Origin of the sequence: Pseudomonas sp. PONIH3, from assembly GCF_002934345.1 — a bacterium.
GTDB lineage: Bacteria > Pseudomonadota > Gammaproteobacteria > Pseudomonadales > Pseudomonadaceae > Aquipseudomonas > Aquipseudomonas soli.
Map to the genome: position 1 here is coordinate 3,687,666 of NZ_CP026386.1, position 55,865 is coordinate 3,743,530.

At 62.6% G+C, this 55,865-nt stretch carries 56 protein-coding genes (2 of these 56 cut by a window edge); 34 read left to right on the forward strand and 22 right to left on the reverse strand.

The window, feature by feature from the left end; translation table 11 throughout:
• Together trpB and trpA are read left to right on the forward strand one after the other, a co-directional pair.
• A protein-coding gene (gene trpB, locus C3F42_RS16975) for a tryptophan synthase subunit beta (RefSeq protein ID WP_023631191.1) crosses the window boundary here: on the forward strand, positions 1–968 show its 3' portion. The gene continues 250 nt to the left of window position 1, outside the view; the window shows 968 of its 1,218 coding nt (coding positions 251–1,218); its start codon lies beyond the left edge, outside the window; the stop codon is at positions 966–968.
• Positions 965–1,774 carry a tryptophan synthase subunit alpha gene (gene trpA / locus C3F42_RS16980; protein ID WP_104444667.1) on the forward strand — a complete coding sequence of 270 codons (810 nt, stop codon included), beginning with the start codon at positions 965–967 and terminating at the stop codon, positions 1,772–1,774. Before trpB ends, trpA begins: the two co-directional genes overlap by 4 nt.
• A gap of 74 nt (positions 1,775–1,848) precedes the next feature.
• On the opposite strand, the gene C3F42_RS16985 is transcribed toward trpA, so the two are convergent.
• Both C3F42_RS16985 and C3F42_RS16990 read right to left on the reverse strand, forming a co-directional pair.
• On the reverse strand, positions 1,849–2,181 hold the full coding sequence (locus tag C3F42_RS16985) for a DOPA 4,5-dioxygenase family protein (protein WP_011531491.1): 333 nt from the start codon (positions 2,179–2,181) through the stop codon (positions 1,849–1,851).
• A gap of 51 nt (positions 2,182–2,232) precedes the next feature.
• On the reverse strand, positions 2,233–3,129 hold the full coding sequence (locus tag C3F42_RS16990) for a LysR family transcriptional regulator (protein ID WP_023631189.1): 897 nt from the start codon (positions 3,127–3,129) through the stop codon (positions 2,233–2,235).
• Between the two features lie 109 nt (positions 3,130–3,238).
• Here C3F42_RS16990 and betC point away from each other — a divergent pair, with 109 nt between their 5' ends.
• The 3 genes from betC to C3F42_RS17005 all read left to right on the forward strand — a co-directional run bounded on the left by betC (position 3,239) and on the right by C3F42_RS17005 (position 7,392).
• Positions 3,239–4,756, forward strand: a complete 1,518-nt coding sequence (gene betC, locus C3F42_RS16995; RefSeq protein ID WP_038707098.1) for a choline-sulfatase — start codon at positions 3,239–3,241, stop codon at positions 4,754–4,756.
• A 14-nt stretch (positions 4,757–4,770) separates the two neighbouring features.
• Positions 4,771–5,694, forward strand: a complete 924-nt coding sequence (gene choX / locus C3F42_RS17000; protein WP_104444668.1) for a choline ABC transporter substrate-binding protein — start codon at positions 4,771–4,773, stop codon at positions 5,692–5,694.
• Positions 5,695–5,826: 132 nt separating this feature from the next.
• Positions 5,827–7,392: a SulP family inorganic anion transporter gene (locus C3F42_RS17005; RefSeq protein WP_094010809.1), complete on the forward strand. Its 1,566-nt coding sequence runs from the start codon at positions 5,827–5,829 to the stop codon at positions 7,390–7,392.
• A gap of 33 nt (positions 7,393–7,425) precedes the next feature.
• Here C3F42_RS17005 and aroE read toward each other — a convergent pair whose 3' ends face one another.
• Positions 7,426–8,250 carry a shikimate dehydrogenase gene (aroE, locus tag C3F42_RS17010; RefSeq protein WP_104444669.1) on the reverse strand — a complete coding sequence of 275 codons (825 nt, stop codon included), beginning with the start codon at positions 8,248–8,250 and terminating at the stop codon, positions 7,426–7,428.
• Positions 8,251–8,275: 25 nt separating this feature from the next.
• On the reverse strand, positions 8,276–9,187 hold the full coding sequence (hemF, locus tag C3F42_RS17015; protein ID WP_094010811.1) for an oxygen-dependent coproporphyrinogen oxidase: 912 nt from the start codon (positions 9,185–9,187) through the stop codon (positions 8,276–8,278).
• A 289-nt stretch (positions 9,188–9,476) separates the two neighbouring features.
• Here hemF and C3F42_RS17020 point away from each other — a divergent pair, with 289 nt between their 5' ends.
• Positions 9,477–10,454, forward strand: a complete 978-nt coding sequence (locus C3F42_RS17020) for an NADPH:quinone reductase (RefSeq protein WP_104444670.1) — start codon at positions 9,477–9,479, stop codon at positions 10,452–10,454.
• Positions 10,455–10,551: 97 nt separating this feature from the next.
• On the opposite strand, the gene C3F42_RS17025 is transcribed toward C3F42_RS17020, so the two are convergent.
• From C3F42_RS17025 to dprA, 3 genes are all read right to left on the reverse strand, one after another.
• Positions 10,552–10,863: a hypothetical protein gene (locus C3F42_RS17025; protein ID WP_104444671.1), complete on the reverse strand. Its 312-nt coding sequence runs from the start codon at positions 10,861–10,863 to the stop codon at positions 10,552–10,554.
• A 346-nt stretch (positions 10,864–11,209) separates the two neighbouring features.
• On the reverse strand, positions 11,210–11,767 hold the full coding sequence (locus C3F42_RS17030; protein WP_038707096.1) for an L-threonylcarbamoyladenylate synthase: 558 nt from the start codon (positions 11,765–11,767) through the stop codon (positions 11,210–11,212).
• A gap of 38 nt (positions 11,768–11,805) precedes the next feature.
• Complete coding sequence (dprA, locus tag C3F42_RS17035; protein WP_094010816.1) at positions 11,806–12,903, reverse strand: DNA-processing protein DprA; 1,098 nt, start codon at positions 12,901–12,903, stop codon at positions 11,806–11,808.
• Positions 12,904–13,112: 209 nt separating this feature from the next.
• On the opposite strand from dprA, the gene def reads away from it, so the two are divergent.
• The 6 genes from def (at position 13,113) to C3F42_RS17065 (ending at position 18,055) form a co-directional block, all read left to right on the forward strand.
• On the forward strand, positions 13,113–13,619 hold the full coding sequence (def, locus tag C3F42_RS17040; RefSeq protein ID WP_038707094.1) for a peptide deformylase: 507 nt from the start codon (positions 13,113–13,115) through the stop codon (positions 13,617–13,619).
• Positions 13,620–13,681: 62 nt separating this feature from the next.
• Positions 13,682–14,614, forward strand: coding sequence for a methionyl-tRNA formyltransferase (gene fmt / locus C3F42_RS17045; RefSeq protein ID WP_038707093.1), 933 nt, complete (start codon positions 13,682–13,684; stop codon positions 14,612–14,614).
• Positions 14,611–15,918: a 16S rRNA (cytosine(967)-C(5))-methyltransferase RsmB gene (rsmB, locus tag C3F42_RS17050; RefSeq protein ID WP_094010817.1), complete on the forward strand. Its 1,308-nt coding sequence runs from the start codon at positions 14,611–14,613 to the stop codon at positions 15,916–15,918. The genes fmt and rsmB overlap by 4 nt, the downstream gene beginning before the upstream one ends.
• Positions 15,919–15,942: 24 nt before the next feature.
• On the forward strand, positions 15,943–17,316 hold the full coding sequence (trkA, locus tag C3F42_RS17055; protein WP_023629849.1) for a Trk system potassium transporter TrkA: 1,374 nt from the start codon (positions 15,943–15,945) through the stop codon (positions 17,314–17,316).
• Between the two features lie 11 nt (positions 17,317–17,327).
• Positions 17,328–17,636: a tetratricopeptide repeat protein gene (locus C3F42_RS17060; RefSeq protein WP_023629850.1), complete on the forward strand. Its 309-nt coding sequence runs from the start codon at positions 17,328–17,330 to the stop codon at positions 17,634–17,636.
• Between the two features lie 200 nt (positions 17,637–17,836).
• Positions 17,837–18,055 carry a co-regulatory protein PtrA N-terminal domain-containing protein gene (locus C3F42_RS17065; protein WP_004574529.1) on the forward strand — a complete coding sequence of 73 codons (219 nt, stop codon included), beginning with the start codon at positions 17,837–17,839 and terminating at the stop codon, positions 18,053–18,055.
• Positions 18,056–18,207: 152 nt separating this feature from the next.
• On the opposite strand, the gene merR is transcribed toward C3F42_RS17065, so the two are convergent.
• Positions 18,208–18,627 carry an Hg(II)-responsive transcriptional regulator gene (merR, locus tag C3F42_RS17070; protein ID WP_004574528.1) on the reverse strand — a complete coding sequence of 140 codons (420 nt, stop codon included), beginning with the start codon at positions 18,625–18,627 and terminating at the stop codon, positions 18,208–18,210.
• A 71-nt stretch (positions 18,628–18,698) separates the two neighbouring features.
• Between merR and merT the strand changes: the two genes are divergently transcribed.
• From merT to C3F42_RS17110, 8 genes are all read left to right on the forward strand, one after another.
• A complete protein-coding gene (gene merT / locus C3F42_RS17075) occupies positions 18,699–19,049 on the forward strand; it encodes a mercuric ion transporter MerT (RefSeq protein WP_004574527.1) in 351 nt (116 codons plus the stop codon).
• A gap of 13 nt (positions 19,050–19,062) precedes the next feature.
• The gene (gene merP / locus C3F42_RS17080) at positions 19,063–19,341 is read left to right on the forward strand and encodes a mercury resistance system periplasmic binding protein MerP (RefSeq protein ID WP_004574526.1); all 279 of its coding nucleotides are present in this window, start codon (positions 19,063–19,065) and stop codon (positions 19,339–19,341) included.
• Positions 19,342–19,353: 12 nt separating this feature from the next.
• Complete coding sequence (gene merC, locus C3F42_RS17085) at positions 19,354–19,785, forward strand: organomercurial transporter MerC (RefSeq protein WP_004574525.1); 432 nt, start codon at positions 19,354–19,356, stop codon at positions 19,783–19,785.
• A gap of 12 nt (positions 19,786–19,797) precedes the next feature.
• Entirely contained in the window at positions 19,798–21,480 is a 1,683-nt protein-coding gene (gene merA, locus C3F42_RS17090) for a mercury(II) reductase (protein ID WP_004574524.1), read from the forward strand.
• 20 nt (positions 21,481–21,500) lie between these two features.
• A complete protein-coding gene (locus tag C3F42_RS17095) occupies positions 21,501–21,917 on the forward strand; it encodes a hypothetical protein (RefSeq protein ID WP_004574523.1) in 417 nt (138 codons plus the stop codon).
• Positions 21,917–22,279: a mercuric resistance transcriptional repressor MerD gene (gene merD, locus C3F42_RS17100; protein ID WP_004574522.1), complete on the forward strand. Its 363-nt coding sequence runs from the start codon at positions 21,917–21,919 to the stop codon at positions 22,277–22,279. Before C3F42_RS17095 ends, merD begins: the two co-directional genes overlap by 1 nt.
• A complete protein-coding gene (gene merE / locus C3F42_RS17105) occupies positions 22,272–22,508 on the forward strand; it encodes a broad-spectrum mercury transporter MerE (RefSeq protein ID WP_004574521.1) in 237 nt (78 codons plus the stop codon). Before merD ends, merE begins: the two co-directional genes overlap by 8 nt.
• 123 nt (positions 22,509–22,631) lie before the next feature.
• Entirely contained in the window at positions 22,632–22,844 is a 213-nt protein-coding gene (locus C3F42_RS17110; RefSeq protein ID WP_004574520.1) for a DUF3330 domain-containing protein, read from the forward strand.
• 137 nt (positions 22,845–22,981) lie between these two features.
• Here C3F42_RS17110 and C3F42_RS17115 read toward each other — a convergent pair whose 3' ends face one another.
• Genes C3F42_RS17115 through C3F42_RS17125 form a run of 3 tightly spaced genes read right to left on the reverse strand, consistent with a single transcriptional unit; the run spans position 22,982 to position 26,631 of the window.
• On the reverse strand, positions 22,982–25,978 hold the full coding sequence (locus tag C3F42_RS17115; RefSeq protein ID WP_004574519.1) for a Tn3 family transposase: 2,997 nt from the start codon (positions 25,976–25,978) through the stop codon (positions 22,982–22,984).
• A 3-nt stretch (positions 25,979–25,981) separates the two neighbouring features.
• A complete protein-coding gene (locus C3F42_RS17120) occupies positions 25,982–26,392 on the reverse strand; it encodes a putative toxin-antitoxin system toxin component, PIN family (protein WP_004574518.1) in 411 nt (136 codons plus the stop codon).
• Positions 26,392–26,631: a ribbon-helix-helix domain-containing protein gene (locus tag C3F42_RS17125; RefSeq protein ID WP_004574517.1), complete on the reverse strand. Its 240-nt coding sequence runs from the start codon at positions 26,629–26,631 to the stop codon at positions 26,392–26,394. The genes C3F42_RS17120 and C3F42_RS17125 overlap by 1 nt, the downstream gene beginning before the upstream one ends.
• A gap of 201 nt (positions 26,632–26,832) precedes the next feature.
• Here C3F42_RS17125 and C3F42_RS17130 point away from each other — a divergent pair, with 201 nt between their 5' ends.
• Positions 26,833–27,759: a recombinase family protein gene (locus tag C3F42_RS17130; RefSeq protein WP_004574516.1), complete on the forward strand. Its 927-nt coding sequence runs from the start codon at positions 26,833–26,835 to the stop codon at positions 27,757–27,759.
• Positions 27,760–27,798: 39 nt separating this feature from the next.
• Here C3F42_RS17130 and C3F42_RS17135 read toward each other — a convergent pair whose 3' ends face one another.
• Both C3F42_RS17135 and C3F42_RS17140 read right to left on the reverse strand, forming a co-directional pair.
• Entirely contained in the window at positions 27,799–28,683 is an 885-nt protein-coding gene (locus C3F42_RS17135; protein WP_104444672.1) for a lysophospholipid acyltransferase, read from the reverse strand.
• Positions 28,684–28,724: 41 nt separating this feature from the next.
• Entirely contained in the window at positions 28,725–29,276 is a 552-nt protein-coding gene (locus tag C3F42_RS17140; protein WP_038707091.1) for a DNA-3-methyladenine glycosylase I, read from the reverse strand.
• 83 nt (positions 29,277–29,359) lie between these two features.
• Here C3F42_RS17140 and glyQ point away from each other — a divergent pair, with 83 nt between their 5' ends.
• The 4 genes from glyQ (at position 29,360) to C3F42_RS17160 (ending at position 33,723) form a co-directional block, all read left to right on the forward strand.
• Complete coding sequence (gene glyQ, locus C3F42_RS17145; RefSeq protein ID WP_023629852.1) at positions 29,360–30,307, forward strand: glycine--tRNA ligase subunit alpha; 948 nt, start codon at positions 29,360–29,362, stop codon at positions 30,305–30,307.
• Positions 30,304–32,355 (forward strand): glycine--tRNA ligase subunit beta, encoded by a 2,052-nt coding sequence (gene glyS, locus C3F42_RS17150; protein WP_094010818.1) that lies wholly within the window; start codon positions 30,304–30,306, stop codon positions 32,353–32,355. The genes glyQ and glyS overlap by 4 nt, the downstream gene beginning before the upstream one ends.
• Before the next feature lie 4 nt (positions 32,356–32,359).
• Entirely contained in the window at positions 32,360–32,887 is a 528-nt protein-coding gene (gene gmhB / locus C3F42_RS17155) for a D-glycero-beta-D-manno-heptose 1,7-bisphosphate 7-phosphatase (protein WP_038707089.1), read from the forward strand.
• A gap of 65 nt (positions 32,888–32,952) precedes the next feature.
• Positions 32,953–33,723 carry a 1-acyl-sn-glycerol-3-phosphate acyltransferase gene (locus tag C3F42_RS17160; protein ID WP_094010819.1) on the forward strand — a complete coding sequence of 257 codons (771 nt, stop codon included), beginning with the start codon at positions 32,953–32,955 and terminating at the stop codon, positions 33,721–33,723.
• A 272-nt stretch (positions 33,724–33,995) separates the two neighbouring features.
• On the opposite strand, the gene C3F42_RS17165 is transcribed toward C3F42_RS17160, so the two are convergent.
• Both C3F42_RS17165 and C3F42_RS17170 read right to left on the reverse strand, forming a co-directional pair.
• Entirely contained in the window at positions 33,996–35,615 is a 1,620-nt protein-coding gene (locus tag C3F42_RS17165; RefSeq protein ID WP_094010820.1) for an MFS transporter, read from the reverse strand.
• A gap of 96 nt (positions 35,616–35,711) precedes the next feature.
• Positions 35,712–37,361 (reverse strand): GMC family oxidoreductase, encoded by a 1,650-nt coding sequence (locus C3F42_RS17170; protein WP_094010821.1) that lies wholly within the window; start codon positions 37,359–37,361, stop codon positions 35,712–35,714.
• 174 nt (positions 37,362–37,535) lie between these two features.
• Between C3F42_RS17170 and C3F42_RS17175 the strand changes: the two genes are divergently transcribed.
• Positions 37,536–38,423, forward strand: coding sequence for a LysR family transcriptional regulator (locus C3F42_RS17175; protein WP_094010822.1), 888 nt, complete (start codon positions 37,536–37,538; stop codon positions 38,421–38,423).
• On the opposite strand, the gene C3F42_RS17180 is transcribed toward C3F42_RS17175, so the two are convergent.
• The 3 genes from C3F42_RS17180 to C3F42_RS17190 are packed head-to-tail and all read right to left on the reverse strand — an operon-like array spanning position 38,412 to position 41,430.
• Positions 38,412–39,230 (reverse strand): sulfite exporter TauE/SafE family protein, encoded by an 819-nt coding sequence (locus C3F42_RS17180; protein ID WP_094010823.1) that lies wholly within the window; start codon positions 39,228–39,230, stop codon positions 38,412–38,414. The genes C3F42_RS17175 and C3F42_RS17180 overlap by 12 nt on opposite strands.
• Entirely contained in the window at positions 39,227–40,504 is a 1,278-nt protein-coding gene (locus tag C3F42_RS17185) for an FAD/NAD(P)-binding oxidoreductase (protein WP_094010824.1), read from the reverse strand. Before C3F42_RS17185 ends, C3F42_RS17180 begins: the two co-directional genes overlap by 4 nt.
• A 41-nt stretch (positions 40,505–40,545) precedes the next feature.
• Entirely contained in the window at positions 40,546–41,430 is an 885-nt protein-coding gene (locus C3F42_RS17190; protein WP_023629230.1) for an MBL fold metallo-hydrolase, read from the reverse strand.
• A 244-nt stretch (positions 41,431–41,674) separates the two neighbouring features.
• Between C3F42_RS17190 and C3F42_RS17195 the strand changes: the two genes are divergently transcribed.
• Both C3F42_RS17195 and C3F42_RS17200 read left to right on the forward strand, forming a co-directional pair.
• Positions 41,675–42,973: a sigma-54-dependent Fis family transcriptional regulator gene (locus C3F42_RS17195; protein ID WP_023629231.1), complete on the forward strand. Its 1,299-nt coding sequence runs from the start codon at positions 41,675–41,677 to the stop codon at positions 42,971–42,973.
• Between the two features lie 104 nt (positions 42,974–43,077).
• Complete coding sequence (locus tag C3F42_RS17200; protein WP_158659573.1) at positions 43,078–43,692, forward strand: hypothetical protein; 615 nt, start codon at positions 43,078–43,080, stop codon at positions 43,690–43,692.
• A 137-nt stretch (positions 43,693–43,829) separates the two neighbouring features.
• Here C3F42_RS17200 and gyrB read toward each other — a convergent pair whose 3' ends face one another.
• Genes gyrB through dnaA form a run of 4 tightly spaced genes read right to left on the reverse strand, consistent with a single transcriptional unit; the run spans position 43,830 to position 50,047 of the window.
• A complete protein-coding gene (gyrB, locus tag C3F42_RS17205; RefSeq protein ID WP_023628552.1) occupies positions 43,830–46,250 on the reverse strand; it encodes a DNA topoisomerase (ATP-hydrolyzing) subunit B in 2,421 nt (806 codons plus the stop codon).
• 4 nt (positions 46,251–46,254) lie between these two features.
• The gene (gene recF, locus C3F42_RS17210; protein ID WP_104444674.1) at positions 46,255–47,358 is read right to left on the reverse strand and encodes a DNA replication/repair protein RecF; all 1,104 of its coding nucleotides are present in this window, start codon (positions 47,356–47,358) and stop codon (positions 46,255–46,257) included.
• 15 nt (positions 47,359–47,373) lie between these two features.
• Entirely contained in the window at positions 47,374–48,477 is a 1,104-nt protein-coding gene (gene dnaN, locus C3F42_RS17215; RefSeq protein WP_038707084.1) for a DNA polymerase III subunit beta, read from the reverse strand.
• A 43-nt stretch (positions 48,478–48,520) separates the two neighbouring features.
• Positions 48,521–50,047 (reverse strand): chromosomal replication initiator protein DnaA, encoded by a 1,527-nt coding sequence (gene dnaA, locus C3F42_RS17220; protein WP_023628553.1) that lies wholly within the window; start codon positions 50,045–50,047, stop codon positions 48,521–48,523.
• A 594-nt stretch (positions 50,048–50,641) separates the two neighbouring features.
• On the opposite strand from dnaA, the gene rpmH reads away from it, so the two are divergent.
• The 6 genes from rpmH to mnmG all read left to right on the forward strand — a co-directional run.
• A complete protein-coding gene (gene rpmH / locus C3F42_RS17225) occupies positions 50,642–50,776 on the forward strand; it encodes a 50S ribosomal protein L34 (RefSeq protein ID WP_003253163.1) in 135 nt (44 codons plus the stop codon).
• Between the two features lie 13 nt (positions 50,777–50,789).
• Positions 50,790–51,191: a ribonuclease P protein component gene (gene rnpA / locus C3F42_RS17230; RefSeq protein WP_031314399.1), complete on the forward strand. Its 402-nt coding sequence runs from the start codon at positions 50,790–50,792 to the stop codon at positions 51,189–51,191.
• A complete protein-coding gene (gene yidD / locus C3F42_RS17235) occupies positions 51,184–51,429 on the forward strand; it encodes a membrane protein insertion efficiency factor YidD (RefSeq protein ID WP_011536514.1) in 246 nt (81 codons plus the stop codon). The genes rnpA and yidD overlap by 8 nt, the downstream gene beginning before the upstream one ends.
• Positions 51,430–51,431: 2 nt before the next feature.
• A complete protein-coding gene (gene yidC / locus C3F42_RS17240; protein WP_038707083.1) occupies positions 51,432–53,114 on the forward strand; it encodes a membrane protein insertase YidC in 1,683 nt (560 codons plus the stop codon).
• An 83-nt stretch (positions 53,115–53,197) separates the two neighbouring features.
• Positions 53,198–54,571: a tRNA uridine-5-carboxymethylaminomethyl(34) synthesis GTPase MnmE gene (gene mnmE, locus C3F42_RS17245; RefSeq protein WP_104444675.1), complete on the forward strand. Its 1,374-nt coding sequence runs from the start codon at positions 53,198–53,200 to the stop codon at positions 54,569–54,571.
• 537 nt (positions 54,572–55,108) lie between these two features.
• On the forward strand, positions 55,109–55,865 hold the 5' end (the start) of the coding sequence (gene mnmG / locus C3F42_RS17250; protein ID WP_102683386.1) for a tRNA uridine-5-carboxymethylaminomethyl(34) synthesis enzyme MnmG. 1,136 nt of this gene lie beyond the right edge of the window; the window shows 757 of its 1,893 coding nt (coding positions 1–757); it begins with the start codon at positions 55,109–55,111; its stop codon lies beyond the right edge, outside the window.

Sequence of the window (55,865 nt, forward strand, 5' to 3'; positions counted from 1 at the left end):
AGCGTGAAGAACTCAACCACACCGGCGCGCACAAGGTGAACAACTGCATCGGCCAGGTGCTGCTGGCCAAGCGCATGGGCAAGAAACGCCTGATCGCCGAGACCGGCGCCGGCATGCACGGCGTGGCCACCGCCACCGTCGCCGCGCGCTTCGGCCTGCCCTGCGTGATCTACATGGGCGCCACCGACATCGAGCGCCAGCAGGCCAACGTGTTCCGCATGAAGTTGCTGGGCGCCGAAATCGTTCCGGTCACCGCTGGCACCGGCACTCTCAAGGACGCCATGAACGAAGCCCTGCGCGACTGGGTGACCAACGTCGATGACACCTTCTACCTGATCGGCACCGTGGCAGGTCCCCACCCGTACCCGGCGATGGTCCGCGACTTCCAGTCGATCATCGGCAAAGAGACCCGCGCCCAGTTGCACGAGAAGGAAGGGCGACTGCCCGACAGCCTGATCGCCTGCGTCGGCGGCGGCTCCAACGCCATGGGCCTGTTCCACGAGTTCCTCGAAGAGCCTAGCGTCAAGATCATCGGCGTCGAGGCCGGCGGCCACGGCGTGCACACCGACAAGCACGCGGCCAGCCTGAACGGCGGCGTACCAGGCGTGCTGCACGGCAACCGCACCTACCTGCTGCAGGACGACGACGGCCAGATCACCGACGCCCACTCGATTTCCGCAGGCCTGGACTACCCCGGCATCGGCCCGGAGCACGCTTACCTGCACGAAGTGAAGCGCGTGGAATACGTCAGCATCACCGACGACGAAGCCCTCGACGCCTTCCACACCAGCTGCCGCCTGGAAGGCATCATCCCGGCGCTGGAAAGCTCCCACGCCCTGGCCGAGGCGATCAAGCGCGCCCCGACCCTGCCCAAGGACCACTTGATGGTGATCTGCCTGTCCGGTCGTGGCGACAAAGACATGCAAACCGTGATGAACCACATGGCCGCCCAGGAGAAACAGGCATGAGCCGTCTCGAACAACGCTTCGCCGATCTCAAGGCCGAAGGCCGCTCGGCACTGGTCACCTTCGTTACCGCTGGCGACCCCGGCTACGATGCCTCGCTGCAAATCCTCAAGGGCCTGCCGGCCGCCGGTGCCGACGTGATCGAGCTGGGCATGCCGTTCACCGATCCGATGGCCGATGGCGTGGCGATCCAGCTCGCCACCCTGCGCGCCCTGGAAGCCGGCCAGACCCTGGCCAAGACCTTGCAGATGGTGCGTGAATTCCGCGTGGATAACCAAACCACTCCGATCGTGCTGATGGGTTACTACAACCCGATCCATCGCTTCGGCGTGGAGCAGTTCGTCGCCGAAGCCAAGGAAGCTGGTGTCGATGGCCTGATCATCGTCGACCTGCCGCCCGAGCATGACGCCGAGCTGGCCACGCCGGCCCAGGCCGCGGGCATCGACTTCATCCGCCTGACCACCCCGACCACCGACGACGCGCGCCTGCCACGCGTGCTGGAGCGCAGTTCCGGATTCGTCTACTACGTCTCGGTGGCCGGTGTGACCGGTGCGGGCTCGGCGACCACCGAGCATGTGACCGAGGCCATTGCGCGCCTGCGTCGGCATACCGACCTGCCGATCAGCGTTGGTTTCGGTATTCGCACGCCGGAGCAGGCTGCGGCTATCGCCCGCCTGGCCGATGGCGTGGTGGTGGGCTCGGCGCTGGTCGACAAGATCGCCCAGGCCAAGGGTGCCGAGCAGGCCGTGACTGATGTGCTGAGCCTGTGCTCGGCGCTGGCCGAAGGTGTGCGCGCGGCACGCAACTAAGCGCGAGGGCTCCGCCCTCGATCGCCGGCAAGCCGGCTCCCACACGACTCGTGGGAGCTTGCCGGCCCAAGCAACTAGCCTTCGAAAATCGACAGGTCCAACGGCCTGATTGCCCCCATCCAGATCGCATGATCGCGGTGATCCGCCAGTTCATCCCCGGTTTCCGGGTGCAGGAACACCACCAGCCCCTTGCGATACAGCGCCAGCCACGGCAGTACCACCCCCACCACCTCCGGCCCGAACGCCAGCTGGCAGCTCCAGTCCGGGTGCGGCCCGACCGGCTTCTGGTGCATGCGACCCATGGTCACGGGGAACAGCCGCGTCGCCTCCTCGCATAGCTCACGGGCCTGTTCCATGGTCGATGCGTCGTAGTACACGTGGGCGTGATAGCCCTTGATCCTTTGCACGGTGGCTCCTGATTGCAGTAATGCGAACATCTTGAAGTCTACGCCATCTCATTACAGGCGCTCCTGCTCCAGCCAATCCACAAACCGCTCGATCAACGCCCCACGCCGCTTGCGTGGCGGCAGCACCACGTAATACCCCCGCTTCGAGCGCAAACTGCCTTCCAGCGGCCGGCACAGCAGCCCCTGCTCGACCAGCCCATCCACCAGGTGCGCCCAGCCGATCGCCACGCCCTGGCCGGCAATCGCGGCCTGAATCAGCAGGGTGTAGTTGTCGAACCGCAGTTGACCGGACGGAGGAGGGCTGTCCACACCAAGACCACGGAAAACTCCGGCCCAATCGAACCAGCGACTGGCCTGCTCGCCCTTCAAATGCAGCAATGGCAATCTCTGCAAAGCCACGGCTGACAAGGGTTTGCCATGAATCAGCCGAGGGCTGCACACCGGAAAAACTTCCTCATCGAACAGCCAGCGGCTCTCGCCCTGATGGAATCGCCCATCACCGAACAGCACCGCCACATCGATGTCCGGACGCAGCATCGCCTGGCTGCGCTCGCCGGTCACCAGGCTCACGTCCACCTGTGGATAAGCCTCGTGGAAACGCTGCAGGCGTGGCATCAGCCAGAACGCCGCAAAGGCGAAGTCGGTAGCTACCTGCAGCACCTCGCGCTGGCCGCGCCCACTGGCTTGGGCAACGCCATCGTCCATCGCCTGCAAGCCCTGGTGCACCTGCTCGAACAACAGCAACCCCGCCTCGGTCAGCTCGATACCGCGGTAGATCCGGTCGAACAACCGCGTGCCCAGCTGCGCCTCCAGGCGCTTCATCTGCTGGCTGACCGCCGGCTGGGTCGTGCCCAGCTCCACGGCGGCAGCGGTGAAACTGCGCAGGCGGGCGGCGGCCTCGAACACGCGCAAGGTGTCGAGGGGCAGGTCGGCAAGGTGCTCAAACATAAGCTTGGCTAATCCCAGTCATTGCCCGGCATGGGCTTTACCACTGTTATCCGCAGCCGCATGCTGGATTGCAAGCGGTACCCATAACTCTAGACGATGGAAGGCTCCCATGAAGCGACCCAACATCCTGTTCATCATGGCCGATCAGATGGCCGCGCCCTTGCTGCCCATCTACAATCCATCGCCGATCAAGATGCCCCACCTGGCTCGCCTCGCCGAAAAGGCCGTGGTGTTCGACAGTGCCTACTGCAACAGCCCCCTGTGTGCGCCGTCGCGCTTCACCCTGGTCAGCGGTCAGTTACCCAGCCGTATCGGCGCCTACGACAACGCTGCCGATTTCCCCGCCGACGCGCCCACCTACGCCCACTACCTGCGCCGCCTCGGCTACCGCACAGCGCTATCGGGCAAGATGCACTTCTGCGGCCCGGACCAACTGCACGGCTACGAAGAACGCCTGACCAGCGATATCTACCCGGCAGACTACGGCTGGGCGGTGAACTGGGATGAACCGGAGGTGCGCCCGAGCTGGTACCACAACATGTCCTCGGTGTTGCAGGCCGGGCCCTGCGTGCGCACTAACCAGCTGGATTTCGATGAAGAGGTGGTGTTCAAGGCGCGCCAGTACCTCTATGACCATGTGCGCGAGGACGACGGCCGGCCGTTCTGCCTGACCGTCTCCATGACCCACCCCCACGACCCCTACACCATTCCCAAGCACTACTGGGACATGTACGAGGATGTGGATATCCCCCTGCCGCAGGACGAGATCGCTCAGGGCGAGCAGGACCCGCACTCGCAACGGCTGCTCAAGGTCTACGACCTGTGGAACAAGCCACTACCTGTGGACAAGATCCGCGACGCCCGCCGCGCCTATTTCGGTGCCTGCAGCTACATCGACGACAACATCGGCAAGCTCCTGCAGACCCTTGAGGAGTGCGGCCTGGCCGACGACACCCTGATCGTGTTCTCGGGCGATCACGGCGACATGCTTGGCGAGCGCGGACTCTGGTACAAGATGCACTGGTTCGAGATGTCGGCGCGGGTACCGTTGCTGATCCACGCGCCCAAGCGCTTCGGGCCAGCTCGCGTCAGCGCCAGCGTTTCCACCTGCGACCTGTTGCCGACCCTGGTCGAACTGGCCGGCGGCGCTGTGGATAACCACCTGCACCTGGACGGCCGCTCGCTGCTCGGCCACCTGCAAGGGCAGGGCGGGCATGACGAGGTAATAGGCGAGTACATGGCCGAAGGCACGGTCGGCCCGCTGATGATGATCCGCCGTGGCCCCTACAAGTTCGTGTACAGCGAAGACGACCCATGGCTACTCTACGACCTGAGCCGCGACCCGCACGAGCGGGAGAACCTCACCGGCAGCCCGGACCACCAGGCGCTGCTGCAGGCATTTGCCGATGAAGCCAGGCAGCGCTGGGATATCCCGGCCCTACGCCAGCAGGTGCTGGCCAGCCAACGGCGCCGCCGCCTGGTGGCCGAGGCACTGGCCATCGGCAAGCTGAAAAGCTGGGACCACCAACCGTTGGTGGACGCCAGCCAACAGTACATGCGCAACCATATCGATCTCGACGACCTCGAGCGCAAGGCACGTTATCCACAGCCCGCCCCCCTGGATTGAGAAGAGAGGCCGCCATGCAGAAGTTCTCCACCGCCGTGCTCACCCTGGCCCTGAGCCTGGGCACGGCCCACGCCGCCGACAACGACGCGCAATGCAGCACCGTGAAGATGGCCGACCCCGGCTGGAGCGATATCGCCAGCACCAACGCCGTGGCCCGGCTGCTCCTGGAAAGCCTGGGGTACCAGGTGAAGATCGACAGCCTGGCCGTGCCGATTATCTATGGCGGCCTGAAAGATGGCCGGGTGGATGCTTTCCTCGGCAATTGGATGCCGGCGCAGCAGGGCTTCCATGACAAGTTCATCGCCAATGGCGATGTGCAGCAACTGGCGAAAAACCTGGAAGGCACCGAGTTCACCCTGGCGGTGCCCGATTACGTATGGAACGCGGGCGTGAAAGACTTCGCCGACCTGCACAAGCACGCTGCGCAGTTCGACAAGAAGCTCTACGGCATTGGTTCAGGCGCACCGGCCAACTTGTCGTTGAAAGAGATCATCGACAAGAATGAGTTCGACCTGGGCCAGTGGAAACTGGTCGAGTCCAGCGAGCAGGCGATGCTCGCTCAAGTGGACCGGGCAGTGAAGAAGCAGCAGTTCATCACCTTCCTGGGCTGGACTCCGCATCCGATGAACGTGAAGCTGAAGATGCATTACCTCACGGGCGGGGAGAAATGGTTCGGCAGCAAGGGCGATGTCTACACCCTGACCCGCAAAGGTTATCCACAAGCCTGCCCGAATGCGGCGAAGCTGCTGGGGAACTTGAAGTTCTCGCTGGAGATGGAGAACAGCATCATGGCCGAGGTTGTGGATAAGAAGGTGAGCTTCGATGAGGCGGCCAAGGCTTGGGTGAAAGCGCATCCGCAGTTGTTGGAAGGGTGGTTGGCTGGAGTGACCACCAAAGCCGGTGGTGACGCGCTAGAGGCTATAAAGGCCAAACTATGACTTAACAAGCGACACAACACCTGTAGGAGCGGCTTTAGCCGCGATTACCCGCGCAGTGGGTACCAGACACCGCGTTGCCTGCATCGCGGCTGAAGCCGCTCCTACAGCGATCATGCACCTCAAGGACACCCCATGCCCCGCCTGACCCACCTGCTGCCCTTCCTCACCTGGCTGCCCCGCCAATCGGGCCGCAGCCTGCGCCAGGACCTGCTGGTGGGCCTGAGCGGCGCCATCCTCGCCCTGCCGCAGTCAATTGCCTACGCCCTGATCGCCGGGCTGCCCGCCGAGTACGGCCTGTACGCCGCCATCGTCCCCGTGCTGATCGCCTGTCTGTGGGGCTCGTCCTGGCACCTGATCTGCGGGCCCACGGCCGCCATCTCCATCGTCCTCTACGCCAGCATCAGCCCCCTGGCCGTGGCCGGCAGCGCCGACTATGTAACTCTGGTACTGCTGCTGACCTTCCTTGGCGGCATCTTCCAGCTGCTGCTGGGGCTGTTGCGCTTCGGTGCGCTGGTCAATTTCGTTTCCCACTCGGTGGTGCTGGGCTTCACCCTCGGCGCCGCCATCGTCATCGCCCTTGGGCAGTTACCGAACCTCCTGGGGATGGACCTGCCGAGCCAGGCCACGGCGTTGAAGACTGTGCAGGACCTGGCTGGGCACATGGGCGAAGTTGATCTGTCATCGCTGGCCCTGGGCCTGGCCACGCTGGTGATCGGTATCGCCCTGAAACTGTGGCGCCCGCGCTGGCCAAGCCTGTTGATAAGCCTGCTGCTGGTCAGCCTGATGGCCTGGCTAATGCCCGGCGTGTTCGGCCATGTGCCCAGAGTGGCTGCGTTCACCGGACAGCTCCCGCCCTTCAGCCCGCTGCCTCTGCTGGATGTGGAACTGATGCTGCGCCTGCTGCCCAGCGCCGTGGCCGTGGGCATGCTGGGGCTGGTCACTAGCCTGTCGATAGCCCGCTCATTGTCGGCACGTTCGGAGCAATTGATTGACCCTGACCAGGAAATCCGCGCACAGGGCCTGTCGAATATCGGTGGCGCTTTTTTCTCCGGCTACCTGTCCGCAGGTTCCTTCACTCGCTCGGGTCTGAGCTACGATGCCGGCGCCCGCTCGCCACTGGCTGGGGTGTTCTCGGCCTTGTGGGTGGCGCTGTTCGCCGTGACCGGTGCCGGGCTGATCGCCCACCTGCCGATCCCGGCGATGGCGGGGAGCATCCTGCTGATCTGCTGGGGGCTGGTGGACCATCGCGGCATTCGCGCGCTGTTCCGGGTCAGCCGCTCGGAGTTCCTGGTGATGGCACTGACGGCGGCGGCGACGTTGCTGCTGGAGTTGCAGACGGCGATTTATGCCGGGGTGCTGGCCTCATTGTTCTTCTACCTCAAGCGCACCTCGAGGCCACGGGTGCAGCAAAGCCGGGAAGGGGAGGCGGACGTATTGCGGGTGGGTGGGTCGATCTTCTTTGGCGCGGCGCATTACCTTCAGGTGCGCCTTCAGCGCTGCCAGGGACCACACGTGGTGATCGATGCAAGGCAGGTGAATTTCATCGATTACTCAGGTGTGGATATGTTGCACCGTGAGGCGCGGCGGTTGATGCGCAGTGGCGGGAGCCTGACGTTGCAACGGGCACGACCGCAGGTGGTGGAGGAGTTGCAGAAGCTGGAGGGGGTTGAACTGTGCCCCATTCGCTTTGAGGAATGACTGGGGCTGCTTCGCAGCCCCAAAATTGCAGCCTCAGCCGCGAGCCAACTGCCGACGCAGCTCATCCAGCACCGGCCCGGTCTCAGGCCGAACCCCACGCCAGATAAAGAACGCCTCGGCCGCCTGTTCCGCCAGCATCCCCAATCCATCCAGCACCTTGGCCGCGCCCAGCTTGCTCGCCCACTGGCAGAACGGCGTCGGTTCCTTGCCGTACATCATGTCGTAGCAAACGGTACGCCTCGCCTCGACCAGGCTGTCGGCAATCGGCGGCAGCTCGCCGGACAGGCTCGCCGAGGTGGCGTTGATGATCACGTCAACCGGCTCCTGCAACCAGGCAAAACCGCTGGCCACAACCGGCCCCAGCTCATCGAACTCACGGGCCAGCTGCTCGGCCTTCTCCACCGTGCGATTGGCGATCACCAGCGACTGCGGCTTGTGCGCCAGGATCGGCTCCAGCACGCCACGCACCGCCCCCCCGGCACCGAGGATGAGGATGCGCTTGCCGGCCAGCTCGACCCCGGCGTTGATGGTGAGGTCGCGTACCAGCCCGGCGCCATCGGTATTGTCACCTTGCAACGTACCGTCGGCCAGCTTGCTCAAGGTGTTCACCGCGCCGGCACGCTTGGCACGTGGGGTGAGGCTGTCGCACAGGCGGTAGGCCTCTTCCTTGAACGGCACGGTGACGTTGGCGCCGCAGCCTTGCTTGAAGAAGCCACGGGCGCAGTCGCTGAACTCGTCCAGCGGCGCCAGCAGGGTGGCGTACTCCAGGTCCTCGCCGGTCTGGTCGGCGAACAGACGGTGGATCAGCGGTGATTTGCTGTGGCCGATGGGGTTACCGAAAACGACGTACTGGTCCATGGGTGATCCTCAGGTTTCCACAGGCTTACTGGGCAAGCCAGTCGCGGTCTTGCAGGAAGTACTCGGTCAGGCGCGCTTCTTCGCTGCCTGGTTCGGCTTTCCAATCGTAGCCCCAGCGCACTTGCGGTGGCAGCGACATCAGGATCGATTCGGTGCGGCCACCGGACTGCAGGCCGAACAGGGTGCCACGGTCATAGACCAGGTTGAACTCCACGTAGCGGCCACGGCGGTATTCCTGGAATTCGCGCTGGGCGGGGGTGTACGGGGTGTCCTTGCGGCGCTGGACGATCGGCAGGTAGGCCTCGACATAGGCGTCACCGATGGCGCGGATGAAGGCGAAGCAGGTGTCGAAGTCCCACTCGTTCAGGTCGTCGAAGAACAGGCCGCCGATGCCCCGTGGCTCGCCACGGTGCTTGAGATGGAAGTAGCGGTCGCACCAGGCCTTGTAGCGCGGGTACACGTCGGCGCCGAACGGCGCGCAGGCCTGCTCGGCCACGCGGTGCCAGTGCACGCAATCTTCTTCATTGCCGTAGTAGGGGGTCAGGTCGAAGCCGCCGCCGAACCACCATACAGCCTCTTCACCCTCTTTTTCGGCGATGAAGAACCGCACGTTGGCGTGGGAAGTCGGCACATGCGGGTTGTGCGGGTGGATCACCAACGATACGCCCAGCGCCTCGAACCCACGGCCCGCCAGCTCGGGACGGTGGGCACTGGCCGACGGCGGCAATCCGCTGCCAAACACGTGGGAGAAGTTCACGCCGCCTTTCTCGATCACCTTGCCGTCGCCGATCACCCGCGTGCGACCGCCGCCGCCGGCATCACGCACCCAGGCATCCTCGACGAAGCGGGCGCCGCCGTCTTCGTTCTCGAGGGCAGTGCAGATGCGGTCTTGCAGGTCGAGCAGGTAGGCTTTCACGGCCTCGGTGCGGCTGGTCATCGGGTCACCTGGAAGGAGCGGGGAAAATTCGCCGCGTAGCATACCACCGGCAAACCCCGCGCCGCAGTTGACGGCGATCAAGCAAAGGCGTCCGATAGAAGGCCTTTAAGGTTTGTACGAAAAGTCGCCGAGCGGCGATCAGGCAAGGCGAAAACAGGCGAGGAACGGTCGGAGTCGCGTTCGACTTTGCTGGTTGCAAATGAGCATTCCGAGCCTGTTTTCAACGCAGCATGATCGTCGCGCAGGCACTTTTCGTGCAAACCGAGCGACCCAAAGACAGGAGTGTGTGATGGCCAAGCATATTCAGTTCAGCCAGCATGGCGGCCCGGAAGTGTTGCAGTTGGTAGAGTTCGACCCGGCCCCGCCCGGCCCGCAGCAAGTGCGCGTGCGCAACCATGCGATCGGCCTGAACTTCATCGACACCTATTTCCGTGGCGGGCTGTATGCGCCGCCGTCGCTGCCTTCCGGGCTGGGTACCGAAGCGGCAGGGGTGGTCGAGGCGGTGGGCGAGGGCGTCAGCCGGATCAAGGTCGGCGACCGCGTGGCCTATGCCGGCGGGCCGCTGGGGGCCTACAGCGAGGTGCATACACTGCCGGAGGCTAACCTGGTCAAGCTGCCGGATGCGATCAGCTTCGAGCAGGCGGCGGCGGTGATGCTCAAGGGGCTGACCACGCAGTACCTGCTCAAGCAGACCTATGCCGTGCAGCCGAGGGATTTCGTGCTGTTTCATGCCGCTGCCGGTGGCGTGGGATCGCTGGCTTGCCAGTGGGCCAAGGCGCTGGGGGCGAAGCTGATTGGTACCGTCAGCTCTCCCGAGAAAGCCGAGCGGGCCAAGGCACTCGGGGCCTGGGCGACCATCGACTACAGCCATGAAGATGTGGCCAAGCGTGTGCTGGAACTGACAGACGGTCAGAAGTGCGCGGTGGTGTATGACGGCGTGGGGGCCGATACCTGGCTGACTTCGCTGGATTGTCTGAGGCCGCGAGGGTTGATGGTGAGTTTCGGCAATGCCTCTGGTGCAGTGACCGGGGTGAACCTCGGAATCTTGTCGCAGAAGGGTTCGCTATATGTAACCCGGCCGACGCTGGCGAGCTATGCCAACAACGCCGAGAACACCCAGGCCATGGCCGATGACCTGTTCGCGATGATCGCCAGTGGCAAGTTGGTGGTGGATATCCAGCAGCGGTATCCGTTGAGTGAGGCGGCCAAGGCGCAGAGTGAGTTGTCGGCGCGGCGGACGGTGGGCTCGACTGTTCTGCTGCCTTGAAGGCCCTATCGCGGGCAAGTCGCAGCGGCGCACCGCCGCTCCCACGCCGGACTCTGATCATGGAGTGGGAGCGGGCTTGCCCCGCGATTGCGTCATCTCAACCGGTGGATTTCTTGACCGCTGGCGCCGACTCGAGGCCATCGAGCATCGCCTCCACCAACCCCTCCGCCATTTCCAGCGAATGTAGGCTCGACCAGTACATGCCTCGCCCCTCATCGCGCAGGTGGTCGAGTGCCTTGATGCCGGTGTCGTAGGCGCAGCGCAGATAGAGCGCGACGTGCACCAGGGCGTCATGGGCTTCGATGTTGGGGTTTACGGTGAAAAGCGGCGGATGGCCAGCATCGCAGCGGCCGAAGGGGTGGGTGGAGGTGTTGGGGAGGGGTGGATCGGGGACGATCTTTTTCATCATGAGATCTCGCATCTAGACCGGCACGCATCCGTTACCACACGGATGGGTGGCAGCTGCATACGGGGTGGTAAACCGGGAGAGATCTCAAAACCCGGCAGGCACGAGGCCTCCCGCATGCAGCCACCATAGACTGCCAAGATCTCTCCCTGCTCGGGTTACCACACCCGATCGCCAAGTTATTCGGCGACGGTCTGGAGCCTAGAGGCAAGAGTTCCCACTGAGAAGGTAATGGCAGTCGACAGGCAGCGTAGGATAATTCTCTGCATTCGAGATGGGCAGCCTTGGGATCAAAATCAGAAAATGCTGAAGCCAGCTCCCACAAAGGTTACTCACAGGGCTTGAGTCTTCACCCCGGGCGCACAACCTCACCGGTCGCCAGGTCCCGAATCAGGCTTGGATTCTTCCGCCCACCCAACGCCCCACCCAGCACCATGTCCAACTGCTTGTGGAAATACTGTTCCACCCGCAACCGGCTCTTGGCCGCCGGGCGCCCGGCCGGGTTGCAGGACGTGGAAATCAACGGGCCCACCAGCGCGCACAGCTCACGCACCTGTGGGTGATCGCTGACCCGCAATGCCACGCTGTCATGCTGCCCGGTCACCCACTCGGGCAGCAGGTCCTGGTGCGGCACCAGCCAAGTGTTCGGCCCCGGCCAGGTGGCGGCCATGCGGTCGATCCAGTCCTGGGGGAAGTCTTCGAACAGGAAGTCGAACTGGTGGATGCTGTCGGCGACCAGGATCAGGCCTTTATCCACAGGCCGCGACTTGAGCGCCAGCAGGCGATACACCGCGTCCTCGTTCCACGGGTCGCAGCCCAGGCCCCAGACCGCTTCCGTTGGATAGGCGATCACCGCACCCGCCTTCACCTCACGCGCGGCTTGTTGCACACGCCAACTGCTCACCATTTCCGTCTCTCCGCATAAACGCCGTGTGCGCAGTGTACTTAGCCGGAACGGGCAAACCAACGCCCGGCTTCATTGCTGACCCGGCCCTCGAGCTCCAGCTCGGTGAGGCTGGCCAATACCTGGGCCAAAGGCTGACCGCTGCTGTGCGCCAGGCCCTCGCTGGTGTGGGGTGCGGCGTGGAGCAAGGCGAGCAGGGGATGGTCGGCTTTGCCCATAGGCGCGCCCGGCAGGTTCTGCCAACCGCGCAGGCTGTCGAGGATCTGTTCCACGCTTTCCACCAACAGCGCACCGTCGCGAATCAGTTGGTGGCAGCCCTTGGCGCCGGGGTGGTGGATCGAACCCGGAATGGCATACACCTCGCGCCCTTGCTCCGCGGCAAGGCGCGCGGTGATCAATGAGCCGCTGGCGATGCTCGCCTCGACCACCAGCACGCCGAGCGACAGCCCGCTGATGATGCGGTTGCGCCTGGGGAAGTTACCGGCCAGCGGCCCGGCATCCAGCGGGTACTCGGAGACCAGCGCGCTGCCACTGTCGAGCATCGCCCGGGCAAGGTCACGGTGGCGCTGTGGATAAAGTTTTTGCAACCCCGTGCCGAGCACTCCAATGGTCTGCCCTCCGGCTTTCAGCGCGGCCCGATGAGCGGCACCGTCAACGCCCAGCGCCAGCCCGCTGGTGATGGTGAACCCGGCTTGCGCCAGGCAGCGCGAAAACGCAGCCGCAGTATCCAGCGCCGGTGGTGAAGCACGCCTGCTACCCACAATCGCCAGCTGCGGATGCTCCAGCAAAGCGGGGTCACCGGCGACGAACAGCAGGGGTGGCGGGTCGTCGATTTCACTCAGCAATGCGGGGTAGCCAGGCCCGTCCCACATCAGCAAATGCTGGCCAGGGCGCTCTATCCAGGCCATTTCAGCCAATGCGCCGTCGCGCACTTCAGGGCTGCGACGGGCATCGATACTGGCGGCTGGCAACCCCAGCGCACGCCAGGCACTGGCCGGCGCACTGAGTGCCGATGAGGCATTGCCAAAGGCTTCGATCAGGGTAAGAAAGCGGCGCAGGCCGATGTCGGGGAGGCGATGCAGACGCAGCCGCGCCTCCAGTTCGGCAGGCGAGCAAGGCGAAGAACGGAGTGTGCTCATGGGTGATCCTCCTCGATCGACAGGGGGCCATCGGCGTGGCACAGCCTGTGGATAACTTTGTGGGTAATACTTTGAAAAGCTGTCCATTAAATGGCAGCTATCAAGCCCATAAAGACCCTAGCCGAGCTTTCACAGGTGCCTTGTCCACCGTTTCCCTTTATTATGTGTGCTCAGTTTTCAACCGACCGCACAGTGACTGCCTGACCGCCATGGCCATTTTGAACATTCTCGAATTTCCCGATCCGCGCCTGCGTACCATTGCCAAACCGGTAACGGTGTTTGACGACGCCTTGCGCCAGCTGATCGACGACATGTTCGAAACCATGTACGAGGCCCCGGGCATCGGCCTGGCGGCCACCCAGGTCAACGTGCACCAGCAAGTCGTGGTGATGGACCTGAGCGAAGATCGCAGCGAGCCGCGCGTCTTCATCAACCCCAGCGTCGAAGAGCTGACCCACGACATGGGCCAGTACCAGGAAGGCTGCCTGTCGGTGCCGGGCTTCTACGAAAACGTCGACCGCCCACTGCGCGTCCGGGTCAAGGCTCAGGACCGCGACGGCAAGCCGTACGAGCTGGAATGCGAGGGCCTGCTGGCGGTGTGCGTGCAGCACGAGTTCGATCACCTCAACGGCAAGCTGTTCGTCGACTACCTGTCGCAGCTCAAACGTGACCGGATCAAGAAGAAGCTGGAAAAGCAGCACCGCCAGCAAGCCTGATCCCCACCTTCCAGAAGGCTTGCTCCGGCAAGCCTTTTTCTTTTTCAAGAAGCGAGAACTCCATGCGCATCGTCTTCGCAGGCACCCCAGAGTTTGCCGCCGAACACCTCAAGGCTTTGCTCGACAGCCCGTACGAGATCGTGGCCGTCTACACCCAGCCCGACCGCCCGGCCGGGCGTGGCCAGAAGCTCATGCCAAGCGCGGTCAAGGCGCTGGCCGTGGCCCATGACATCCCGGTGTACCAGCCGCAGACCCTGCGCAACGCCGACGCCCAGGCCGAACTCGCCGCACTGAAGCCGGACCTGATGGTGGTGGTCGCCTACGGCCTGATCCTGCCGCAAGCTGTGCTGGATATCCCACGCCTGGGCTGCATCAACAGCCACGCCTCGCTGCTGCCGCGCTGGCGTGGTGCGGCGCCGATCCAGCGCGCCGTTGAAGCCGGTGACGCCGAGAGCGGTGTGACCGTGATGCGCATGGAAGCAGGTCTGGACACCGGCCCGATGCTGCTCAAGGTGGTCACCCCGATCAGCGCCGAGGACACCGGCGGTACCCTGCACGACCGCCTCGCCGCCATGGGCCCGGGCGCCGTGGTGCAGGCCATCGCCGGCTTGGCCGATGGCAGCCTGCAAGGTGAAGTGCAGGACGATGCCCTGGCCACCTACGCCCACAAGCTGAACAAGGACGAAGCGCGCATCGACTGGAGCCGCCCGGCCGTGGAGCTTGAGCGCCTGATCCGCGCCTTCAACCCCTGGCCGGTGTGCCACAGCACCCTGGACGGCGAAAGCGTGAAGGTGCTGGCCGCCAACTTGTCCACAGCCCAGGGCGCCCCCGGCGAAATCCTGTCGGCCAGCAAAGATGGCCTGGTGGTCGCCTGCGGTGACCAGGCCCTGAGCCTGACCCGCCTGCAACTGCCGGGTGGCAAGGCCCTCAACTTCGCCGACCTGTTCAACAGCCGCCGCGAGAAATTCGCCAGTGGCAAGGTGCTCGGCCAATGAATCCACGCCTGGCTGCCGCCCGTGCCTTGGCCGCTGTACTCAGCGGCAAGGCTTCGCTGAACAGCTCGCTGCCAGCGCAACTGGACAAGGTCGATGAGCGCGACCGTGGCCTGACCCAGGACCTGGCCTTCGGCACCGCCCGCTGGCAGCCGCGCCTGGACCTGCTGGCCGCGCAACTGCTGCAGAAGCCGTTCAAGGCTGCCGACGCCGATGTGCAGGCGCTGCTGCTGGTCGGCCTGTATCAACTGTTCTACACCCGCATCCCAGCCCACGCCGCCATCGGCGAAACCGTCGGCTGTGCCGACAAGCTGAAGAAGCCGTGGGCCAAGGCCCTGCTCAATGCCGTGCTGCGCCGCGCCCAGCGCGAAGGCGAGGCACTGCTGGCCGGCATGGAGCGCGATCCGGTAGTGCGCACCGCCCATCCGCGCTGGCTGCAAAAGGCGCTCAAGGCCTTCTGGCCGGAGCAGTGGGAAGCCATCTGCGCCGCCAACAACGCCCACCCGCCGATGATCCTGCGCATCAACCGCCGCCACCACGGCCGCGACGCTTACCTCGCGCTGCTGGCCGAGGCCGGTATCGGCGCCAGCGCCTGCCAGTACAGCCGTGACGGCATCGTCCTGGCCGAGGCTTGCGACGTGCGCGGCCTGCCAGGCTTCGCCGACGGCTGGGTGAGCGTGCAGGACGAAGCCGCGCAGCTGTCCGCCGACCTGCTGGAACTGGCCCCCGGCCAGCGCGTGCTCGACGCCTGCTGCGCCCCGGGCGGCAAGACCTGCCACCTGCTTGAAGCCGAACCGGGCTTGGCGCACATGGTCGCCATCGACCTCGAGGCCAAGCGCCTGACGCGCGTGCGCGAGAACCTCGACCGCCTCAAGCTCGATGCCGAGCTGATCGCCTGCGACGCCCGCGACACCGCCAGCTGGTGGGACGGCAAGCCCTTCCAGCGCATCCTGCTCGACGCCCCCTGCTCGGCCACTGGGGTGATCCGCCGCCACCCGGACATCAAGCTGACCCGCCAGGCCGACGACATCCCGGCCCTGGCCGCGCTGCAAGGCGAGCTGCTCGACGCCCTGTGGCCGACCCTGGAAGTGGGCGGCATGCTGCTGTACGCCACCTGCTCGAGCCTGCCGACCGAGAACACCGAAGTGATCGACGCCTTCCTCGCCCGCACCCCCGGTGCCCGCGAGCTGGACCTGGCCACCGAGGCCGGTCTGCGCCAGCCCCACGGGCGCCAGCTACTGGCCCAGGAAGGCGGCCACGACGGCTTCTACTATGCCAAGCTGATCAAGATCGCCGCCTCGCGGTAAGCACAAGAACGTAGGGAGTAGTGGATGAAGATCATCATCCTCGGCGCAGGGCAGGTGGGCGGCACGCTGGCGGAACACCTGGCCAGCGAAGCCAATGACATCACCGTGGTCGATACCGATGGCGAGCGCCTGCGCGACCTCGGCGACCGCCTCGACATCCGCACCGTGCAAGGCCGCGCCTCGCTGCCGACGGTGTTGCGCCAGGCCGGCGCCGACGATGCCGACATGCTGGTGGCGGTGACCAACAGCGACGAGACCAACATGGTCGCCTGCCAGGTGGCGTACTCGCTGTTCCACACCCCGACCAAGATCGCCCGGGTGCGCGAGTCGGCCTATCTGACTCGCGAAGAACTGTTCGACAACGACCATATTCCGGTGGATGTGCTGATCAGCCCCGAGCAGGTGGTGACCAACTACATCAAGCGCCTGATCGAACACCCCGGCTCCCTGCAGGTGATCGACTTCGCCGAGGGCAAGGCCCAGCTGGTGGCGGTCCGCGCTTACTACGGCGGGCCGCTGGTCGGCCAGCAACTGCGCCAGATCCGCGCCCACATGCCCAACGTCGACACCCGCGTGGCGGCCATCTTCCGGCGCGACCGGCCGATCACCCCACAGGGTGACACGGTGATCGAAGCTGACGACGAGGTGTTCTTCATCGCAGCGAAAAAGGACATCCGCGCGGTGATGGGCGAACTGCGCCGTATCGACGAGAGCAACAAGCGCGTGGTCATCGCCGGTGGCGGGCAGATCGGCGAGCGCCTGGCCGAGGCCATCGAGAGCCGCTACCAGGTGAAGATCATCGAGATGAACCCGGCCCGTTGCCGCCAGCTCTCCGATACCCTGGAAAGCACCGTGGTGCTGCAGGGCAGCGCATCGGACAAGGACCTGATGCTCGAAGAGAACATCGCCGACGCCGACATCTTCCTGGCCCTGACCAACGACGACGAGGCCAACATCATGGCGTCGCTGCTGGCCAAGCGCCTGGGCGCGCGCAAGGTGATGACCATCATCAACAACCCGGCCTATGTCGACTTGGTGCAGGGTGGCGACATCGACATCGCCATCAGCCCGCAATTGGCCACCATCGGTACCCTGCTGGCCCACGTGCGCCGTGGCGATATCGTCAGCGTGCATTCGCTGCGCCGCGGCGCGGCCGAGGCCATCGAAGCCGTGGCCCATGGCGATTCGAAGTCGAGCAAGGTGGTCGGCAAGGCCATCGAGGACATCAACCTGCCGCCAGGCACCACCATCGGCGCAATCATCCGCGAGGACGAAGTGATGATTGCCCACGACGACACGGTGATCGAGTCGGGCGACCATGTGATCCTGTTCGTTGTGGATAAAAAGCATATTCGGGACGTGGAGAAGCTGTTCCACGTGGGCTTGAGTTTCTTCTAGGAGGGAAGGGCATGCGTGAATCGCTGGAGAAGATGCTGGCCAAGGGTGTGGATAACCCGCTGCTGCGCTTTGGCTTGGGCAAGGCCTGGCTGGACGAGGGCAATGGCGCTGAGGCGGCGGTGCACCTGGCCAGCTGCGTGAAGCAGGACCCCAAGTATTCGGCGGCATGGAAGCTGCTGGGCAAGGCGTATCAGCTCAGCGGAGATCTGGCTGGCGCGCGCAAGGCCTGGGAAGAGGGGATCGAGGCGGCGCAGGCCCATGGGGACAAGCAGGCCGAGAAAGAGATGACGGTGTTCCTGAAAAAGTTGAACAAGGTCTGAGAATGCCGGGGCTGCTTTGCAGCCCCCAAAAATCTCAGTACCAGGGGTTTGGGGAGCAACGGAACAGAAAGTGCACTTAAGCCCTGCCATTTCCTCTCAGCGCCATAATCCAGGACCTTCATCTCCATCTCTCCTTGATTCCGTACTTAACTACGGAGATAGAGTCGGCTCGTGGGTAGAAAACCCGAGAGGAGGCTGTTATGAAATACCTAAGACTACTGCTGATAGTTGGTGCGACTCTGCTGTCATCCACCGTATGGGCCGAGAGCGGGAGCGACCGTTCAATCGAGCGAATCGCCGCTATGCGCGACAAGGCTGAGGCGGCCTTGGTGGCGGAAACCGCCAAGAAGATTGAGCAACTGGGGGCCACGGCGGCTGGCCGGGTCGAGGCGCAGCCCGGCTGTCCGCCTGCAAAGTAGAACATGAGCTGCTGATGCAGTACTAACCTGTGGCCTATGCAAGTGCTCCTTTGGCCATTCAGCGGCGCTCAATGAGCGCCGCTGTTTTGCCAAGCGCAAGCCGACCCCGGAGGTGCCTCACGCATCGGGAAATCCTCGGTTAACGCGCGGAGTCAGCGCAGTTCCTTTTCCCCCTGCAGCGAAACGATCAGCGGACAGGAAACCGTCCCGTGGCTCGCACAACAATCGTGAACCAGCCGCGCCAACACCGACTCGATCCGCCGCAGATCCGCGAGTTTCCCCCGCACATCCTCGAGCTTCTGCTCGGCGAGCACGCGCGCTTCGTCGCAGTGAGCGCCGTCATCCAATCGCAACAGCCCGGCCACCTCATCGAGGCTGAAGCCCAGTCGTTGCGCGGATTTGACGAATTTCACCCGGGCCACGTCCGCCTCGCCGTAGCGGCGAATGCTGCCGTAGGGCTTGTCCGGTTCGGGCAACAGCCCCTTGCGTTGATAGAACCGGATGGTTTCCACGTTGACCCCGGCCGCCTTGGCGAAGGCGCCGATGGTCAGGCTTTCCACAGTGTTTTCCATACTGCTTGACTCCGTACTTGACTACGGAAGTAACCTTAAACCATCGCTCACATGCTCGAAAGGAGAAATGCATGTCTGAACCATCAAACGGGCGCGCCCCTCTTGTCGCCGGGGGGCTTGCGGCGATTCTCGCCTCGACTTGCTGTCTTGGGCCGCTGGTTCTGATCGCACTGGGATTCAGCGGGGCCTGGATCGGCAACCTGACCGTGCTGGAACCTTACCGCCCGCTCTTCATCGGTGCGGCGTTAGTCGCGCTGTTCTTCGCCTGGCGACGCATTTTCCGCCCGGCTCAAGTCTGCAAACCGGGTGAGGTCTGCGCCGTGCCCCAGGTACGCACCACCTACAAGCTGCTGTTCGGGCTGGTAACGGCCTTGGTGCTGGTCGCGCTCGGCTTCCCCTACATCCTTCCCTTGTTCTACTGATCAGGAGTCCGCCATGAAAAAACTGCTTGCATCCTTCGCCCTCGCCACCCTAGTCGCCGCACCTGCCTGGGCGGCCACGCAGACCGTCACTCTGGCGGTGCCGGGCATGACCTGCGCCGCTTGCCCGATCACGGTGAAGAAGGCGCTGACCAAGGTCGAGGGCGTGACCAAGGCCGAGGTGAGCTATGAGAACCGCGAGGCCATCGTCACCTTCGATGATGCCAAGACCAATGTCCAGGCGCTGACTAAGGCGACCGAGGACGCCGGCTACCCGTCCAGCGTCAAGCAGTAGGCGGGCATTCCGATGGCAAACCCTTTCAATTTGTTCACGCGGATCGGTGACAAAGCCGGGTCCGTTGGCGTGCTGATTTCTGCCATAGGCTGTGCCTCGTGTTTCCCCGCCCTTGCCGGTCTGGGGGCGGCGATCGGTCTGGGCTTTCTGAGCCAGTGGGAAGGCCTGTTCATCACCACGCTGCTGCCGTTATTTGCCGGGCTGGCCCTGCTCGTCAATGCCCTCGGCGGGTTCAGTCACCGGCAGTGGCGACGCGCTGCGCCTGGCCTGATCGGCCCGGCCCTGGTGCTGATAGCGGTGTATTTGATGCTGGCTCACGGCTGGCGGAGCGGCTGGCTGCTCTATATCGGCCTGGCCCTCATGTTTGGGGTGTCCATCTGGGATCTCGTGTCGCCCGCCCACCGCCGTTGCTCCCCGACGTCCTGTCCGACTCCGCCAAAATGAAGGAATAACACTATGACCAAACTACAAATCGTCGGCATGACCTGCGCCTCCTGTGTCGAGCATGTGAAAGAGGCCTTGGAGAAGATCCCCGGCGTGCATCGGGCGGATGTTTCCTACGCCAGCGGGAAGGCCGAACTGAAGGTCGACGAGGGCGTAAGCCGTGAACAGATGCAGGCCGCCGTCGAGGCCCTGGGGTATCGAGCGGCGTTCGAAGACGCCACGGCACCTACCCGCTCAGGCCTGCTCGACAAGGCGCGGGGCTGGTTGAGCGGCAGCATTGGCGCCGGGAAAGATGGCGACAGGCTCCACGTGGCGGTCATCGGCAGCGGTGGCGCCGCCATGGCGGCCGCGCTCAAGGCGGTGGAAGGCGGTGCGCGCGTCACCCTGATCGAGCGCGGCATCATCGGCGGCACCTGCGTCAACGTTGGCTGCGTGCCCTCCAAGATCATGATTCGCGCCGCGCATGTGGCCCATCTGCGGCGCGAGAGCCCGTTCGACGCCGGACTGTCCACCACGAGCCTGACCGTCCTGCGCGAGCGGTTGCTCGCCCAGCAACAGGGTCGTGTCGACGAACTGCGCCACGCCAAGTACGAAGGCATTCTGGAGAGCACGCCGGCGATCACCCTGGTACGCGGCACCGCCCGTTTCCAGGACGGCCGCACGCTCAGCGTGGAACTGGCCGAGGGCGGCGAGCGCATCGTCGCCTTCGACCGCTGCCTGATCGCCACCGGCGCGAGCCCGGCCGTTCTACCGATTCCCGGACTCAAGGACACCCCGTACTGGACCTCGGACGAGGCGCTGGCGAGCGACACCATTCCTAAGCGGCTCGCCGTGATCGGCTCCTCGGTGGTGGCGGTGGAACTGGCGCAGGCCTTTGCCCGGCTGGGCAGCAAGGTCACGGTCCTGGCACGCAGCACGTTGTTCTTCCGCGAAGATCCGGCCATCGGTGAAGCGCTGACGGCAGCCTTCCGTATGGAGGGCATCGAAGTGCTGGAACACACGCAAGCCAGCCAGGTGTCCCACGTCGACGGCGAGTTCATCCTGAGCACCAATCATGGCGAGCTGCATGCCGACCGACTACTCGTCGCCACCGGCCGCACGCCCAACACCCAAGGCATGAATCTGCAAGGCGCCGGCGTGAAGCTGGACGAACGCGGTGCCATCCAGATCGACTCGGGCATGCGCACCAGTGCCCCGGATATCTATGCGGCCGGCGACTGTACCGACCAGCCGCAGTTCGTCTACGTGGCGGCGGCCGCAGGCACCCGTGCGGCGCTCAACATGACCGGCGGCGAGGCGAAGCTCAATCTCGACGCCATGCCGGCCGTGGTGTTCACCGATCCGCAGGTGGCCACCGTGGGCTACAGCGAAGCGGAGGCGCACCACGCCGGCATCGAGACCGACAGCCGCACCTTGACCCTGGATAACGTGCCACGCGCACTGGCCAACTTCGACACGCGGGGTTTCATCAAGCTGGTCATCGAGGAAGGTAGCGGACGGCTCATCGGCGTGCAGGCGGTGGCCCCGGAGGCGGGCGAACTGATCCAGACCGCCGCCATCGCCATCCGGGCGCGGATGACGGTGCAGGAACTGGCCGACCAGTTGTTCCCCTACCTGACGATGGTCGAGGGGCTGAAGCTCGCGGCGCAAACCTTCGCCAAGGACGTCAAGCAGCTGTCCTGCTGCGCCGGGTAATGAGCGCGCGAGGTTGAAGCATGAACGACACGGCAAGCGATCTCGGCAGTCGCGACAGCCTGCGCAAGACCTGGCAGGTAATCAGCTTATGGGGGCTGCCTGCCGTCGTGGCGACCATAGCGCTTGTTCTGGCGGATCGACGCCCTGCGTTGTTCCTGGCAGCGAGCGCCGCGCTACTCGTGATGGGCGGCGCCTGCCTGGTCAACGCCGCGCGCTGTCGCCGCCTTCACTGCTACATCACCGGGCCGTATTTCCTGATGCTCGCGCTGGGTGCGCTGCTGGCTTATGGGTTTGCCCCAAACGGCGAGTATCACTCCCGGCTGTGGTTGCTCCTGGCACTAGGGGTTACGCCATTGCTCATCTGGCTACCTGAACGCCTAGCCGGAAGGAAATATCTGAGCGCCCTAGTTTGCGGGGAAGACCGGGAGTGTCGGTGATGAATGCCTACACCATATCCAGACTGGCCGAGGACGCGGGCGTCAGCGTGCATGTGGTGCGCGACTATGTGCTGCGTGGCTTGCTGCACCCCGCGCGGCGCACGGAGAGCGGTTACGGCATTTTCGATGAGCGGTCCCTGGCGCGTCTGCGCTTCGTGCGCGCCGCCTTCGAGTCTGGTATCGGGCTCGACGAATTGGCACGGCTCTGCCGGGCGCTCGATGCGGACGATGGCGCCGACTTGATCGGCTGCGTCGAGTGCCTGCTCCGGCTAGTCACGGCACGGCAGGCGGCCTTAGCCGCAGTGGCAACCCAGCTGGCCGGGCTGACTCATTGCGCCGGCGAAGGTTCTGCCTATGCGTAACGCCGATCACGTTGAGTCAAGCAAGGTCTTCCGCTGGCGTGCTTACACCTGGGGCGTGCTCGCCGCGCTCACCTGCCCTTGCCATCTGCCGGTGCTGGCATTGCTGCTTTCGGGGACAGCGGCCGGCGCGTTCGTCAGCGAGCAGTGGAGCCTCGCGACGCTCGTGCTGGCGGTTTTCTTCATCCTCTTCCTGCGAGCGGCATTGCAGGCCTTTCGGAAGCGACCGTGACCCGCTCGGAGCACGGCGCGACCACCACTGCCGAGTTGGGCAGGGAGGCTGCAGGTCGATCGGCGCTCAGTCACGGGGGGAAAGCGTTGCTAGGTTTTCTTGGACGATGGAGGAACCCCCATCATGAACACAAACAACACCTCCACCATCAGCTGCTGCGAATGCTGCAAGGACATTCCCCTTGACGCCGCACTGACGCCGGAAGGTTCCGAGTATGTCGTGCACTTCTGTGGCCTGGAGTGCTATCAGCGTTTCATGTCGCGAGCAGATAAGAGGGCGGCATCCGAGCCTGATCACCCCTGCACACAAAAGGTCAGTACCCGTCAGGACGGCTAATTCGCGCTGCACCGGAAAAGTGGCTCTTGCTGGTCGCAGAAAGCGTGAGCCCGAGGACTCCGTCAGTCGCAATCCGTCTGAGCTGGAAGTGGCATCGAGTGCGGTGCCCGGCCGATTTCGAACCCAGGCCGTTACACCTACTGGTCGTCGTCCGGATTGCGCAGCGGCCGCAGTTCGCCGCGGGTAACCTCTTCCGGCACCGCGAAGGAGTAACGGCCCAGCATGTTGATGTGCTCGTGGATCAGTGGCGAGAGCCGCGCGACATCCTCCTCCAGCACCGGGTAGCCGTGCTGCCTGAGCCGTTCTACGGCCGCCGTCATGTAGAGGGTGTTCCACAGCACGATGATGTTCACCACCAGGCCGAGGGCGCCGAGCTGGTCCTCCTGGCCTTCGCGGTAGCGCTGGCGCAGCTCGCCGCGTTTGCCGTGGAACACGGCGCGGGCCAGGCTGTGGCGGCCTTCGCCCCGGTTCAGCTGGGTCAGGGTGGCGCGGCGCTTGGACTCGTCGTCGATGTAGGTCAGGGTGTGCAAGGTCTTCTCGATGCGACCGAACTCAGCCAGCGCCTGGGCCAGGCGGGTGGGACGATCCCCTGTTTGCAGGGTGCGCATGATGCCGGTGGCCGGCACTCGGCCGAGCTTGAGCGAGCCGGCCAGGCGTAGCAGGTCGTCCCAGTGCTCGGCGATCAGATCGAGCTTGACCGACTGCCGGGCCAGGCCGTTGAGTTTGCCGTAATCCGCCTCCGGGCGCGTGCGCCAGAAACGGGTACCGCCGACGTCGGCCAGGCGCGGGCTGAAGTGGTAGCCGAGCAGGCGGAACAGCCCAAACACCACATCGCTGTAGGCCCCGGTGTCGGTCATGATCTGCGTCGGCTGCAACTCGGTCTGCTGTTCCAGCACCACGGCCAGCAGCACCAGGCTGTCGCGCAGGGTGCCGGGCACGGTGATGGCGTTGAGGCCGGAGAACTGATCGGAAATCAAGTTGTACCAGGTGACGCCCCGGCCGGTGCCGAAATACTTCGGGTTGGGGCCAGCATGCACGGTGCGCACCGGTACCACGAAGCGCATGCCATCGGCGGAGGCGACCTCGCCGCCGCCCCAGACCTGGGCCAGCTCCAGTTGGCTCTGCGCCCCCACCAGAATGGCGTTTGCCACTGACAGCGTGTCGTCACGGATATAGTTCTGGCTGACCCAGGACAGCCGGTCGCGGCGTAGCGCCTGATTGTCGGTGCGGATCAGCGGCTCCAGGCCGGTGTTGCAGGCCCCACCCAGCAGCACCGCGCAGAGGCTGGTGACCAGGTTGTCGGCCCGCGCATTGCGCTCGGACACATGGGTGAAGGCCTCGGCGAAGCCGGTGCGAGCGGCGATTTCCAAGAGGATTTCCGGCAGATCGACACGCGGCATCAGATCAGCCACGGCTGCTCGCAGTTGCAGCAGCGAGTTCGGCTCCTCCAGCTTGTCCAGTGTGCCGAGCGAGAGCTCGGTCTTGCCCTCGGCGTTCTCGCTCAGCTGGATCGCGGGGTTGTCGGGTAGGCGGGCCGCGACCGCCTGCCAGGTCGCATCCAACTCGGCGCTCAGCGCATCCAAGGTGGTGCCGGCGTCAATGGTCAGGCCCAGCGAGCGGCAGATGATCGGCCGCGCCGCCAGCCATTCGGCACCGTCGAGCAGGCCGAGACGCGGGTCGGCATAGCGCCAACTGGGCGAGACGAACACGTCGCGCCGGCGCAGGGCCGTGCGCAGCGCATCGAGCGTGCAGAACACATAGGCGCCCATGTCGAGGGAGCCATCCTCGCGGGTAATGTGCTTCTGCCAAGCCTTGGCCACGATCTCCTGCGGCGCGTCATCCTCCGGTTTCCGGCGGGGCAGGTTCAGCTGCAACCAATCCAGGCCGGCGACCACGCCTTTGCCGGCCGGGCTGAAGCCGAAGCGGATGTGCTTGAGCAGGTCGGGCAGGAAACGGCGCACACTGCGGTAGCGCGCCTCCAGGGCGAGAAAATACACATCGTCAACCGGGCGGATCAGCGCATTGACATCTTCCAGGGCTTTCTCCAGCGAGGCCCTCGGCAGGTCGTTGAACAGCCGGGCGCGCACGTTGTCATCGCTGATTGAGCTGTCCAGCACGACCTTGCACGCGGCGGCGAGCGTCGCCGCCGAGCGATCCAGGTCTTTCAGGCTGCGCATGCGGGCTTTCTTGTCGGCCTTCTCCGCGTTGCTGAACAGGTCGCGTAACAGCGCTTCCAGGACCTCCAGGGCGTCGTCGTGCGCGGTGGCCTCCAGGCACAGGGCGAACGCCACCAGTGTCGCCATCCGCCGCGACGCCGGCAGCCGGTTGATCGCCGTGACCTTGGCGGTGTTGGCGAAGCGAGCCAGGGCCGCGATACGGCTGGGCGGGATGTGCGCCGCCGCTGGCAAGGCGATGCCGATGCCGCGCACGTCATCAAGCCGGCGCAGCGCCCGAATCAGTGCGGGGCCACTGACCATCACCGGGCCGGAGCGCAGTTGATCCAGCCGGGAACTGCGGTTGCCTTCGGCGACCAGCAGCAAGTCCTGTAGCTGCTGCCGTTGCGCCTCGCTCACACTGCGGCCAAGGGTTAGCCAGAGGCGTTCTTCGACCCGGCTGCGCAGTTGGGCGATGAACCGTTCCAGAACGGTGACGCCGGGCAGTAAAACCTTGTGCGTCAGCAACCAGGTCGTCGCCCGATTGAACAACTCGCCAGGACGATCTGTCCCTGTCCAACAGAGCGCATACAGCCAGCGGGCAAGTCGAAAGCCGACGCTGGAATCAGCAAACACCCGATAGCCGTAACGCTCCTGAATCTCGGCGGCATGACGTTGACGTTGGCGGGTTTCGGCATAGGCCAGGATACAAGTTGGATCGGTAATGCCTAACTGGCGACTGAGCGCTTGCAGCACCTCTTGGGGGACGGCTGAAAAGTCGTCGGGAAAAGTGCCCAGGTAGCGGATGCTGGTCAGTTGGGTGGCGTAGCCAAGGCGGTTGTGCTCGCCGCGCAGCGGTAGGAGGATTTTGTGGTCGTCGTCGCTCAGGTGGAAGTAGCGTTCCAGCTCCTCACGACTGGGGGCATCGACATAGCGGCCAAAACCGTCGCGTTGCTCCTGGGTCAGAAAACCGACCGGCATCGATCACAGCACCTCGGCGCAGAACACGGCGGGCGTGACAATCCGCGTGCGTTCGATGTGCCCGCGTTGCAGCAGGCCGGCGCGGCGATCACCGGTCACCAGGTAGTCCGCATCGCCTGCCAGGGCCATGGCCAGCAGAAACGAGTCATCCGGATCATCGGCTTCGACCTCGATGGTCAGACGCTCCAGTACCACAGCCCGTTGCAGGTTATTGATCATGGCTCCCACTTTGGCGGGCTGAAGGATGGCCTGGAGCTTGGGGTAGCGGCTGGCTCGGCGGATTTCATCGAGCTGCATCCGCGAGGTCACTACCTCGAAACGCGCCGCCCGCCAGGCACGGTAGATCGCATCGGGCGCGCCATGCGGCGAGATCAGTGCGCTGAACAGGATGTTGGTATCCAACACGACCCGCATCAGCGCTTACGTGCCCAGTCGAGCGCTTCGTCAACCGCTTCGGTCAGCTCTGCCTCGCTCAGATGGGCATTAGCGGCCTTGGCCTGTTCGGCCGTCAGTTCCAGGATGTGGGCCCGCACCGCCTCTTCAATGAAGCGCGACAGGTCGCCTTTCCGGCCACCGCCCTGGCTGGCCAGAAACATCCGAAGCGACTGGTCGGTGTCGGCCGAGACGGCGACATTCCAGCGAATCGTATTCATGGCGTTCCCCGCTAGTAGGTGTTTGTGTGTTTATACGCCAATCACAAAGGGCTATGCAATGGTTCAAAAAAACCTTCGTTTTGCCGAACTTTAAGTGGACAGGAATCGGCTGGTTAACCTACCTGCGCTACGGTTCAAATAACTGGTACGCTTAATCAAAGTTCAACTATTACTAACGTAGTCGAGTAAACGGTACTTTTGATGAAGATCGGTTATGCGCGGGTGAGCACTCGGGATCAGAACGCCGACCTCCAGGTCGATGCCCTGAAACAGGCCGGGTGCGAACGCATCTATCAAGACATCGCCAGCGGCGCGAAAAGCGCCCGGCCGGAGTTGGACAAGTTGCTAGCCCATGTTCGAGCGGGCGACACCGTGGTGATCTGGAAGCTGGATCGCCTCGGGCGCTCCCTCAAACACCTGGTCGAGCTGGTCGGCGAGCTGGCAGAGCGCAAGGTCGGCTTGCAGAGCCTGAATGACCCAATCGACACCACCCACGCCCAAGGTCGCTTGGTGTTCAACCTGTTTGCCTCGCTGGCCGAGTTCGAGCGCGAGCTGATCCGCGAGCGGACTCAGGCGGGTTTGTCGGCCGCGCGGGCGCGGGGCCGGATCGGTGGCCGTCCCAAGGGCCTCCCAGCCAAGGCCGAGGCCACCTCCATGGCGGCCGAGACGCTGTACCGCGAGGGCCGCCTGAGCGTCAGCGCCATCGGCGAGAAGTTACACATCTCCAAGAGCACGCTGTACAGCTACCTGCGCCATCGTGGTGTTGAGATCGGCGCACACCAGAAGAGCGCCCAGCCGCGAGGTCAGCAACGCAATGTCGCGTCGCCGGCAGAGCCCGCCGCCGAGCAGGTGGCCACCGTCACGCTGCGCCTGGCGGTGGTGAACAACAGCAAGTTCGTTCGCGGCCGGAAACGGGCCAAGGAAAATATCGAGCGCTACTGCTTGGAGCCCTACAGTATGAAACGGCTGGAGTCGGGCAACTACGAACTGGCCATTCCGTATCGGAGCGACGATGAGCTGGACAAGACCGTGCATGACTTGCTGACCGAGATCAGCCAGGAAGCCGACATGCGCAACTGCTTTATCGAAGCCGATGCCTGGGAAGAAGGCTCTGAACGGCGCTGGTAGGGCTTAAGTGCACTTTCTGTTCCATTGCTCCCCAAACCCCTACCAGCGCGCCTCACCCGCCGGGCGCTTCTTGAAGCGCTTCATGCTCCACATGTACTGGCTCGGGTACTCGCGCACGTAACGCTCGACCACCTTGCTCATGGCTGCCGCCGATTCATTCACATCGGTGCTGTACATGGCCTCTGGCGCCGCTTCCAGGAATACCTTGAAGCCTGAACCATCCGGCAGGCGCAGCGCATGCAGGAACACCCCGACAGCCTTGCCACCGGCGAGCATGTTCGGGACGAACTTGCTGGTCAGCGCCTGGGTACCCAGGAACGGCACGAACACCCCGGCCGACTCGGCCGGCTCCGGGTCGGCGGGAATCCCCACCTGGCCACCCCGGCGCACTTCCTTGATCACGCTGAGAATGCCTTCCTTGGTCGAAGGCGCCACGCGGTTGCCCATCTGCACCCGCTGCTCACGCAGCAGGTCATCCACCGCCTTCAACTTCGGCGGGCGATAGAAGATGATCGGTTTGCACTGGTTGCAATAGAAGTGGTTGAGCACCTCCCAGTTGCCCAGGTGGCTGGTGATGCCGACCACGCCCTTGCCCGAGGCCAGGGCCTGCTCCAGCACTTCCAGGCCGTGCACTTCCTTGACCAGGTCGAGCGAGCGCTGCGGCGGCCAGATCCAGGCGCAGGCGCTTTCGACGAACGACTTGCCGATGTCCTTGAGCGCGCGACCGACCAATTGCTCACGCTCGGCCGGGTCCATCTCCGGGAAGCATTTGGCCAGGTTGATGCGCACGACATTGCGCGAGCCGTTGGGGATTTTCCACATCAGCCAGCCGATACCGGCGCCGACGCGCTGCACGGCGCCCCAGGGCAGCTTGGCAAACAGGCGCAGCACCCCGACCATCAGGGCGCCCTTGAACTTTTCCACAGGCGAATTCCTTATTTCAGCAAGGCGCGCATTGTACCCCGTCAGCGCACCAGCGCGGCGTAGCGATCGCAGTCGGTGGTGTGGTCCATGACCATGCCGGTGGCCTGCATGAAGGCGTAGCAGATGGTCGGCCCGACGAAAGTGAAGCCAGCCTTCTGCAAGGCCTTGCTCATCGCCTTAGCCTCGTCGGTGACCGCCGGCACGTCGCCACGGCCCTGGAAATGGTTGATCTTCGGCGCGCCGCCGACGAACGACCATAGCCACTCGGCGGGGTTATCCACAGCCAGCCAGGCTTGGGCATTGCGGCGCACGGCCTTGAGCTTGAGGCGGTTGCGGATGATGCCAGCATCCAGCATAAGCTCCTCGATGCGTTCATCGCTGAGCTGCGACAGTTTCAGCGGATCGAAGCCGTCCAGCACCTCGCGATAGCGCTCGCGCTTCTTCAATACCGTGATCCACGACAACCCCGCCTGGAACCCTTCGAGCAAAAGCATCTCGAAGAGCAACGCCGGGTCGCGCTGCGGCGTTCCCCACTCGTGGTCGTGATAGGCCTGATACAACGGATCGTCGGAACACCAAAAGCAGCGTGGCATAAGGCTCCAATAACGTAGAGGGCGAGGCGAATCGGGTATACTCCCGCTCTTTACATCCGCATCCCCAGATACAGGTGAATTTCGTGAGCCAGCCTACGCCAGCCGTGCGTACCTTCCAAGACCTGATCCTCGCCCTGCAGAACTACTGGGCAGCTCAAGGTTGTGTGGTGCTTCAGCCCTACGATATGGAAGTAGGCGCCGGCACTTTCCACACCGCTACCTTCCTGCGTGCCGTGGGCCCGGAGACCTGGAACGCCGCCTATGTGCAGCCCAGCCGTCGCCCAGCCGACGGGCGGTATGGCGAAAACCCCAACCGCCTGCAGCACTACTATCAGTTCCAGGTGGTGCTCAAGCCAAACCCGGCGAACTTCCAGGAGCTGTACCTCGGCTCGCTGAAGGCCATCGGCATCGACCCGCTGGTTCACGACATTCGCTTCGTCGAAGACAACTGGGAATCGCCAACCCTCGGCGCCTGGGGCCTTGGCTGGGAAATCTGGCTGAACGGCATGGAGGTGACTCAGTTCACCTACTTCCAGCAAGTCGGCGGTATCGAGTGCTACCCGGTCACTGGTGAAATCACCTACGGCCTGGAGCGCCTGGCCATGTACATCCAGGGCGTGGACTCGGTCTACGACCTGGTATGGGCCGACGGCCCGTTCGGCAAGGTTACCTATGGCGACGTGTTCCACCAGAACGAGGTGGAGCAGTCGACCTACAACTTCGAGCACGCCAACGTCGAGAAGCTGTTCGAACTGTTCGACTTCTACGAAAGCGAAGCTAACCGTCTGATCAAGCTGGACCTGCCGCTGCCCACCTACGAAATGGTCCTGAAGGCCTCACACACCTTCAACCTGCTGGACGCCCGCCGCGCCATCTCGGTGACCGAGCGCCAGCGCTACATCCTGCGCGTACGTACCCTGGCCCGGGACGTAGCGCAAAGCTATCTGCAAGCTCGCGCACGCCTGGGCTTCCCGATGGCCACCCCTGAACTGCGTGACGAAGTGTTGGCTAAGCTGGAGGCTGCACAATGAGTGCTCAAGATTTCCTGGTTGAACTGGGCACCGAAGAGCTGCCACCCAAGGCCCTCGCCACGCTGGGCGACGCTTTCCTCGCCGGCATCGAGAAAGGCCTGCAGGCCGCCGGCCTGAACTACACCGGCAAGCAGGTCTACGCCGCGCCGCGCCGCCTGGCCGTGCTGATCCGCCAGCTGGATGTGCAGCAGCCAGACCGCAGCATCAACATCGACGGCCCGCCCGTGCAGGCTGCCTTCAAAGACGGCGAACCTACCCAGGCCGCCCTGGGCTTCGCCAAGAAGTGCGGCGTCGAGCTGTCGGACATCGACCAGAGCGGCCCGAAGCTGCGCTTCTCCCAGCACATTCCGGGCAAGGCCACTACCAGCCTGCTGCCAACCATCGTCGAGGATTCGCTCAACGACCTGCCGATCCCCAAGCGCATGCACTGGGGCGCCAGCCGTGAAGAGTTCGTGCGCCCGACCCAGTGGCTGGTGATGTTGCTCGGCGATCAGGTCGTCGACTGCACCATCCTGGCCCAGAAAGCCGGCCGTGAATCCCGTGGCCACCGCTTCCACCACCCGGAAAACGTACTCATCACCACCCCGGCAAACTACGTCGAGGACCTGCGCAAGGCCCACGTGCTGGCTGACTTTGCCGAGCGTCGCGAGCTGATCAGCAAGCGCACCGCAGAGCTGGCCATGCAGCAGGAAGGCACGGCCATCGTGCCGCCGGCGCTGCTGGACGAAGTAACCGCCCTGGTCGAGTGGCCGGTGCCGCTGGTGTGCTCGTTCGAGGAGCGTTTCCTCGAGGTGCCGCAGGAAGCGCTGATCACCACCATGCAGGACAACCAGAAGTACTTCTGCCTGCTGGACAGCGAAGGCAAGCTGCTGCCGCGCTTCATCACCGTGGCCAACGTCGAGAGCCGTGATCCCAAGCAGATCGTGCAGGGCAACGAGAAGGTCGTGCGCCCGCGCCTGACCGACGCCGAGTTCTTCTTCAAGCAGGACAAGAAGCAGCCCCTGGAAAGCTTCAACGAACGCCTGAAGAACGTGGTGTTCCAGGCTCAGCTGGGGACCGTGTTCGAAAAGGCCGAGCGCGTCTCCAAGCTGGCCGCCTTCATTGCCCCGTACATCGGTGGCAGCGCCGCCAATGCTGGTCGTGCCGGTCTGCTGTCGAAGTGCGACCTGGCCTCGGAAATGGTCGGCGAATTCCCTGAAATGCAGGGTATTGCCGGCTACTACTACGCCCTCAACGACGGCGAGCCGCAAGACGTCGCCCTGGCGCTGAACGAGCAGTACATGCCGCGCGGCGCTGGCGCCGAGCTGCCGCAGACCCTCACCGGTGCCGCCGTGGCCATTGCCGACAAGCTAGACACCCTGGTCGGCATCTTCGGCATCGGCATGCTGCCCACCGGCAGCAAGGACCCATACGCCCTGCGCCGTGCTGCCCTGGGCGTGCTGCGTATCCTGATCGAGAAGCAGCTGGATCTGGACCTGAATGTCGCGGTCGAGTTCGCGGTCAAGCAGTTCGGTGCCAACGTCAAGGCCGCCGGCCTGTCCGAGCAGGTGCTGGAGTTCGTCTTCGACCGCCTGCGCGCGCGCTACGAGGATGAAGGCATCGACGTCTCCACCTACCTGGCGGTGCGTGCCCTGAAGCCCGGCTCGGCGCTGGACTTCGACCAACGCGTACAGGCCGTGCAGGCCTTCCGCAAGCTGCCGGAAGCCGACGCGCTGGCTGCAGCGAACAAGCGCGTGTCGAACCTGCTGGGCAAGGCCGAAGGCGCCATCGCCGATCAGGTCGAACCCAAGTACTTCGACAACGCCAACGAGTTCTCCCTGTACTCGGCCATCCAGCAGGCCGACCAGGCTGTGCAACCGATGGCCGCGGCGCGTCAGTACAGCGAAGCCCTGGCCCGTCTGGCCGCCCTGCGTGACCCGGTCGACGCCTTCTTCGAGGCGGTGATGGTCAACGCCGAGGACGCCAAGGTACGCGCCAACCGTTATGCCCTGCTCAGCCGCCTGCGCGGTCTGTTCCTGGGCGTGGCCGATATCTCGCTGCTGGGGTAAGTCGTTGAAACTGCTGATTCTTGATCGAGACGGAGTGATCAACCACGACTCCGACGCCTACATCAAGTCGCTGGAGGAGTGGATCCCCATTCCCGGCTCGATCGAGGCCATCGCGCAGTTGAGCAAGGCGGGCTGGACGGTGGCCGTGGCCACCAACCAGTCCGGCATCGCCCGCGGCTACTACCCGCTGCAAACCCTCGAGGCCATGCATGCGCGCCTGCGCGCGCTGGTGGCCGAGCAGGGCGGCGAGGTCGGCCTGATCGTGCATTGCCCGCACGGCCCGGACGAGGGCTGCGAATGCCGCAAGCCCAAGCCCGGCATGCTGCGGACCATTGCCGAGCATTACCAGGTGTCCCTGGCCGGCGTGTGGTTCGTCGGTGACAGCAAAGGTGACCTGGAGGCGGCCCTGGCCGTCGATGCACAACCCGTGTTGGTAAAAACCGGCAAGGGCGAGAGGACCCTGGAAAAAGGCGTCCCGCAAACTACACTGATTTTCGACGATCTGGCGGCTATCGCCAGAGAACTTATTTAAATGAGTGCGCCAGAAACGGCGCACTTTTCATTAGGCGGGCACGCCCCGCAACGGTACATGCCACTATGTCGATCCTGCAGGCGATCAGAATCTTTCTTTTTTACCTGCTGTTGGGCACCAGTTCACTGCTGTGGTGCTCGCTGAGCTTCTTCGTCGCGCCCTTCCTGCCGTTCCCCAAGCGCTACAAGTTCATCAACGTGTACTGGTGCCGCTGTGCGTTGTTCCTGGCCCGCACGATCCTGCGCATCGACTACAAGATCACCGGTGCCGAGAACGTACCGAAAGTACCTTGCGTGATCCTGTCGAACCACCAGAGCACCTGGGAAACCTTCCTGCTCTCCGCGTATTTCTCGCCGCTTAGCCAGGTGCTCAAGCGCGAACTGCTGTACGTGCCGTTCTTCGGCTGGGCCATGGCCATGCTGCGGCCGATCGCCATCGATCGCAAGAATCCCAAGGAAGCGCTGCGCCAGGTCGCTAGCCAGGGCGACGAGCTGCTCAAGCAAGGCACCTGGGTGCTGATCTTCCCCGAAGGCACCCGCGTGCCTCATGGCCAGATCGGCAAGTTCTCCCGTGGCGGTACCGCCCTGGCGGTCAACGCCGGCCTGCCGGTACTGCCGATTGCCCACAACGCCGGCAAGTTTTGGCCGCGAGAAGGCTGGGGCAAACGCCCGGGCACCATCGAGGTGGTGATCGGTGAACCAATGTATGCCGTGGGCACTGGCCCACGCGCCATCGCCGAGCTGAACGACCGCGCCCAGGCCTGGAACGAAGCGACCCAGCGAGCCATGGGTTCGCTGCCGCCGCTGGCGGAAAACCCGGAGCAGCAGCCAGCCTGACGATCTGTGGATAACTTGTTAGCAAGTTTTGCATGGATGATCGATAAAGCATGCTAAGTGATTGAATTGGCTGTTTATTTCCATGTATGACGTTTTTGCGAAAATCGTGCATAAGTTTTTTCGCGCTATAAAAAAACCGGCTTTTACGCCGGTTTTTTTGCTCGTTTGATGGTGGCATAGCGAGTACGTGTGATCGGGCTTGCCCCGCGATGGATGGCACAGGCTGCGCCGGTATCGCGGGACAAGCCCGCACGCAGTGTCATCTGTACTGCCTAGACCTTATCGATATCAACGTCCTTGGTCTCTTTCAGGCAGAAGATCCCTACCACCAGGCTCACCCCGGTGATCAGCACCGGATACCACAGCCCATAGAAGATATCCCCGGTATACACCACCAACGCGAACGATACCGTTGGCAGGAAGCCACCGAACCAGCCGTTACCGATATGGTAGGGCAGGGACATCGAGGTATAGCGGATCCGCGTCGGGAACAGCTCGACCATGACCGCCGCCAGTGGCCCGTAAGTCATGGTGGCGATCAGGATCATGGCAACGATCAGCACTACCACCATCACCTGGTTCACATGCGCCGGGTCGGCCTTGGCCGGATAGCCAGCCGCTTCGATGGCGCTGCGCATGGCCGCCTCGTCGAAACCGTTGATGGTCTTGTCACCGATGCTCACCTGCACTTCGCTGCCGGCAGCCTCGACCGAGCTGTAGGGCAGGCCCTGTTTGACCAGGAAGGTCTTTACCTTGTCGCAAGGGCTGTCGAAACGGGCCTTGCCCACCGGGTCGAACTGGAAGGTGCAGCCTTGCGGGTTGGCACTGACGACAATGGGCGCTTCCCGGCTGGCGGCGTCGATCTGCGGGTTGGCGTAATGGCTCAGCGCCTTGAATATCGGGAAGTAGCACACGGTGGCCAGCAACAGCCCAACCATGAGGATTGGCTTGCGCCCGATACGGTCCGACAGCCAACCGAAGAACACGAAGAACGGCGCGCCGATCACCACGCTGATGATCAACAGGGTATTGGCCTGGGCCGGGTCCATCTTGAGCATCTGGGTCATGAAGAACAGCACATAGAACTGTGCGGTGTAGAAGGTCACCGCTTGTCCGGCGTTGATGCTGAACAGCGCGGTCAGGACCACCTTGAGGTTTGGCCAGGAGGTGAACGATTCGCGGATCGGCGACTTGCTGGTCTTGCCCTGGGCTTTCATTTTCACGAATGCCGGCGACTCATGCATGCTCATGCGGATCCAGGTGGAGATCGCCAGCAGGACGATCGACAGCAGGAACGGCAGGCGCCAGCCCCAGGTCTCGAACTCATCGCCACTGATATAGCGACTGGCCAGGACCACGATCAACGACAACAGCAGGCCGAGCGTAGCGGTGGACTGGATGAAGCCGGTATGGAAACCGCGCTTGCCGGACGGAGCGTGTTCGGCCACATAAGTGGCCGCACCGCCGTATTCGCCGCCCAATGCCAGTCCCTGGAGCATGCGCAGTATGACGAGGATAATCGGCGCGGCGATACCGATGCTGGCATAGGTGGGCAGCAGACCGACGGCGAAGGTCGAGAGGCCCATCAGTACGATGGTCACCAGGAAGGTGTACTTGCGCCCGATCATGTCCCCCAGACGGCCGAACACCAAGGCGCCGAACGGGCGCACCAGGAAACCGGCGGCGAAGGCCATCAAGGCGAAGATGAACGCGGTGGTGTCGTTGACCCCTGCAAAGAACTGCTTGCTGATCACCGCCGCCAAGGCGCCATAGAGAAAGAAGTCATACCACTCGAACACTGTCCCGAGGGATGACGCGAAAATGATCTTGCGTTCCTCACGGCGGCTCGGGCTGCTCGCCACCGCACCCTGTTCCTGGATGTAATCCGACATCGTTGCTGTCCTCGGCCCTTGGGGCCACAGTGATTATTCTTGTTGTTCCACTGCCGGCAGCCGCTGACCGCGCTGCCGCTGTTGCACACACCCGGGTCAGGGCGTCGGTATCGCGTTGCTGTCGCTGAGGTTGGTCTGGGTGTTGGCCCCCTTGAGGATAAGTTGTGCCGCCTTTTCGGCAATCATCAACGTGGGTGAACAGGTATTGCCGGAGACTATCTGCGGCATGATCGAGGCATCCGCCACACGCAGGCCCGGAATGCCATGCACGCGCAGCTGGTTATCCACAACATCGAGCACACCACTGCCCATGCGGCAGGTACCCACCGGGTGGAAGATGGTGGTGCCGATCTGGCCGGCGGCCTGGTGCAGGTCTTCTTCGCTCTGCAGGGCAGGGCCTGGCAGGTACTCGCGGGGTTCGAAGGCGGCCAGGGCAGGGGCATGGACGATGCGCCGGGTAAGGCGGATGGCGTCGGCGGCCACGCGCAGGTCCTCGGGGGCGCTGAGGTAGTTGGGGTCTATCAGCGGCGCGGCGTTCATGTCCGCCGAGCGGATATCGATTCGACCTCGACTGGCCGGGCGCAGGTTACATACCGACGCGGTGAAGGCCGGGAACCGGTGCAGCGGCTCGCCGAAGCGCTCCAGCGACAAGGGCTGGACGTGATACTGAAGATTGGCGGTCTCTTGCTCTGGGCTCGAACGGGCGAAGGCGCCCAACTGACTCGGCGCCATGGCCAGTGGTCCACTACGGTCGTAGGCATAGCGCAGGCCCATGCCCAGCTTACCCCACAGGCTGTTGGCCATCTGGTTGAGGGTGCGCGTGTTCTGGATCTGGTAGATCAACCGCAGTTGCAGATGGTCCTGCAGGTTGCCGCCGACGCCAGGCATGTCGTGGCGCACGGCGATGCCCAACCCTTCGAGCAATTTGCGTGGGCCAATCCCCGAGCGCTGCAGGATGCCGGGCGAACCGACCGAACCTGCACAGAGAATAATCTCGCGGCGTGCCGCGAACTCATGCCATGCACCTTGCCAAAGCGCCCTTACAGCCCGGGCGCGGGTGTTGCCGAGCAACACCTGGTCGACCTGCACGCCGGTCAGCACGGTCAGGTTCGGGCGCTTGAGAACGGGCCTGAGAAATGCCTTGGCCGAGTTCCAGCGCACACCGCTGCGCTGGTTGACCTGAAAGTATCCACAGCCGGCGTTGTCGCCTGTATTGAAGTCGTCGGTCCTGGCGATGCCGCTCTGTTCGGCCGCATCGCGAAAGGCATCGAGGATTGGCCAGCTGTAGCGCTGCTGCTCGACTCGCCACTCACCGTCGACGCCATGGCTGTCGCTGGCACCGGCATAGTGGCTCTCGCTGGCCTTGAACAGCGGCAGCACATCCTTCCATGCCCAGCCCTCGTTGCCTTGCTCGGCCCAACGGTCGTAGTCGGCGGCCTGGCCGCGCATGTAGATCATGCCGTTGATGGATGAACAGCCACCCAGCACCTTGCCCCTCGGATAGCCTAGGGCACGCCCGTTCAGCCCGGGCTGGGCCTCGGTCTTCATGCACCAGTCGGTGCGTGGATTGCCGATGCAGTAGAGGTAACCGACGGGGATATGAATCCAGGGATAGTTGTCACGGCCACCCGCCTCGAGCAGCAACACGCGGCAGGATGGATCGGCGGACAAGCGATTGGCCAGCAGGCAACCGGCGGGACCGGCACCCACGACCACGTAGTCGTAGACAGAATCGGCTGATGGCATGTGCAACCTCGCGCCTGATTATTATTCTTGTCCCGATCCATCTTATTGATTAATTTCGCGGAGGAAACACGAGATTTCGCGCAGCCGTTGTGCGTTTTAGCACAGCGACTATCCGACTGTGAGAGCGGGTTCATCCCGCGGTGGCTTCAACAGCCAGCACATCCAAGGACGCCCATGTTCGACTGGAACGATCTGCGTTTTTTCCTCGAGTTGCAGCGCAGCGGCCGCTTGCTCAGCGCCGCCAAGCGCCTCAACACTACCCACAGCACCGTCGCCCGGCATATCGAGAGCATCGAGAAGCACCTGGGCACCGCGCTGTTCGTCCAGCACGCTCAGGGTTACGAGCTCACCCCCTCGGGCCAGGCGCTGCTCAAGCATGCCGAAGCCATGGAGAACGTCGCCTTGCTGGCGCAGGAAGAGATCACCCAGGCCATCACGCCGCTGGGCAAGATCCGCCTTGGCGTGACCGAAGGCATCGGCATCATGTTCTTCACCCCGCGCATGAAAGCGTTGTTCCAGCGCTATCCGGGGCTTGAAGTGGAACTGGTGGCGGTGCCGCGGTTCGTGAGTATCCTCAACCGCGAAGCCGAGATCAGCATCCACCTGGAACGACCCAACGCTGACCTGCTGATCACCCGCAAGCTCACCGACTACCGTCTGGCCCTGTACGCCAGCCAGGAATACCTGAATCAAGCGCCATCGCTCGACACTCGTGAAGATCTGGCCCGGCACAACTGGATCGGTTATGTCGACGACCTGCTGTTCAGCCAGGAACTGCTGTTCCTCAACAGCTTCTGCCGAGCGCCCAACGTGGTGTTCCGCAGCACCAGTGTGATCGCCCAGCAGCACGCCGCCCAGGCCGGGCTCGGTATCGCCGTGCTGCCCAACTACATGGCCCGGCACGATCCGAAGCTGGTACGCGTGCTGCCCGGCGAGACCATCCAGCGCAGCTACTGGATCTGCACTCGCCGCGAGCTGCACAAGTCGGTGCGCCTGCGCGTGGTGTGGGACTACTTGCTGGCGCTGTGCGCCGCCGAGCAGGATGAGTTGCTAGCCGAATAGCGCCTTGCCGGCGAGCAGCACGGCAGCGCCGCAGCCCACTGCGGCGAACAGCTGCTGAAGACGCGGACCGGCAAGCTTGCTAGCCAACGGCCGCGCCAGCAGCAAGCCCAGCACCGCCCCTGCGGCGAATGGTGCGCCGACCCACCAATGCATCACACCCGCCACGCTGGCGCTGACCACACTGCCAGTGGACACCAGGGCGATCACCGCCAGCGAGGTGGCGACGATACTTTGCATATTCAGGTTGGTGTAGCGGTTCAAAGCAGGAATGATCACGAAGCCGCCACCGACGCCCAGCAGGCCAGATAGCAACCCCGACAGCATCCCGGTGAACGCCAGTGCCCTGGCGCAGGGCAGGGTCCAGCGCAAGCGCCCCTGCAGCGGGTTGAGCACGCAGGGCATGATCTCCCGTTCGCCGCAGGGTGACTCGCCACGCAGCTCACGTGCTGCCTTGCGCCATATCCGCAAACAGGCGTACACCAGCACCCCGGCGAAGACCAAGGCCAACGGTGTATTCGGCACACGGTGAGCGAGCATCAAGCCGAACGGCGCACAGGCAATCCCGATCAGCGCGATGAACAGTGCCGCCCGATAACGCACCAGCCCCTGGCGCAGGCCGAGCACCGCACCGACTGCCGCCGCCAACCCCACGGCCAGCAGGCCGATCGGAGCCGCCTCGACCATGCTCAGACCCAAGCCGAACACCAGCAGCGGCACCGCGAGGATGCCGCCACCGGCGCCGGTCAGCGCCAACACCGCACCAATGATCGCACCAAGCCCGGCGCCCAGCAGTTGGTGCTCGATCACTGTTGCGCCTCGACCACCAGAGGTTGCGGCCGGGCCAGCCACTCGCGGCCCTTGAGCATGGCTTTCCAGTACAGCGGCGGCAGGATCTGCGCCTTGAGCAGCCAGGCCAGGCGGGTTGGCTTGCGGCCATCGAGCAGCCAACGCGGGAAGCTCGGTGCCAGCTTGCCGCCGTAGGTGAACTCGGCCAGGACGATCTTGCCCCGCTCCACTGTCAGCGGGCAGGAGCCATAGCCATCGTATTGCGCGAGGGTCGCGAGTCGACCAAGCGCCACCAGCACATTGTTGGCCACCACCGGTGCCTGCTTGCGGGCGGCGGCGGCGGTCTTGGCGTTGGTGGTGTTGGCCACGTCGCCCAAGGCATGGATATTGCCAAACTGGCGATGGCGCAAGGTTTGCGGGTCGACGTCCACCCAACCCGCCGCATCAGCTAGCGGGCTCTGGCGGATGAAATCAGGCGCCACCTGGGGCGGAACCACATGCAGCATATCGAAGGCCTCGACGCGGGTCTCGGTAGTGCCGTCGGGGAGGGTGCGCACAAACGTAGCGCGCTTGTTCGCGCCATCTACTGCCGTCAGGCGATGCTGATAGTTCAGGTCGACGCCGTACTTGTCGATGTAGCTCATCAGCGCCGGTACATAGTCCGGCACGCCGAACAGCACCGCGCCGGCATTGAAGAAGCTGGCCCTCACGTTGCCCAGTTGGCCGCTGCGCAGCCAGTGGTCACATGACAGGTACAGCGCCTTCTGCGGCGCCCCGGCGCACTTGATCGGCATCGGCGGCTGGGTGAAAAGGGCGCGCCCCTGCTTGAGGTTCTGTACCAGTTGCCAGGTATAGGGCGCCAGGTCATAGCGGTAGTTGGAGGTGACGCCGTTGCGCCCGAGGGTCTCACTCAAGCCTTCGATGGCATTCCAATCGAGCTTCAAACCCGGGCAGACCACCAGCTGTTCATAACTGACAGCGCGACCACCCTCGAGCAGCACCAGTTGGCCCTGGGGATCGAAGCCGTCCACCCGCGTCTTGATCCAGCGCACACCGCGCGGCAGGGTGGCGGCCATGGTGTGGGCGGTACTCGACGCCTTGAACACACCGGCACCGACCATGGTCCAGCCTGGCTGGTAGTAGTGCACATCGGCGGGGTCGATCAGGGCAATATCCAGCGAAGGATCACGGGCGATCAGGCTGGAGGCGGTAGCGATACCGGCGGCACCGGCGCCGACGATCACCACCTTGTGGTGGTCGGCACGGGATGAATCGGCAGGGGACAGGGCAGGCATGGCGGTGTTCCTTGGAAATCTCGTTATGGGTAAAGCGTGACTTACAGCTTGTTCAGCGGGATCTTCAGGTAGCTCACACCGTTTTCTTCAGGTTCGGGGAATTGCCCGCTGCGCATGTTGATCTGCACCGAGGGCAAGATCAGCACGGGCATGTCGAGGGTCTTGTCACGGGCTTCGCGCATCTGCACGAAGCTGTCTTCGCTGACCCCTTGATGAATATGGATGTTGTCGGCGCGTTGCTCGGCCACGGTGGTGACGAAGCACAGCTCACGGCCACCAGGCAGGTAGTCGTGGCACATGAACAGCCGGGTCTGGTCCGGGAAGGCGAGCAGGCGACGGATCGACTTGTACAGGGTTCTTGCGCTGGCGCCCGGGAAGTCGCAACGAGCCGTGCCATAGTCGGGAGTGAACAAGGTGTCGCCGACGAACACGGCGGTCTCACCAGCATCCTCGATCATATAGCTCATGCACGCCGGGGTATGCCCAGGGGTGTGCAGGGCACGGGCATGCAGGTTGCCAATGCGGAATCCTTCTTCATCTTCGAACAGCACGTCGAACTGACTGCCGTCCCGAGCAAAGCCCGGTTCGGCGTTGAACAGGGAGCCGAAGACTTTCTGTACCTGGGTGATCTGCGCACCGATCGCGATGCTGCCGCCCAGCCGGGATTTGAGGTAGGCCGCCGCGGACAGATGGTCGGCGTGCACATGGGTATCCAGGATCCATTGCACCTTGGCATCCAGCTCCTCGACGCGAGCGATCAGCTTGTCCGCCGAATCGGTACAGGTACGCCCGGACTTGGGGTCGTAATCCAGCACGCTGTCGATCAACGCGCATTGTCGCGTCTCGCCATCCATGACCAGGTAGCTGATGGTCCAGGTCGCCTTGTCGAAAAACTCTTCGACGTGAAGGTTGTTGCCGATGATCATTGCACTCTCCAGTTGTCCCAAGCCTCCTTGAAGGCATAGGCAGTGGGAGGTGCTTTATCAAGATACATGCCAGCCTTTCAGATAGACGCCTTCCCCCTGCAGGAACGGTCTCGTGCCGCGAAGGACGCGCAGCAGCCGTCATTCCAGCAACCCAAAGGTGACAGTTCCTGGCAGTCGACTGTCAGTCGATGGCAGTGTTTGGCAGTCCTTGCTACGCTCGCAAGGTCCTTCCTCTGGTGCTGTCATGCTAGCCGCTTCCCATCCCGCGATCATCGCACTGGTGTCATACCTTGAACACGATGTGCTGCCCAGCATCGTGCTGGACACCGACTACAACATCCTCGCCGCCAACGCCGCCTACCGTCGCCAGTTCGGCAATGAGGAGCACGCGCCAATCGGCGATAAGTGCCATCGGGTTTCCCATCACTATGCCGTTCCCTGCGACCAGGCGGGTGAACACTGCCCGCTGCGCAAGTCGCTGGACAGCAAGGTGCCCGAGCGTGTGCTGCACATCCATCACACTCCACGCGGGCCTGAACATGTGGATGTAGAACTGCGTCCGATCCTCGACGACGAGGGCAGGGTGGTAGCGTTCGTCGAGCGGCTGACCAGTGTCACCCTGGCATCGGCACAACCTCAACAACAGGGTTTGGTTGGCCGGGCTCCGTCCTTCAAGAGCGCCGTTTCCAGTCTGCAGCGTGCCGCCCCCGCGCAGATCCCGGTCTTGCTCCAGGGTGAATCCGGGACGGGCAAGGAGCTGTTCGCCCGGGCGTTGCACCTGGGTAGCCCACGAGCCAATGGCCCCTTGGTGGTGGTGGACTGCACCGGGCTGACCGAGTCGCTGTTCGAAAGTGAACTGTTCGGTTATGAGAAGGGCGCCTTCACCGGCGCGATCCAGCGCAAGATCGGCCTGGCAGAAGCGGCTCACGGTGGAACCTTGTTCCTCGACGAGATCGGTGAGGTGCCGCTGGCCATGCAGGTGAAGTTGCTACGCCTGATCGAGTCCGGAAGCTTCCGTCCGGTCGGCAGCACTCGCACGGTCCATTCAGACTTCCGTCTGATCTCGGCAACGCATAAGCCATTGAAAGAGATGGCCGTCGAAGGGACGTTCCGCGAAGACCTGTATTACCGCATCAGCGGATTCCCGATTCGCCTGCCGTCACTACGTGAGCGAGTCGAGGATTTACCGTTACTCTGTGAGAGCCTGCTGCAACGCATGGCCGGCAAGCATGCGCCCAAGGTTACCGCCGAAGCCCTTGAGCGCCTCAACCTGCATACCTTCCCAGGCAACATTCGCGAGCTCAGGAACATCCTGGAACGGGCCCGGCTGTTTGCAGATGATGGTTTCATTCGTCCGGAACATCTGCCCGAAGACATCCATCCACTATCAGATCAGAGTCATTTCGGCCGTCGCGGACGTAATGAAATGGCCGAGCTGGCGCATGCCTTGGAGACCTTCAAAGGATCACGTAATGAGCTGGCAGCACATCTGGGCATGAGTGAGCGGACTCTCTATCGCCGTCTCAAATCACTAGGGCTTTGAGCGTTCCACGTGGAACATTCAACGAGAACACTGCTGAATAGTATTGTTTTGATATCGCCGCTCAAGGAAGATTGCGAGCTTTGCCCTGGGTCACGGAGAGAGTGTTGAAAAAGATCATCGGCTTGACCTTAGTTGCAGCAGGCCTGCATGGCTGCAGCTTCTACGAAAAAACCAACATTCGAAATGAGGCCGAGACGGCCAAGTACGACCCCGCTACCACGGCTCGCATTCGCGCCTTTACGTCTCCTGAGATCACCGGGTCCTATCAGGCCAATGCAACCTGTGAACAGTATCGCCCTCTCCAAACCAAGGAAGGTACACCGCTCACTGTAACGTTCAAAGATCGAACCTCTACCAAGCAGTACATGCTTTGGAGAAGGGTTGATCTGTTAGGTATGGTTGAAGAAGATTACATCAACCGCACCATTGGTGTTCCTGCTTCGACAACGACAGAAGAGCTGAAGAACGACCGGGTAGGTTACAACGAGCATGTGATCCCGGCTGGTAAACCCATCGTCCTGAGCTTGGGTTTCCACGCTGTATCTGATCAGGGAAAGGCCTGGTGTTACCCAAAACCCGTCTACTTGGTACCACAAGCAGGGAAGGACTATGAGGTCAGATACATCACAGTAAAGGAAAGCTTCATGTCCTCGTCTTGCAAAGTCGCAGTCAGCGAGCTGACTGGCAATGGTCCAGTCAAGACGCCCCAGCCTGTGTAAACCGGAGTCTGTGTGCCGGACAAAGGCTACCTTTACAGAACCGTAGGGCCGTGACGTAACAGCCGATCACCATCAGACGGGCAAAAAAAAGCCAATACTTACGTATTGGCTTTTTCTATTGCGTATCGCCTGAGTAATCAGAAGTCCAGGTTGGACACCGACAACGCGTTGCTTTCGATGAAGTCGCGACGTGGCTCGACCGCATCACCCATAAGGGTGTTGAACAGTTGGTCGGCGGCGATAGCGTCCTCGATGGTTACCTTGAGCATGCGGCGCACGGTCGGGTCCATGGTGGTTTCCCACAGCTGGTCCGGGTTCATCTCACCCAGCCCTTTATATCGCTGGATGGTGTGGCGCTTGGTGCTCTCGTTCATCAGCCAGTCGAGGGCTTCCTTGAACTCGGTGACCGCCTTGCGACGCTCACCGCGCTGAACGTAGGCACCTTCGCCCAACAACGTACCGAGGTTTTCGCCGAGGGCGACGACACTGCGGTAGTCATTGCTGCCGAAGAAATCACGGTTGAAGGTAACGTAGCTGGCCAAGCCGTGAGAGGTGGTTTCCACCACCGGCAACCAGATATTACGTTCCTTGTCCTCGTGCAAGGCAGCCTTGTAGGTCAAACCAGAACGCTGGCTGTTGTCCAGGCGCTGCTGGAACGCTTTGAGCCAATCATCCATCTGCGCCTTGTCAGCCAATTGCTCGACAGTAACTTTAGGCAAGTAGATGAAGTTCTCGGTCAGCTCTTCCGGATACAGGCGTGACAGACGCTTCAGCGTTTTCATCACTCCGCGGAACTCGTTTACCAGCGCTTGTAGCTGGACACCAGATACTGCTGGCGCTGCCTCATCCAGGTGCAGGCTGGCATCTTCCAGGGCCGACTGGGTCATGTATTCTTCCATGGCCTCGTCGTCCTTGATGTACTGCTCCTGCTTGCCTTTCTTCACCTTGTACAGTGGTGGCTGGGCGATGTAGATGTAGCCGCGCTCGACCAGCTCCGGCAGCTGACGGAAGAAGAAGGTCAGCAGCAGGGTACGGATGTGCGAACCGTCGACGTCAGCATCGGTCATGATGATGATGTTGTGATAGCGCAACTTGTCGATGTTGTACTCTTCGCGGCCGATGCCACAGCCCAGTGCGGTAATCAACGTGCCGACCTCCTGCGAGGAGATCATCTTGTCGAAGCGTGCCTTCTCGACGTTGAGGATCTTGCCCTTCAGCGGCAAAATAGCCTGGGTGCGACGGTTGCGGCCTTGCTTGGCCGAGCCACCCGCGGAGTCACCCTCCACCAGGTACAGTTCGGAAAGGGCAGGGTCCTTCTCCTGGCAGTCGGCCAGTTTACCTGGCAGGCCAGCGATATCCAGGGCGCCTTTGCGACGAGTCATCTCGCGCGCTTTACGCGCCGCTTCACGGGCACGTGCGGCATCGATCATCTTGCCGACTACGGCCTTGGCTTCGTTGGGGTTCTCCAACAGGAAGTCGGCGAAGTATTTGTTCATCTCCTGTTCCACGGCGGTCTTCACCTCCGAGGAAACCAGCTTGTCCTTGGTCTGCGAGCTGAACTTCGGATCCGGCACCTTGACCGAAATGATCGCAGTCAAGCCTTCACGGGCGTCGTCACCGGTGGTGGCAACCTTGTTCTTTTTCGCCAGGCCTTCCTGCTCGATATAGCTGTTCAGGCTACGGGTAAGCGAGGAACGGAAGCCGACCAGGTGGGTACCACCGTCGCGCTGGGGAATGTTGTTGGTGAAGCACAGCAGGTTTTCGTTGAAGCTGTCGTTCCACTGCAGGGCAATCTCAACACCCACGCCATCTTCACGCTGGACATTGAAGTGGAATACCTGGGAGTTGACCGGAGTCTTGTTGGTATTCAGGTACTCAACGAATGCACGCAGGCCACCCTCGTACTTGAAGAACTCTTCCTTGCCGCTGCGCTCATCCTTCAACAGGATACCGACGCCGGAGTTCAGGAACGACAGCTCGCGGATACGCTTGGCGAGGATGTCCCAGCTGAAGTGGATGTTCTTGAAAGTTTCAGCCGAAGGCTTGAAGTGAATGTGGGTACCGGTGGTTTCGCTGTCACCCACGACCGCCATCGGCGCTTGGGGCACGCCATGGACGTAGGTCTGTTCCCAGATCTTGCCGCTACGACGAACGGTGAGCACCAGCTGTTCCGACAGGGCATTCACAACCGATACACCTACACCGTGCAGACCGCCGGACACCTTGTAGGAGTTATCGTCGAACTTACCGCCGGCGTGCAGCACGGTCATGATGACCTCGGCTGCAGAAACGCCTTCTTCTTTATGCACATCGACCGGAATACCACGGCCGTTGTCACGGACGCTGATAGATTCGTCCGGGTGAATGATGACGGTGATGTCATCGCAATGTCCGGCCAGGGCTTCGTCGATCGAGTTGTCGACCACCTCGAATACCATGTGGTGCAGGCCGCTGCCGTCATCGGTGTCGCCAATGTACATGCCGGGACGTTTGCGTACGGCATCCAGCCCTTTCAGCACTTTGATGCTGGAGGAGTCGTACGTTTGATTTTCGCTCATGCCTTCACTCCCGATGGTCGTGGGTCTGGGTGATACGGCCTTGTTCCACGTGGAACAAGGCAACTGGCGTTTCCGTTTGCCAGCCTTCCCTCAGAAATTCGTGGTCTACACAGGTGATGAACACCTGGCAGTTCAATTCTTCAAGCAAGCGGCACAGGGCGCGGCGATGCTGCTCGTCCAGCTCGGACGGCAAGTCATCCACCAGATAAATACACTGACCGCGACGAACCTGGCTAACCAGGTGCCCCTGTGCAATGCGCAGGGCGCAGACCACCAACTTCTGCTGCCCACGCGAAAGAATGTCGGCCGCATTGTTCGCGCCCAATCGAAGGCGCAGATCAGCACGCTGTGGCCCGGCCTGGGTGTGGCCCATCTGCTGATCACGAAGGAGGGAGGCGGCGAGAACTTCATTGAGTTCCCGGTCCTTGTCCCAGCCTCGGTAATAGCTCAGGGTCAGCCCGTCCAGTTCGACCAGTTCGCTCAGGGTCTGCTCGAAGACAGGCTTCAAGGCCTTGATATAGTTGCGACGGTATTCATCTATCTCCGCACTGGCGAGACATAACTCTCGATCCCAGGCGGCTTGCGAAACGGCGTCCAGTGTACCATGCCGCAGCCATGAGTTCCGCTGCCGCAGGGCCTTCTGCAGGCGCTGCCAGGTAGCCATGAAGCGGGGTTCCACGTGGAACACGCCCCAATCGAGGAACTGCCGACGCACTTTAGGCGCACCTTCGAGCAGCCGGAAACTGTCCGGATTGATCAACTGCAACGGCAGTATCTCTGCCAGTTGCGCGGCGCTACGCGCGTTCTGTCCATCGATGCGAATGGTGAAATCCCCCTGGCGCTCCCGCGACACACCAAGGTTGCTCATACCGCCCTCAGCCAATTCGACCTGGCCGAACACCGTGCAGGTCGGCTGATCGTACTGGATCACCGGGTTTAACCGGGTGCTGCGGAACGAGCGCGCAAGACCGAGCAGGTGCACAGCTTCGAGCACGCTAGTCTTGCCGCTGCCGTTGGCGCCGTAAAGGATGTTGATGCGAGGGGAGGGTGAGAGGGTCACCGGGTGCAGGTTGCGCACCGCGGTGACCGAGAGACGTCGAAGGGACATGTCGCCTGCTACGGGTTACAGACGCATCGGCATGACAACGTAGGACGAGTCGTCATTGCCGGCTTCCTGCAACAGGGCGCTGCTGTTGGAGTCCGACAGAATCAGGCGCACCTGCTCTGTAGTCATGACACCCAGCACGTCCAGCAGGTAGCTGACGTTGAAACCGATCTCCAACGAGCTGCCGCTGTAGTCAACGCTGATCTCCTCTTCCGCCTCTTCCTGTTCCGGGTTGTTGGCCTGGATCTTCAGCTGACCAGCGGCCAGTTGCAGGCGGATGCCGCGGTATTTCTCGTTGGACAGGATCGCGGTGCGGCTGAACGCTTCGCGCAGTGCCTGACGATCACCGACCACCAGCTTGTCGCCACCTTTAGGCAGAACGCGCTCGTAGTCCGGGAACTTGCCGTCCACCAGCTTGGAGGTGAAAGTGAATTCACCGGTGGTGGCACGGATGTGGTGCTGGCCCAGAACGATGCTAACCATGCCTTCTGGGTCTGTCAGCAGGCGCGCCAGCTCCAGGATACCTTTGCGCGGCACGATGACCTGATGACGATCAGCTTGGTCGATCGGTGCCTGCATGGCACACAGCGCCAGGCGATGGCCATCGGTGGCCACGGCACGCAAGGTGCCGGGGGATACTTCCAGCAGCATGCCGTTGAGGTAGTAGCGCACGTCCTGTTGGGCCATGGCGAAGCTGGTGCGCTCGATCAGGCGGCGCAATTTGCTCTGCTCAAGCTGGCAGGTCAGCGAGCCCGGCCCTTCTTCCACAGTCGGGAAATCATTGGCAGGCAAGGTGGAAAGGGTGAAACGGCTGCGCCCGGCCTTGACCAGCAACTTCTGCTCGTCGACCTTGATGTCGATCAGCACATCGCTGGGTAGGCTTTTGCAGATGTCCATCAGCTTGCGCGCTGGGACGGTGATCTCGCCCGGTTCAGCCGGTTCTTCCAGCTGGACGCGGCCAACCAGTTCGACTTCCAGGTCGGTACCGGTCAACGACAGCTGCTGGCCTTGCACGACCAGCAGGACGTTGGACAGAACCGGCAAGGTCTGGCGGCGCTCGACGACGCCTGCGACCAGTTGCAGAGGTTTCAACAGGGCTTCGCGTTGAATGGTGAAATGCATGGTCTAGTCCCTTGCCTTCAAATAGCTGCGCAGACGACGGTCATCAAGTCGTCAGCGTACGCAGCAGGTTCTTGTAGTCCTCGCGGATATCCGCGTCGGATTCCTTCAATTCGTTGATCTTCCGGCAAGCGTGCAGGACGGTGGTGTGGTCACGGCCGCCAAACATATCGCCAATCTCCGGCAGACTGTGGTTGGTCAACTCTTTCGACAACGCCATCGCCACCTGCCGAGGCCGCGCCACCGAGCGCGAGCGACGCTTGGACAGCAGATCCGAAATCTTGATCTTGTAGTACTCGGCCACCGTGCGCTGGATGTTATCCACACTGACCAGTTTGTCCTGTAGGGCCAACAAGTCCTTGAGCGACTCGCGAATCAGCTCGATGGTGATATCGCGGCCCATGAAGTGCGAGTGTGCAATCACTCGTTTCAGTGCACCTTCCAGTTCACGCACGTTGGAGCGAATGCGCTGGGCGATGAAGAAGGCAGCATCGTGTGGTAACTCGACCTTGGCCTGGTCGGCTTTCTTCATCAGGATCGCAACACGAGTTTCCAGCTCTGGCGGCTCGACGGCGACCGTCAGACCCCAACCAAAGCGCGACTTCAGTCGCTCCTCCAGGCCTTCGATTTCCTTCGGGTAGCGGTCACTGGTGAGGATCACCTGCTGGCCGCCTTCAAGCAGGGCATTGAAGGTGTGGAAAAACTCCTCCTGGGAGCGCTCCTTGCGGGCAAAGAACTGAATGTCATCGATCAGAAGCGCGTCGACCGAGCGGTAGAAACGCTTGAACTCATTGATGGCGTTCAACTGCAGCGCCTTGACCATATCGGCCACAAAGCGCTCGGAATGCAGGTAGACCACCTTGGCATTCGGGTTCTTCTTCAGCAGGTGGTTACCCACAGCGTGCATCAAGTGAGTCTTACCCAGACCTACGCCGCCATAAAGGAAGAGCGGATTGTAGCCATGCTTTGGGTTGTCGGCGACCTGCCAAGCCGCGGCGCGGGCCAGTTGGTTGGATTTACCCTCGACAAAAGTCTCGAAGGTAAAGGTTCGATTCAGGTAACTGGTGTGCTTCAACGCACCTTCGACCTGAACCGTGCGCTGCTCGGTGCGCCCACCGGCCTTCGGCGGCGTGATGGTGTCGCTCATGCTGTCGAAGCTATCACGACTCGATGGCTCCTCGACCTCGGCAACCTCCGCCAGCTCGACCACAGGGGCATTCGTATGCTGGACCGCCGCCACCGGAGGCTGCACTTGGCTCTGTTGAGCAAGGGTCGCGGCAACGGCAGCGCTGACGGGTGCGTTGGGGGCAGCACGCGCCGCGGAGCTGCGACGGCTACCTATCAACAAGGAAAGCGCAGGGGCAATGCCGCTGCCCTGTTCACCCAGCAGTTCGAGCAGGCGGCCAAGGTACTTCTCGTTGACCCAATCGAGCACGAAGCGGTTGGGCGCATAGACGCGCAACTCGTCGCCTTCGGCTTCGACCTGTAGCGGACGGATCCAGGTGTTGAATTGCTGGGCAGGCAGTTCATCGCGCAGAAGCTCCACGCACTGCTGCCAAAGTTCCACTGACACGGATATCCCCTGAGTTGAAAGCCGGATGAGGCAAAACAAACCGCCATTGTACCGGGCAGGCGGTCAGTTATCCACACGTGGTGGCGACCGCGATCACGTTAAAACCGCCAAAAACTGACGCTTACATCACTCAAGCGGTGTTGATAAGCCCTGTGGATAACGACACCTGTGGGCTATGCACAACCCCGGGCTGAGCTCTGTGGATAAAAGCCCTGTGGATAAACACCCATTCAGCCCACAGGTTGTCCTCATGGCCCGCACAGACAGAGCACCCTTTACCGACAAGGTTGCGAAGCTCTGTACAGCCTGTAAAACGTGGCCTTGAATGGCTTATCCACAGAAGGTTGTCCAGCTAAGATCTATAAGTTCTTCAAAAAAGCTTTTTATATGCCTCTTTGTTTTTTCTGTTTGCCTGCGTTTTGTCCACACGGGCAAACGGTCATCATTCGAGGGAGATTCGATCTACCCTGATTCGACCTTCCATAAGGAATGGCTGGTTGGAAATTGACCTATTGCCTTGCTTTCTCTAGAATCGCCGATCTCTTAAAAAGGGGGCCCTTCCGGCCCGTTGTCGACCAACCCAGGTAACACGCCATGAAACGTACTTTCCAACCAAGCACCATCAAGCGCGCCCGCACCCACGGTTTCCGTGCCCGTATGGCTACCAAGAACGGCCGTGCCGTTCTGTCGCGTCGCCGTGCCAAAGGCCGTAAGCGTCTGGCAATTTGATTTTTCGGCACAGGTGGTGAGTCAGGACTTCAGTCGGGAAAAGCGACTGCTTACACCCCGGCATTTCAAAGCGGTCTTCGACTCCCCAACCGGCAAGGTTCCAGGGAAAAACCTGCTTATCCTTGCCCGCGAGAACGGCCTCGATCATCCGCGCCTAGGCCTGGTGATCGGCAAGAAGAGCGTCAAGCTCGCCGTTCAACGCAATCGCCTGAAACGCCTGATGCGCGATTCGTTTCGCCTGAACCAGCAGCTGTTGGCTGGCCTGGACATCGTGATCGTCGCGCGCAAGGGGTTGGGCGAAGTGGAAAACCCAGAATTGCACCAACACTTTGGCAAGCTCTGGAAGCGACTGGTCCGCAGTCGGCCCTCTCCAGCGGTCGCCAATTCCGCAGGGGTAGACAGTCACAATGCGTAAACTGGCCCTCGTTCCGATCCAGTTTTACCGTTACGCCATCAGTCCACTGATGGCCAGTCACTGTCGTTTCTATCCCAGCTGTTCCTGTTACGCCTATGAAGCCATTGAAAACCATGGCCTCTTGCGTGGTGGGTGGCTGGCCGTTCGTCGCCTGGGGCGTTGTCATCCGTGGAACGACGGCGGTTTCGATCCCGTTCCACCTGCTCCTTCCTCCCGAACTTCTTCGATAGCCGAGTAATCATGGATATTAAACGCACGATCCTGATCGTCGCCCTGGCAATCGTGTCCTATGTCATGGTCCTCAAGTGGAACCAGGACTACGGCCAGGCTGCCCTGCCGACTCAGAATGCTGCTGCCAGCAATGCTGCCCCGGCCCTGCCGGACACCGTGCCGGCCGGCAACTCCGGTGCAAGTGCCGATGTGCCGAGCGCCAATGCTGAATCCAGCCCAGCCGAACTGGCGCCAGTGGCGCTCAGCAAGGACCTGATCCGGATCAAGACCGACGTCCTGGACCTGGCTATCGACCCGGTCGGTGGTGACATCGTCCAACTGACCCTGCCGAAGTACCCTCGTCGCCAGGATCATCCGGATATTCCGTTCCAGCTGTTCGATAACGGTGGCGAACGTGTGTATCTGGCCCAGAGCGGCCTGACCGGCGCCAACGGTCCGGACGCCCGTTCCACGGGTCGTCCGCTGTACGCCGCAGAGCAGAAGAGCTTCCAGCTGGCCGACGGCCAGGACCAACTGTCGGTCGACCTGAAGTTCAGCGAGAACGGCGTCAACTACATCAAGCGCTTCAGCTTCAAGCGCGGTGAGTATGACCTGACTGTCAGCTACCTGATCGACAACCAGAGCAGCCAGGCCTGGACCGGCAACATGTTTGCCCAGCTCAAGCGTGACGCCAGCTCCGACCCGTCGTCGAGCACCGCCACCGGTACCGCCACCTACCTGGGCGCGGCCCTGTGGACAGCTTCCGAGCCGTACAAGAAAGTGTCGATGAAAGACATCGACAAAGGTAGTTTGAAAGAAAATGTGACCGGCGGCTGGGTCGCCTGGCTGCAGCACTACTTCGTGACCGCCTGGATCCCGACCCACTCGGACAACAACGCCGTCCAGACCCGCAAGGACAGCCAGGGCAACTACATCATCGGCTATACCGGCCCGGCGCTTAACGTCCCTGCCGGCGGCAAGGTCGAAACCAGCGCCATGCTGTATGCCGGCCCGAAGATCCAGTCCAAGCTCAAAGAGTTGTCCCCAGGCCTGGAACTGACCGTCGACTACGGCTTCCTGTGGTTCATCGCCCAGCCGATCTTCTGGCTGCTGCAACATATCCACAGCCTGCTGGGCAACTGGGGCTGGTCGATCATCGTCCTGACCATGTTGATCAAGGGCCTGTTCTTCCCGCTGTCGGCCGCCAGCTACCGCTCGATGGCGCGCATGCGTGCCGTGGCGCCAAAACTGGCCCAGCTGAAGGAACGCTTCGGTGATGATCGCCAGAAGATGTCCCAGGCGATGATGGAGCTGTACAAGAAAGAGAAGATCAACCCGCTGGGCGGCTGCCTGCCGATCCTGGTGCAGATGCCGGTGTTCCTGGCCCTGTACTGGGTACTTCTGGAAAGCGTCGAGATGCGCCAGGCCCCGTGGATGCTGTGGATCACCGACCTGTCGATCAAGGATCCGTTCTTCATCCTGCCGATCATCATGGGCGCCACCATGTTCATCCAGCAGCGCCTGAACCCGACCCCGCCCGATCCGATGCAGGCGAAGGTAATGAAAATGATGCCGATCATCTTCACCTTCTTCTTCCTGTGGTTCCCGGCTGGTCTGGTGCTGTACTGGGTTGTGAACAACTGCCTGTCGATCGGACAGCAGTGGTACATCACTCGCCGTATCGAGGCTGCGACCAAGAACGCAGCCGCTTGACGGGCTGCTACGCTAGCCTGTGAACAAAAACGCCCCCCTGGGGCGTTTTTGCTATCTGTCGTATTCGTTGTAGAGGTTCGAGCATGAACACAGTGCGTGAAACCATTGCCGCCATCGCCACCGCCCAGGGCCGTGGCGGGGTAGGCATCGTCAGATTGTCCGGCCCGCTGGCCCGCCAGGCCGGGCAAGTCATCACCGGGCGCAATACGCTGACCCCGCGGCATGCCCATTACGGCCCGTTCCGCGATGACGATGGCCTGGTGCTGGATGAAGGGATCGCGCTGTTCTTCCCCGGGCCAAACTCGTTCACCGGCGAAGATGTGCTGGAGCTGCAGGGCCATGGCGGTCCGGTAGTCATGGACATGCTGCTGCAACGTTGCCTGCAGCTCGGTTGCCGGCTGGCACGTCCAGGCGAATTCAGCGAGCGAGCGTTCCTCAACGACAAGCTCGACCTGGCCCAGGCCGAGGCAATCGCCGACCTGATCGAAGCCAGCTCCACACAGGCTGCGCGCAATGCCCTGCGTTCCCTGCAAGGGGCATTCTCCAAGCGTGTGCATGGCCTCACCGAAGCTCTGATCGCCCTGCGCATCTATGTCGAAGCCGCCATCGACTTCCCAGAGGAAGAGATCGATTTTCTTGCCGATGGCCATGTGCTGCGCATGCTCGATGAAGTACGTGACACGTTATCCACAGTTCAGCGCGAAGCAGGGCAAGGCGCATTGCTTCGCGACGGCATGACCGTGGTTATCGCAGGCCGGCCGAACGCCGGCAAGTCGAGCCTGCTCAACCAGTTGGCCGGGCGTGAAGCGGCAATCGTCACCGATATCGCCGGCACCACCCGGGATATTCTTCGCGAACATATCCACATCGACGGCATGCCCCTGCATGTGGTCGACACCGCAGGCTTGCGCGACACCGAGGACCATGTGGAAAAGATCGGTGTGGAACGGGCGCTCAAGGCCATCGGCGAGGCCGACCGTGTGCTCCTGGTAGTCGATTCGACGGCACCGGAAGCCAGTGATCCGTTTGCCTTGTGGCCAGAGTTTCTCGATCAGCGCCCCGACGTGGCCAAGGTCACCCTAATTCGCAACAAGGCGGACCTCAGTGGTGAGGTCGTAGGCCTGGAGCAAAGCGACGATGGGCACGTCACCATCACCCTCAGCGCCCGGGACAACGACATGGGCCTGGATCTGCTGCGTGAGCATCTCAAGGCTTGCATGGGCTATGAACAAACCGCCGAAAGCAGCTTCAGCGCTCGTCGCCGGCACCTGGAGGCGCTACGCCAGGCCAGTGCCCACCTCGAGCATGGCCGTGCGCAGCTGACCCTCGCCGGTGCCGGTGAGCTGCTGGCAGAGGATCTGCGCCAGGCACAGCAAGTGCTGGGTGAAATTACCGGAGCGTTCAGTTCGGATGACCTGCTGGGGCGGATCTTCTCCAGCTTCTGCATTGGCAAGTGATCCCACAGGGTTCGATTCGCAACAAAGCCGCTCTCTGGAGCGGCTTTTTTTTGCCTGCGATTCGTGTGGGTACGGGTCATTGCAAGCAGGCCATCGACCACGGACGACAAGCGCTGCGCAAAATATTTCATCAACAGCGTTCCGAACGCCTGGCTAAGCTCTGTGGAAAACTCGGCCTCAGCTCCGTTGATAACCAGGCTTTTTTTCTGAGGACAAACCTGCCTGTGGGTAACAGCACCATTCATCCACAGGTTAAAAAGCGGTATCCAGAGCCCCCAGGCCTACCTGGACACAGGGTTATGATTCTCTGTACACATTGTAATACATAGGCTGTAGAGACTTATGCACAGACAGGTGGGTACCTAAACATAAACATAAAAACAAAGCTTTTTTAAATTTTTCCTCTTTGTTTTCTTTTACCTGCCACTCATCCACAGCCTGGTCAAATTTTGCTCAGACGGTTTCTTTGGAGGGTGGGAAGTCCCTATACTTGTCCGCTTACCTTCTCTATTCGCAAAAACAGGCACGAGGTGCGTGGTGGATTTCCCTTCCCGTTTTGAAGTGATCGTCATCGGCGGCGGCCATGCCGGTACCGAGGCTGCGCTTGCGTCCGCACGCATGGGTGTGAAAACCCTGCTGCTGACTCATAACGTGGAAACCCTCGGTCACATGAGCTGCAACCCGGCCATCGGTGGCATTGGCAAGAGCCACCTGGTCAAGGAAATCGATGCGCTCGGCGGCGCGATGGCGCTGGCCACCGACAAGAGCGGCATCCAGTTCCGCGTTCTGAACAACCGCAAAGGCCCGGCGGTACGCGCCACCCGTGCACAGGCGGACCGCGCCATCTACAAGGCCGTGGTACGTGAAATCCTGGAAAACCAGCCCAACCTGTGGATATTCCAGCAGTCGTGCGATGACCTGATCGTCGAGCAGGACCAGGTCAAGGGCGTGGTAACCCAAATGGGCCTGCGGTTCTTCGCCGACTCCGTGGTACTGACCAGCGGGACTTTCCTCGGTGGACTTATCCACATCGGTTTGCAGAACTATTCCGGTGGCCGCGCCGGCGATCCGCCCGCCAATGCCCTGGCCAACCGCATGCGTGAATTGCCGCTGCGTGTCGGCCGGTTGAAAACCGGTACCCCGCCGCGCATCGATGGCCGTTCGGTGGACTTCTCGGTGATGACCGAGCAACCGGGCGATACGCCGATCCCGGTAATGTCGTTCATGGGCAATGCCGACATGCATCCGCGCCAGGTGAGCTGCTGGATTACCCACACCAACGCCCGCACCCACG

What these genes read in the sequence shown, in the direction of transcription:
- C3F42_RS17110 (WP_004574520.1), top strand. Translation starts at nt 22,632, where the DNA reads ATGAACACAAACAACACCTCCACCATCAGCTGCTGCGAATGCTGCAAG.
- C3F42_RS17125 (WP_004574517.1), bottom strand. Translation starts at nt 26,631, where the DNA reads ATGAATACGATTCGCTGGAATGTCGCCGTCTCGGCCGACACCGACCAG.
- C3F42_RS17005 (WP_094010809.1), top strand. Translation starts at nt 5,827, where the DNA reads ATGCCCCGCCTGACCCACCTGCTGCCCTTCCTCACCTGGCTGCCCCGC.
- yidD (WP_011536514.1), top strand. Translation starts at nt 51,184, where the DNA reads ATGCGTAAACTGGCCCTCGTTCCGATCCAGTTTTACCGTTACGCCATC.
- C3F42_RS17195 (WP_023629231.1), top strand. Translation starts at nt 41,675, where the DNA reads ATGCTAGCCGCTTCCCATCCCGCGATCATCGCACTGGTGTCATACCTT.
- aroE (WP_104444669.1), bottom strand. Translation starts at nt 8,250, where the DNA reads ATGGACCAGTACGTCGTTTTCGGTAACCCCATCGGCCACAGCAAATCA.
- C3F42_RS17140 (WP_038707091.1), bottom strand. Translation starts at nt 29,276, where the DNA reads ATGCCACGCTGCTTTTGGTGTTCCGACGATCCGTTGTATCAGGCCTAT.
- C3F42_RS16990 (WP_023631189.1), bottom strand. Translation starts at nt 3,129, where the DNA reads ATGTTTGAGCACCTTGCCGACCTGCCCCTCGACACCTTGCGCGTGTTC.
- mnmE (WP_104444675.1), top strand. Translation starts at nt 53,198, where the DNA reads ATGAACACAGTGCGTGAAACCATTGCCGCCATCGCCACCGCCCAGGGC.
- merE (WP_004574521.1), top strand. Translation starts at nt 22,272, where the DNA reads ATGCGTAACGCCGATCACGTTGAGTCAAGCAAGGTCTTCCGCTGGCGT.
- C3F42_RS17175 (WP_094010822.1), top strand. Translation starts at nt 37,536, where the DNA reads ATGTTCGACTGGAACGATCTGCGTTTTTTCCTCGAGTTGCAGCGCAGC.
- rsmB (WP_094010817.1), top strand. Translation starts at nt 14,611, where the DNA reads ATGAATCCACGCCTGGCTGCCGCCCGTGCCTTGGCCGCTGTACTCAGC.
- glyS (WP_094010818.1), top strand. Translation starts at nt 30,304, where the DNA reads ATGAGTGCTCAAGATTTCCTGGTTGAACTGGGCACCGAAGAGCTGCCA.
- C3F42_RS17120 (WP_004574518.1), bottom strand. Translation starts at nt 26,392, where the DNA reads ATGCGGGTCGTGTTGGATACCAACATCCTGTTCAGCGCACTGATCTCG.
- dnaN (WP_038707084.1), bottom strand. Translation starts at nt 48,477, where the DNA reads ATGCATTTCACCATTCAACGCGAAGCCCTGTTGAAACCTCTGCAACTG.
- fmt (WP_038707093.1), top strand. Translation starts at nt 13,682, where the DNA reads ATGCGCATCGTCTTCGCAGGCACCCCAGAGTTTGCCGCCGAACACCTC.
- merR (WP_004574528.1), bottom strand. Translation starts at nt 18,627, where the DNA reads ATGGAAAACACTGTGGAAAGCCTGACCATCGGCGCCTTCGCCAAGGCG.
- merC (WP_004574525.1), top strand. Translation starts at nt 19,354, where the DNA reads ATGGCAAACCCTTTCAATTTGTTCACGCGGATCGGTGACAAAGCCGGG.
- C3F42_RS17030 (WP_038707096.1), bottom strand. Translation starts at nt 11,767, where the DNA reads ATGGTGAGCAGTTGGCGTGTGCAACAAGCCGCGCGTGAGGTGAAGGCG.
- hemF (WP_094010811.1), bottom strand. Translation starts at nt 9,187, where the DNA reads ATGACCAGCCGCACCGAGGCCGTGAAAGCCTACCTGCTCGACCTGCAA.
- merT (WP_004574527.1), top strand. Translation starts at nt 18,699, where the DNA reads ATGTCTGAACCATCAAACGGGCGCGCCCCTCTTGTCGCCGGGGGGCTT.
- merA (WP_004574524.1), top strand. Translation starts at nt 19,798, where the DNA reads ATGACCAAACTACAAATCGTCGGCATGACCTGCGCCTCCTGTGTCGAG.
- merD (WP_004574522.1), top strand. Translation starts at nt 21,917, where the DNA reads ATGAATGCCTACACCATATCCAGACTGGCCGAGGACGCGGGCGTCAGC.
- C3F42_RS17115 (WP_004574519.1), bottom strand. Translation starts at nt 25,978, where the DNA reads ATGCCGGTCGGTTTTCTGACCCAGGAGCAACGCGACGGTTTTGGCCGC.
- C3F42_RS17170 (WP_094010821.1), bottom strand. Translation starts at nt 37,361, where the DNA reads ATGCCATCAGCCGATTCTGTCTACGACTACGTGGTCGTGGGTGCCGGT.
- gyrB (WP_023628552.1), bottom strand. Translation starts at nt 46,250, where the DNA reads ATGAGCGAAAATCAAACGTACGACTCCTCCAGCATCAAAGTGCTGAAA.
- C3F42_RS17130 (WP_004574516.1), top strand. Translation starts at nt 26,833, where the DNA reads ATGAAGATCGGTTATGCGCGGGTGAGCACTCGGGATCAGAACGCCGAC.
- C3F42_RS17165 (WP_094010820.1), bottom strand. Translation starts at nt 35,615, where the DNA reads ATGTCGGATTACATCCAGGAACAGGGTGCGGTGGCGAGCAGCCCGAGC.
- betC (WP_038707098.1), top strand. Translation starts at nt 3,239, where the DNA reads ATGAAGCGACCCAACATCCTGTTCATCATGGCCGATCAGATGGCCGCG.
- C3F42_RS17095 (WP_004574523.1), top strand. Translation starts at nt 21,501, where the DNA reads ATGAACGACACGGCAAGCGATCTCGGCAGTCGCGACAGCCTGCGCAAG.
- choX (WP_104444668.1), top strand. Translation starts at nt 4,771, where the DNA reads ATGCAGAAGTTCTCCACCGCCGTGCTCACCCTGGCCCTGAGCCTGGGC.
- def (WP_038707094.1), top strand. Translation starts at nt 13,113, where the DNA reads ATGGCCATTTTGAACATTCTCGAATTTCCCGATCCGCGCCTGCGTACC.
- C3F42_RS17185 (WP_094010824.1), bottom strand. Translation starts at nt 40,504, where the DNA reads ATGCCTGCCCTGTCCCCTGCCGATTCATCCCGTGCCGACCACCACAAG.
- C3F42_RS17190 (WP_023629230.1), bottom strand. Translation starts at nt 41,430, where the DNA reads ATGATCATCGGCAACAACCTTCACGTCGAAGAGTTTTTCGACAAGGCG.
- merP (WP_004574526.1), top strand. Translation starts at nt 19,063, where the DNA reads ATGAAAAAACTGCTTGCATCCTTCGCCCTCGCCACCCTAGTCGCCGCA.
- C3F42_RS17160 (WP_094010819.1), top strand. Translation starts at nt 32,953, where the DNA reads ATGTCGATCCTGCAGGCGATCAGAATCTTTCTTTTTTACCTGCTGTTG.
- yidC (WP_038707083.1), top strand. Translation starts at nt 51,432, where the DNA reads ATGGATATTAAACGCACGATCCTGATCGTCGCCCTGGCAATCGTGTCC.
- rpmH (WP_003253163.1), top strand. Translation starts at nt 50,642, where the DNA reads ATGAAACGTACTTTCCAACCAAGCACCATCAAGCGCGCCCGCACCCAC.
- C3F42_RS17025 (WP_104444671.1), bottom strand. Translation starts at nt 10,863, where the DNA reads ATGATGAAAAAGATCGTCCCCGATCCACCCCTCCCCAACACCTCCACC.
- recF (WP_104444674.1), bottom strand. Translation starts at nt 47,358, where the DNA reads ATGTCCCTTCGACGTCTCTCGGTCACCGCGGTGCGCAACCTGCACCCG.
- C3F42_RS17060 (WP_023629850.1), top strand. Translation starts at nt 17,328, where the DNA reads ATGCGTGAATCGCTGGAGAAGATGCTGGCCAAGGGTGTGGATAACCCG.
- trpA (WP_104444667.1), top strand. Translation starts at nt 965, where the DNA reads ATGAGCCGTCTCGAACAACGCTTCGCCGATCTCAAGGCCGAAGGCCGC.
- dprA (WP_094010816.1), bottom strand. Translation starts at nt 12,903, where the DNA reads ATGAGCACACTCCGTTCTTCGCCTTGCTCGCCTGCCGAACTGGAGGCG.
- C3F42_RS17065 (WP_004574529.1), top strand. Translation starts at nt 17,837, where the DNA reads ATGAAATACCTAAGACTACTGCTGATAGTTGGTGCGACTCTGCTGTCA.
- trkA (WP_023629849.1), top strand. Translation starts at nt 15,943, where the DNA reads ATGAAGATCATCATCCTCGGCGCAGGGCAGGTGGGCGGCACGCTGGCG.
- C3F42_RS17020 (WP_104444670.1), top strand. Translation starts at nt 9,477, where the DNA reads ATGGCCAAGCATATTCAGTTCAGCCAGCATGGCGGCCCGGAAGTGTTG.